General features: G+C 72.3%; 65 protein-coding genes (1 of these 65 running past the window's edge). 6 read left to right on the forward strand and 59 right to left on the reverse strand.

The window, feature by feature from the left end:
* Positions 1–141, forward strand: a 141-nt coding sequence (locus GC157_05530; protein ID MBI1376929.1) for an acetyl-CoA C-acyltransferase, incomplete at its 5' end; no start/stop codon positions are given.
* Positions 142–174: 33 nt separating this feature from the next.
* Here GC157_05530 and mmuM read toward each other — a convergent pair.
* Positions 175–1,110 carry a homocysteine S-methyltransferase gene (gene mmuM / locus GC157_05535; GenBank protein ID MBI1376930.1) on the reverse strand — a complete coding sequence of 312 codons (936 nt, stop codon included), beginning with the start codon at positions 1,108–1,110 and terminating at the stop codon, positions 175–177.
* Between the two features lie 114 nt (positions 1,111–1,224).
* On the opposite strand from mmuM, the gene GC157_05540 reads away from it, so the two are divergent.
* From GC157_05540 to GC157_05550, 3 genes are read left to right on the forward strand one after another with little or no spacing between them, the layout of a single operon-like run.
* The gene (locus tag GC157_05540; GenBank protein ID MBI1376931.1) at positions 1,225–1,851 is read left to right on the forward strand and encodes a TetR family transcriptional regulator; all 627 of its coding nucleotides are present in this window, start codon (positions 1,225–1,227) and stop codon (positions 1,849–1,851) included.
* Complete coding sequence (locus GC157_05545) at positions 1,848–2,585, forward strand: ATP-binding cassette domain-containing protein (GenBank protein MBI1376932.1); 738 nt, start codon at positions 1,848–1,850, stop codon at positions 2,583–2,585. The genes GC157_05540 and GC157_05545 overlap by 4 nt, the downstream gene beginning before the upstream one ends.
* Before the next feature lie 7 nt (positions 2,586–2,592).
* Positions 2,593–4,932 carry an FtsX-like permease family protein gene (locus GC157_05550; protein ID MBI1376933.1) on the forward strand — a complete coding sequence of 780 codons (2,340 nt, stop codon included), beginning with the start codon at positions 2,593–2,595 and terminating at the stop codon, positions 4,930–4,932.
* Positions 4,933–4,947: 15 nt separating this feature from the next.
* Here the strand turns inward: GC157_05550 and GC157_05555 are convergent, their stop codons facing one another.
* The 14 genes from GC157_05555 to GC157_05620 all read right to left on the reverse strand — a co-directional run bounded on the left by GC157_05555 (position 4,948) and on the right by GC157_05620 (position 18,558).
* On the reverse strand, positions 4,948–5,214 hold the full coding sequence (locus GC157_05555) for a hypothetical protein (protein ID MBI1376934.1): 267 nt from the start codon (positions 5,212–5,214) through the stop codon (positions 4,948–4,950).
* Entirely contained in the window at positions 5,211–6,269 is a 1,059-nt protein-coding gene (tsaD, locus tag GC157_05560; protein ID MBI1376935.1) for a tRNA (adenosine(37)-N6)-threonylcarbamoyltransferase complex transferase subunit TsaD, read from the reverse strand. Before tsaD ends, GC157_05555 begins: the two co-directional genes overlap by 4 nt.
* Complete coding sequence (gene rimI, locus GC157_05565; GenBank protein MBI1376936.1) at positions 6,266–6,709, reverse strand: ribosomal-protein-alanine N-acetyltransferase; 444 nt, start codon at positions 6,707–6,709, stop codon at positions 6,266–6,268. Before rimI ends, tsaD begins: the two co-directional genes overlap by 4 nt.
* 14 nt (positions 6,710–6,723) lie before the next feature.
* Positions 6,724–7,395, reverse strand: coding sequence for a tRNA (adenosine(37)-N6)-threonylcarbamoyltransferase complex dimerization subunit type 1 TsaB (gene tsaB, locus GC157_05570; protein ID MBI1376937.1), 672 nt, complete (start codon positions 7,393–7,395; stop codon positions 6,724–6,726).
* Positions 7,395–7,955, reverse strand: coding sequence for a tRNA (adenosine(37)-N6)-threonylcarbamoyltransferase complex ATPase subunit type 1 TsaE (gene tsaE, locus GC157_05575; GenBank protein ID MBI1376938.1), 561 nt, complete (start codon positions 7,953–7,955; stop codon positions 7,395–7,397). Before tsaE ends, tsaB begins: the two co-directional genes overlap by 1 nt.
* Positions 7,952–9,073: an alpha/beta fold hydrolase gene (locus GC157_05580; GenBank protein ID MBI1376939.1), complete on the reverse strand. Its 1,122-nt coding sequence runs from the start codon at positions 9,071–9,073 to the stop codon at positions 7,952–7,954. Before GC157_05580 ends, tsaE begins: the two co-directional genes overlap by 4 nt.
* The gene (alr, locus tag GC157_05585) at positions 9,070–10,191 is read right to left on the reverse strand and encodes an alanine racemase (GenBank protein ID MBI1376940.1); all 1,122 of its coding nucleotides are present in this window, start codon (positions 10,189–10,191) and stop codon (positions 9,070–9,072) included. Before alr ends, GC157_05580 begins: the two co-directional genes overlap by 4 nt.
* Positions 10,192–10,320: 129 nt before the next feature.
* Positions 10,321–11,874 (reverse strand): NAD(P)H-hydrate epimerase, encoded by a 1,554-nt coding sequence (locus GC157_05590; protein MBI1376941.1) that lies wholly within the window; start codon positions 11,872–11,874, stop codon positions 10,321–10,323.
* On the reverse strand, positions 11,871–12,242 hold the full coding sequence (locus tag GC157_05595; GenBank protein ID MBI1376942.1) for a holo-ACP synthase: 372 nt from the start codon (positions 12,240–12,242) through the stop codon (positions 11,871–11,873). The genes GC157_05590 and GC157_05595 overlap by 4 nt, the downstream gene beginning before the upstream one ends.
* Before the next feature lie 42 nt (positions 12,243–12,284).
* Complete coding sequence (glmS, locus tag GC157_05600; protein MBI1376943.1) at positions 12,285–14,135, reverse strand: glutamine--fructose-6-phosphate transaminase (isomerizing); 1,851 nt, start codon at positions 14,133–14,135, stop codon at positions 12,285–12,287.
* Between the two features lie 64 nt (positions 14,136–14,199).
* Positions 14,200–15,549, reverse strand: coding sequence for a phosphoglucosamine mutase (locus GC157_05605; protein ID MBI1376944.1), 1,350 nt, complete (start codon positions 15,547–15,549; stop codon positions 14,200–14,202).
* Between the two features lie 141 nt (positions 15,550–15,690).
* Positions 15,691–16,194, reverse strand: a complete 504-nt coding sequence (rpsI, locus tag GC157_05610; protein MBI1376945.1) for a 30S ribosomal protein S9 — start codon at positions 16,192–16,194, stop codon at positions 15,691–15,693.
* 38 nt (positions 16,195–16,232) lie between these two features.
* Positions 16,233–16,676, reverse strand: a complete 444-nt coding sequence (rplM, locus tag GC157_05615) for a 50S ribosomal protein L13 (protein MBI1376946.1) — start codon at positions 16,674–16,676, stop codon at positions 16,233–16,235.
* Between the two features lie 202 nt (positions 16,677–16,878).
* Complete coding sequence (locus GC157_05620; protein MBI1376947.1) at positions 16,879–18,558, reverse strand: ATP-binding cassette domain-containing protein; 1,680 nt, start codon at positions 18,556–18,558, stop codon at positions 16,879–16,881.
* 214 nt (positions 18,559–18,772) lie between these two features.
* Between GC157_05620 and GC157_05625 the strand changes: the two genes are divergently transcribed.
* Entirely contained in the window at positions 18,773–19,357 is a 585-nt protein-coding gene (locus GC157_05625) for a DoxX family membrane protein (protein MBI1376948.1), read from the forward strand.
* Positions 19,358–19,451: 94 nt separating this feature from the next.
* On the opposite strand, the gene arcC is transcribed toward GC157_05625, so the two are convergent.
* Positions 19,452–20,417: a carbamate kinase gene (gene arcC, locus GC157_05630; GenBank protein ID MBI1376949.1), complete on the reverse strand. Its 966-nt coding sequence runs from the start codon at positions 20,415–20,417 to the stop codon at positions 19,452–19,454.
* Positions 20,418–20,506: 89 nt separating this feature from the next.
* On the opposite strand from arcC, the gene GC157_05635 reads away from it, so the two are divergent.
* Positions 20,507–21,022 carry an NUDIX domain-containing protein gene (locus GC157_05635; protein MBI1376950.1) on the forward strand — a complete coding sequence of 172 codons (516 nt, stop codon included), beginning with the start codon at positions 20,507–20,509 and terminating at the stop codon, positions 21,020–21,022.
* Between the two features lie 17 nt (positions 21,023–21,039).
* Here GC157_05635 and truA read toward each other — a convergent pair whose 3' ends face one another.
* From truA to rplK, 43 genes are all read right to left on the reverse strand, one after another.
* Positions 21,040–21,891 carry a tRNA pseudouridine(38-40) synthase TruA gene (gene truA, locus GC157_05640; GenBank protein ID MBI1376951.1) on the reverse strand — a complete coding sequence of 284 codons (852 nt, stop codon included), beginning with the start codon at positions 21,889–21,891 and terminating at the stop codon, positions 21,040–21,042.
* Between the two features lie 53 nt (positions 21,892–21,944).
* Positions 21,945–22,550, reverse strand: a complete 606-nt coding sequence (locus GC157_05645) for a 50S ribosomal protein L17 (protein MBI1376952.1) — start codon at positions 22,548–22,550, stop codon at positions 21,945–21,947.
* Positions 22,551–22,587: 37 nt separating this feature from the next.
* The gene (locus GC157_05650; protein MBI1376953.1) at positions 22,588–23,604 is read right to left on the reverse strand and encodes a DNA-directed RNA polymerase subunit alpha; all 1,017 of its coding nucleotides are present in this window, start codon (positions 23,602–23,604) and stop codon (positions 22,588–22,590) included.
* Between the two features lie 106 nt (positions 23,605–23,710).
* A complete protein-coding gene (gene rpsD, locus GC157_05655) occupies positions 23,711–24,337 on the reverse strand; it encodes a 30S ribosomal protein S4 (GenBank protein MBI1376954.1) in 627 nt (208 codons plus the stop codon).
* Positions 24,338–24,363: 26 nt separating this feature from the next.
* The gene (rpsK, locus tag GC157_05660; protein ID MBI1376955.1) at positions 24,364–24,771 is read right to left on the reverse strand and encodes a 30S ribosomal protein S11; all 408 of its coding nucleotides are present in this window, start codon (positions 24,769–24,771) and stop codon (positions 24,364–24,366) included.
* A gap of 66 nt (positions 24,772–24,837) precedes the next feature.
* Positions 24,838–25,218, reverse strand: a complete 381-nt coding sequence (gene rpsM / locus GC157_05665) for a 30S ribosomal protein S13 (protein MBI1376956.1) — start codon at positions 25,216–25,218, stop codon at positions 24,838–24,840.
* A 232-nt stretch (positions 25,219–25,450) separates the two neighbouring features.
* Positions 25,451–25,564, reverse strand: a complete 114-nt coding sequence (gene rpmJ / locus GC157_05670; GenBank protein MBI1376957.1) for a 50S ribosomal protein L36 — start codon at positions 25,562–25,564, stop codon at positions 25,451–25,453.
* Positions 25,565–25,673: 109 nt separating this feature from the next.
* Complete coding sequence (gene infA / locus GC157_05675; GenBank protein ID MBI1376958.1) at positions 25,674–25,895, reverse strand: translation initiation factor IF-1; 222 nt, start codon at positions 25,893–25,895, stop codon at positions 25,674–25,676.
* Positions 25,896–26,157: 262 nt separating this feature from the next.
* On the reverse strand, positions 26,158–26,994 hold the full coding sequence (gene map / locus GC157_05680; GenBank protein MBI1376959.1) for a type I methionyl aminopeptidase: 837 nt from the start codon (positions 26,992–26,994) through the stop codon (positions 26,158–26,160).
* Between the two features lie 7 nt (positions 26,995–27,001).
* Positions 27,002–27,568 (reverse strand): adenylate kinase, encoded by a 567-nt coding sequence (locus tag GC157_05685; protein MBI1376960.1) that lies wholly within the window; start codon positions 27,566–27,568, stop codon positions 27,002–27,004.
* The gene (secY, locus tag GC157_05690; protein MBI1376961.1) at positions 27,565–28,860 is read right to left on the reverse strand and encodes a preprotein translocase subunit SecY; all 1,296 of its coding nucleotides are present in this window, start codon (positions 28,858–28,860) and stop codon (positions 27,565–27,567) included. The genes GC157_05685 and secY overlap by 4 nt, the downstream gene beginning before the upstream one ends.
* 199 nt (positions 28,861–29,059) lie before the next feature.
* Positions 29,060–29,503: a 50S ribosomal protein L15 gene (locus GC157_05695; GenBank protein MBI1376962.1), complete on the reverse strand. Its 444-nt coding sequence runs from the start codon at positions 29,501–29,503 to the stop codon at positions 29,060–29,062.
* Between the two features lies 1 nt (position 29,504).
* Positions 29,505–29,687, reverse strand: a complete 183-nt coding sequence (gene rpmD, locus GC157_05700) for a 50S ribosomal protein L30 (protein ID MBI1376963.1) — start codon at positions 29,685–29,687, stop codon at positions 29,505–29,507.
* Positions 29,687–30,292, reverse strand: a complete 606-nt coding sequence (locus GC157_05705) for a 30S ribosomal protein S5 (protein ID MBI1376964.1) — start codon at positions 30,290–30,292, stop codon at positions 29,687–29,689. The genes rpmD and GC157_05705 overlap by 1 nt, the downstream gene beginning before the upstream one ends.
* Positions 30,293–30,324: 32 nt before the next feature.
* The gene (locus GC157_05710; protein ID MBI1376965.1) at positions 30,325–30,705 is read right to left on the reverse strand and encodes a 50S ribosomal protein L18; all 381 of its coding nucleotides are present in this window, start codon (positions 30,703–30,705) and stop codon (positions 30,325–30,327) included.
* A gap of 3 nt (positions 30,706–30,708) precedes the next feature.
* Positions 30,709–31,248, reverse strand: a complete 540-nt coding sequence (locus GC157_05715; GenBank protein MBI1376966.1) for a 50S ribosomal protein L6 — start codon at positions 31,246–31,248, stop codon at positions 30,709–30,711.
* A gap of 17 nt (positions 31,249–31,265) precedes the next feature.
* The gene (rpsH, locus tag GC157_05720; protein ID MBI1376967.1) at positions 31,266–31,664 is read right to left on the reverse strand and encodes a 30S ribosomal protein S8; all 399 of its coding nucleotides are present in this window, start codon (positions 31,662–31,664) and stop codon (positions 31,266–31,268) included.
* Positions 31,665–31,734: 70 nt separating this feature from the next.
* Entirely contained in the window at positions 31,735–31,920 is a 186-nt protein-coding gene (locus GC157_05725) for a type Z 30S ribosomal protein S14 (protein MBI1376968.1), read from the reverse strand.
* A gap of 2 nt (positions 31,921–31,922) precedes the next feature.
* Positions 31,923–32,492, reverse strand: coding sequence for a 50S ribosomal protein L5 (rplE, locus tag GC157_05730; protein MBI1376969.1), 570 nt, complete (start codon positions 32,490–32,492; stop codon positions 31,923–31,925).
* The gene (locus GC157_05735; GenBank protein MBI1376970.1) at positions 32,492–32,845 is read right to left on the reverse strand and encodes a 50S ribosomal protein L24; all 354 of its coding nucleotides are present in this window, start codon (positions 32,843–32,845) and stop codon (positions 32,492–32,494) included. The genes rplE and GC157_05735 overlap by 1 nt, the downstream gene beginning before the upstream one ends.
* An 11-nt stretch (positions 32,846–32,856) precedes the next feature.
* Positions 32,857–33,225 (reverse strand): 50S ribosomal protein L14, encoded by a 369-nt coding sequence (gene rplN / locus GC157_05740; GenBank protein MBI1376971.1) that lies wholly within the window; start codon positions 33,223–33,225, stop codon positions 32,857–32,859.
* 130 nt (positions 33,226–33,355) lie between these two features.
* Positions 33,356–33,625, reverse strand: a complete 270-nt coding sequence (gene rpsQ / locus GC157_05745) for a 30S ribosomal protein S17 (protein MBI1376972.1) — start codon at positions 33,623–33,625, stop codon at positions 33,356–33,358.
* Positions 33,626–33,645: 20 nt separating this feature from the next.
* Positions 33,646–33,870, reverse strand: a complete 225-nt coding sequence (locus GC157_05750; GenBank protein ID MBI1376973.1) for a 50S ribosomal protein L29 — start codon at positions 33,868–33,870, stop codon at positions 33,646–33,648.
* Positions 33,870–34,289 (reverse strand): 50S ribosomal protein L16, encoded by a 420-nt coding sequence (gene rplP / locus GC157_05755; protein MBI1376974.1) that lies wholly within the window; start codon positions 34,287–34,289, stop codon positions 33,870–33,872. The genes GC157_05750 and rplP overlap by 1 nt, the downstream gene beginning before the upstream one ends.
* Before the next feature lie 3 nt (positions 34,290–34,292).
* On the reverse strand, positions 34,293–35,153 hold the full coding sequence (rpsC, locus tag GC157_05760; GenBank protein ID MBI1376975.1) for a 30S ribosomal protein S3: 861 nt from the start codon (positions 35,151–35,153) through the stop codon (positions 34,293–34,295).
* Positions 35,154–35,160: 7 nt separating this feature from the next.
* The gene (locus tag GC157_05765) at positions 35,161–35,526 is read right to left on the reverse strand and encodes a 50S ribosomal protein L22 (GenBank protein ID MBI1376976.1); all 366 of its coding nucleotides are present in this window, start codon (positions 35,524–35,526) and stop codon (positions 35,161–35,163) included.
* Positions 35,527–35,648: 122 nt separating this feature from the next.
* On the reverse strand, positions 35,649–35,930 hold the full coding sequence (gene rpsS / locus GC157_05770; protein MBI1376977.1) for a 30S ribosomal protein S19: 282 nt from the start codon (positions 35,928–35,930) through the stop codon (positions 35,649–35,651).
* 9 nt (positions 35,931–35,939) lie between these two features.
* Positions 35,940–36,776, reverse strand: coding sequence for a 50S ribosomal protein L2 (rplB, locus tag GC157_05775; GenBank protein MBI1376978.1), 837 nt, complete (start codon positions 36,774–36,776; stop codon positions 35,940–35,942).
* Between the two features lie 32 nt (positions 36,777–36,808).
* Positions 36,809–37,108 (reverse strand): 50S ribosomal protein L23, encoded by a 300-nt coding sequence (locus tag GC157_05780; GenBank protein MBI1376979.1) that lies wholly within the window; start codon positions 37,106–37,108, stop codon positions 36,809–36,811.
* Positions 37,105–37,827: a 50S ribosomal protein L4 gene (gene rplD, locus GC157_05785; GenBank protein MBI1376980.1), complete on the reverse strand. Its 723-nt coding sequence runs from the start codon at positions 37,825–37,827 to the stop codon at positions 37,105–37,107. The genes GC157_05780 and rplD overlap by 4 nt, the downstream gene beginning before the upstream one ends.
* 4 nt (positions 37,828–37,831) lie before the next feature.
* Positions 37,832–38,476 (reverse strand): 50S ribosomal protein L3, encoded by a 645-nt coding sequence (locus GC157_05790; protein MBI1376981.1) that lies wholly within the window; start codon positions 38,474–38,476, stop codon positions 37,832–37,834.
* A gap of 14 nt (positions 38,477–38,490) precedes the next feature.
* Complete coding sequence (gene rpsJ, locus GC157_05795; GenBank protein ID MBI1376982.1) at positions 38,491–38,799, reverse strand: 30S ribosomal protein S10; 309 nt, start codon at positions 38,797–38,799, stop codon at positions 38,491–38,493.
* A 133-nt stretch (positions 38,800–38,932) separates the two neighbouring features.
* Positions 38,933–40,126, reverse strand: a complete 1,194-nt coding sequence (gene tuf, locus GC157_05800) for an elongation factor Tu (protein ID MBI1376983.1) — start codon at positions 40,124–40,126, stop codon at positions 38,933–38,935.
* A 143-nt stretch (positions 40,127–40,269) separates the two neighbouring features.
* Positions 40,270–42,378 carry an elongation factor G gene (fusA, locus tag GC157_05805; protein ID MBI1376984.1) on the reverse strand — a complete coding sequence of 703 codons (2,109 nt, stop codon included), beginning with the start codon at positions 42,376–42,378 and terminating at the stop codon, positions 40,270–40,272.
* Positions 42,379–42,438: 60 nt separating this feature from the next.
* Positions 42,439–42,909, reverse strand: coding sequence for a 30S ribosomal protein S7 (gene rpsG / locus GC157_05810; GenBank protein ID MBI1376985.1), 471 nt, complete (start codon positions 42,907–42,909; stop codon positions 42,439–42,441).
* Positions 42,909–43,283, reverse strand: coding sequence for a 30S ribosomal protein S12 (locus GC157_05815; GenBank protein ID MBI1376986.1), 375 nt, complete (start codon positions 43,281–43,283; stop codon positions 42,909–42,911). Before GC157_05815 ends, rpsG begins: the two co-directional genes overlap by 1 nt.
* Before the next feature lie 354 nt (positions 43,284–43,637).
* A complete protein-coding gene (locus tag GC157_05820) occupies positions 43,638–43,964 on the reverse strand; it encodes a hypothetical protein (protein ID MBI1376987.1) in 327 nt (108 codons plus the stop codon).
* A gap of 214 nt (positions 43,965–44,178) precedes the next feature.
* Positions 44,179–48,054, reverse strand: a complete 3,876-nt coding sequence (locus GC157_05825) for a DNA-directed RNA polymerase subunit beta' (GenBank protein MBI1376988.1) — start codon at positions 48,052–48,054, stop codon at positions 44,179–44,181.
* Between the two features lie 81 nt (positions 48,055–48,135).
* Positions 48,136–51,714, reverse strand: a complete 3,579-nt coding sequence (gene rpoB, locus GC157_05830) for a DNA-directed RNA polymerase subunit beta (protein ID MBI1376989.1) — start codon at positions 51,712–51,714, stop codon at positions 48,136–48,138.
* Between the two features lie 396 nt (positions 51,715–52,110).
* Complete coding sequence (locus tag GC157_05835; GenBank protein ID MBI1376990.1) at positions 52,111–52,506, reverse strand: 50S ribosomal protein L7/L12; 396 nt, start codon at positions 52,504–52,506, stop codon at positions 52,111–52,113.
* A gap of 73 nt (positions 52,507–52,579) precedes the next feature.
* Entirely contained in the window at positions 52,580–53,323 is a 744-nt protein-coding gene (locus GC157_05840) for a 50S ribosomal protein L10 (GenBank protein ID MBI1376991.1), read from the reverse strand.
* A gap of 277 nt (positions 53,324–53,600) precedes the next feature.
* Positions 53,601–54,323: a 50S ribosomal protein L1 gene (locus GC157_05845; GenBank protein ID MBI1376992.1), complete on the reverse strand. Its 723-nt coding sequence runs from the start codon at positions 54,321–54,323 to the stop codon at positions 53,601–53,603.
* An 86-nt stretch (positions 54,324–54,409) separates the two neighbouring features.
* Positions 54,410–54,683 carry the 3' portion of a 50S ribosomal protein L11 gene (gene rplK, locus GC157_05850; GenBank protein MBI1376993.1) on the reverse strand. 158 nt of this gene lie beyond the right edge of the window, so 274 of the gene's 432 nt are visible here — the last part of the coding sequence; its start codon lies beyond the right edge, outside the window; it ends in the stop codon at positions 54,410–54,412.

Below are 54,683 nucleotides of genomic sequence, written 5' to 3' on the forward strand. Positions count from 1 at the left end.
CACCCCTTCGGCATGACCGGCGCCCGCATCACCACCACCCTGATCCACTCCCTGACCCACCACGACAAGCAGATCGGCCTCGAGACCATGTGCGTCGGCGGCGGCCAGGGCATGGCCATGGTCCTCGAACGCCTCAGCTAGGACACCGCCGGGTCCGCGCCCCGAGGGCGGGGCTCAGCCGGTCGCGCGCGCCGCCTGCTCCGCGACGGCGGCGACGTCGGCCACCGCGGCCGGGCCGAGCCCGCAGCAGCCGCCGACGAGCGTGGCCCCGGCGGCGTACCAGTCGCGCACCGCGCTGCGGGGCAGCAGGTCCGAGCCGTCGCCCAGCCACTCGGACGCCTCGGCGTCCCACACCCGCCCGGCGTTCGGGTACACGACCACCGGCAGCGCGGGCGCCGCCGCGCGGATCCGCCGCACCAGGCCCTCGACGTGCTCCGGCGCGGTGCAGTTGACCCCCACCGCGTGCAGGCGGTCGCTGGCCGCCACCAGGGCCACCGCGTCCTCCACGGGCTGGCCCGCGCAGGTGGTCGCGTCGTCCGCGCACGACAGGCTCAACCACGCGGGCAGCGTGCTGCCCACGACGTCGAGCGCCTCGACCACGGCGCGGACCTCGTCGACGTCGGGCACGGTCTCGACCGCCAGCAGGTCCGGGCCGGCGTCGAGGAGCACCTCGAGCCGCTCGGCGTGGAAGGCGACCAGCTGCTCGTGCGCGACGCCGTACCGCCCGCGGTACTCGCTGCCGTCGTGGCGGGTCGCGCCGTAGGGGCCCACCGAGGCCGCCACCAGCATCGGCTGCCCGGCCCGGGCCTCATCGCGGGCCTCGCGCACGAGCCGCACCGAGAGCGCCAGGAGCCGGTCGGCCTCCGCGGCCTCGAGCCCGTCGCGGGCGAAGCCCGAGCGCGAGGCCTGGTAGGACGCCGAGATCCCCACCGAGGCGCCGGCGTCGAAGTAGGTGCGGTGGACCTCGCGGATCGCGCCCGGGTCGTCGCGCAGCAGCCGCGCCGACCACAGCGCCCCGGACAGGTCGTGCCCGCGCGCCACCAGCTCGGAGGCCAGGCCGCCGTCGAGCACGCCCGGGCCGGAGTCGAGCAGCTCCACGAGGCCGGTCACGCGCGGAGGCTACCCCGGGCGCCGCGGCCGCCCGGCGGGCCCCCGCGGCCCACCGGCCGACCGCGAACGGAGAGGGGCTTCCCTCGGACTGAACAATCGTTTAGTGTGCTGAACATGCGTTCAGCCGACGAGCCGTCCGACCTCACGGCGCGGGCCCTCATCCGCGACCGCGCGCTCGAGCTGTTCGCGGCCCACGGCGTCGACGCGGTGACGGTGCGCGCCATCGCCGCCGCGGCCGGTGTGTCCCCCGCCCTGGTGCTGCACCACTTCGGGTCCAAGGAGGGCCTGCGGGCCGCGGTCGACGCCCACGTCGCGGGGCTCTTCGACGACATGCTCGCCCGGATGGCCGAGGACCCCGGCATGCTCACCGAGGGCCGCGCCACCGCCAGCTTCTCCGAGCTGATGCTCGGCTACCTGCCCCCGGGCTCCGCCCTGCCCGCCTACCTGCGCCGGCTCCTGCTGGGCGGGGAGCCGGCGGGGCTCGAGCTGTTCCGGCGGTGGTTCGCGCTCACCCTCGCGGTGACCGAGCAGCTCGCCGCGGCCGGGGTCATGCGGCCCACCGACGACCCCGCGGTGCGCGCCGCGTTCCTGCTCGTCAACGACCTCGCGCTCGTGCTCCTGCGCGACCAGGTGGCCGACGTCCTCGGCGTCGACCCGCTCACCCCCGGCGGCATGGGCCGCTGGGCCGCCGACGCCGTCGCCGCCTACACGCACGGCGTCTTCATCCCGGAGGCTCCATGACCACGCCGCAGGCGACCGCGACCGTGACCACCGGAGGGCTGTCGCTGCGCGACGTCACGAAGACCTACGGCACCGGCGACGCGCAGGTGTCCGCGCTGCGCGGGATCGACCTCGAGATCGAGCCCGGCGAGCTCGTCGTCGTCCTCGGCCCGTCCGGCTCGGGCAAGACGACGATGGTCAACATCGTGGGCGGCATCGAGTCGGCCACCTCCGGCGAGGTGGTGGTCGCCGGCGAGACCTTGTCCGGCCGCGACCCGGCCGACCTCTCCGAGTTCCGCCGTCGGCACGTGGGGTTCGTGTTCCAGTTCTTCAACCTGATCCCCACTCTCACCGCGCGCGAGAACGTCGAGCTGATCGTGGAGCTCACCGACAGCGGCCGCATCGAGCGGGTGCCCGAGCTGCTCGAGCGGGTGGGCCTCGGCGACCGGATGGACCACTTCCCGGCGCAGCTCTCCGGCGGTCAGCAGCAGCGCGTGGCGATCGCGCGGGCGCTGGCCACCGAGCCGGACCTGCTGCTCGCCGACGAGCCCACCGGCGCCCTCGACACCACCACCGGGCGCCAGATCCTCAGCCTGCTCCAGGAGAGCAACCGCGAGGGCCGCACGGTCGTGATGGTCACCCACAACGCCTCGGTGGCGCGGATCGCCCACCGGGTGGTGACCGTCGTCGACGGGCGGGTGGAGTCCGTGCAGCGCAACGACGCACCGGCCGACGCGGCCGACGTGGCGTGGTGAGCCGGCCATGCGTGTGAGCACCCGCAAGGCCCTGCGCGACCTGCGCCGCCAGCGCGCGCAGGTCGTCGCCGTCGCGATCACCATCATGCTCGGCGTCGGCCTGTTCATCGCCAGCGCCGGCGCGTTCGACAACCTCAGCGGCTCCTACCAGCGCACCTACGACCGGCTTCACTTCGGCGACCTGTTCGCCACCGGCGGCGACCCCGCCGCCGTCGCGAAGGCGGCCACCGCGGCTGGTGCCAGCGCGACCGCCGTGCGCACCCAAGTCGACCCGCCGATGCTCATCGACGGCACCAAGCTCGTGGGCCGGGTGGTCGGCATGCCGGCCGACGCCCAGCCCGCGGTCAACGCCGTCGAGGTCACGCAGGGCCGGTACCTGAGCCCCGACGACCCGACCGGCGTCCTGGTCGAGACCCACGCCGCCGAGACGTTCGGGCTCGTCCCGGGCGACACCCTCCAGGTGTACGGCGCCGGCCGCTGGCAGACGGTGACGGTCCGCGGGGTCGCGGTCTCCGCGGAGTACGTCTGGCCCGCGCGCAGCCGTCAGGACGTGCTCTCCGACCCGCACTCCTTCGCGGTGGTCTTCGCGCCCGAGAGCTCGCTGGAGGCGTGGTCGGGCACCGGCCCCAACCAGGTGTCCGTGCTGCTGCCCGGGGGCACCGGCGACCCCGCCGCCGGGGCGGTGTCCGCGGCGATGACCGCGGCCGGGGCCACCGACGTCACCACCCAGGCCGAGCAGCCCTCGCCCGCGACGCTGCAGCTCGACCTCGACGGCTTCCAGCAGATGTCGCTGGCCTTCCCGGCCCTGTTCCTCACCGCCGCCGCGGTGGCGGCCTACGTGCTGCTCGCGCGCCGGGTCCGCTCCGAGCGGCCCGTGATCGGCACGCTCATGGCGTCCGGCGCCCGGCGCGGCCGGGTCGTGCGCCACTACCTGCTCCAGGGCCTGCTCGTGGGGCTGGTCGGCGCCGTGGCGGGCGTGGTCCTCGGCGTGCTGGCCACCGGCGTGGTCACCCAGGCCTACACCACGTCCCTCGGCATCCCGGACACGGTGGTCACCCAGCATCCGTGGCTGGCGGTGGTCGGACTCGCGGCGGGGCTCGGCGTCGGCGTCCTCGGCGCGTTCGCCCCGGCCCTCACCGCCGCCCGCACCGCCCCTGCGGCGGCGATGCGCAACGAGTCCGCGGTCCGCGAGCCCGGCTGGTGGGGCCGCGCGGTGTCCTCGATGCGCGCGCTGCCCACCGCCACGCGCATGGCGCTGCGCGACGTCACCCGCAGCCGGCGCCGCACGGCGGCCACGGCGCTCGGGTCGGTGCTGGCCCTGATCCTCGTGCTCGCCTCGGTCGGCATGATGACGAGCATGCTGTCGGCCCTGCGCCTGCAGTACGACGACATCGAGCGCCAGGACGCCACCGTCACCGTCGACCCCGCGCAGTCCGCGCAGGTAGGCACCGCACTGCGCGGCACCTCCGGGGTGCAGACGGTGGAGCCGTCCGTGATCGGCCCGGTGACGGTGTCCTCGGGGAGCGCGACGTACTCGACCGCGCTCCAGGGGTTCGTGCCGGCCACCGTCATGCACGGCTTCCTGTCCACCGACGGCTCGTGGACGTCGCTGCCCGCGAACGGCGTGCTGGCCGGTGCGCCGATGGCCGAGAAGCTCGGCATCGCCGCGGGCGACACGGTCACCGTCACCGCCGCGGCCGGCACCACCGCCCGGGAGACCGTGGTGGGCTTCGTCGACGAGCCGCTGGGCACCAACCTCTACGCGACCGACGACGTCGCCTCCGCGGCGCTGGGCCCGACGGCGGCCTCGACCTACCTCGTGGGGTTCGCTCCGGGCACCGACCGCGACACGATGCGCACCACCATCAGCCGGCTCGACGGCGTCGTCGCCTACTCCGACGAGCAGGCCTTCGTCAGCTCGCTCGACGCGTACCTCGGGCTGTTCTGGGTGTTCATCGGGGTCATGGTCGCCCTCGGCGGCGTGCTGGCCCTCGCGATCGTCTACGTGACCATGGCGGTCAACGTCGTCGAGCGCACCAACGAGCTGGCCACCCTGCGCGCGGCCGGGGTGCCGATGCGCCGCGTGGGCGAGACCCTCGCCACCGAGAACCTGGTGGCCACGCTGCTCGGCATCCCGGTGGGCCTGGTGCTCGGGTACGTCGCGGCGGACCGGTTCCTGGCGCTGTTCAGCAGCGACCTGTTCGTGCTGCGCCTCGACCTCGGGTGGTGGGCCATGGCGCTCGCCGCGCTCGGCGTGCTGCTGGCCGCCGCGGCCTCGCTGTGGCCCGCGGTGCGCGCGGTGCGCCGCCTCGACGTGGCCCGGGTGGTGCGCGAGCGCGCCGCCTGAGCTCCCGGCGCCGGGTCAGGCGATGTCGGGACGCAGCGTCTGCAGGTGCTGGGCCCGGGCGCGCACGAACATCCCGTCGGGCGGGCCCTCCGCGAACACGGGGGCGACGTCCCAGCGGGTCAGCAGCACCACCGAGGCGGGGCTGCCCTCGTGCACCAGGATCTCGGCCGCCATGCAGCCGGCGGTGAACAGCGCCCGCTTCACCAGGTCGCGGCGCACCCACTCGACCGCCTCGTCGTAGCGGCCCGGGGCGATCGTGGCCTCCCACATGCGGACGATCATCGCTCTCCTCCGCGGACGGCGACCTCGGTGACGGGCAGCGACGAGTCTGCCGGGAGGTCCAGGCCGCTCGGCGCCCGGCCCCGTCGCACCATCTCCGCCCCCAGCGCGGCGACCATCGCGCCGTTGTCCGTGCACAGGCCCGGCCGGGGCACGCGCAGCACCACGCCCGCCGCGTCGCACCGCTCCTGGGCCAGCGCGCGCAGGCGGGAGTTCGCGGCGACGCCGCCGCCGATCACCAGGTGGTCGACCCCGAGCTCGGTGCACGCGAGCAGCGTCTTGCGGGTGAGCACGTCGACGACCGCCTCCTGGAACGAGGCGGCGACGTCGGCCACCGGCACCGGCTCGCCGGACGCCTCGCGCGCCTCGACCCACCGGGCCACCGCGGTCTTCAGCCCGCTGAAGGAGAAGTCGAACCGGTGCCGCTGCATGTCCCGCCCCGAGGTGAGCCCGCGCGGGAAGTCCAGCTCCACCACGCCCTCGGCCGCGGCCCGGTCGATGTGGGGACCGCCGGGGAACGGCAGCCCGAGCACGCGCGCGACCTTGTCGAACGCCTCGCCCGCCGCGTCGTCGATCGTGGCGCCGAGCGGGCGCACGTCGGCGGTGACGTCCGGCACGAGCAGCAGCGAGGAGTGGCCGCCGGACACCAGCAGGGCCAGGGTCGGCTCCGGCAGCGGGCCGTTCTCCAGCTGGTCGACGGCGACGTGCGCCGCGAGGTGGTTCACGCCGTGGAGCGGGACTCCGAGCGAGATCGCGAGCCCCTTGGCCGCAGCGACGCCGACGAGCAGCGCGCCCGCGAGCCCCGGGCCGGCCGTCACCGCGACGGCGTCGACGTCGCGCAGCGCCACGCCCGCCGTGCGGCAGGCGCGGTGGATGGTGGGCACCATCGCCTCGAGGTGCGCCCGGCTGGCGACCTCGGGGACCACGCCGCCGAAGCGGGCGTGCTCGTCCACGGAGCTGGCGACGGCGTCGGCGAGCAGCGTCGTGCCGCGCACGAGGCCGACGCCCGTCTCGTCGCACGAGGTCTCGATGCCGAGCACCAGGGGTCCGTCGCTCACGCCGGGCCCCCCTCGGCCAGGCGCCGGCGCATCACCAGGGCGTGCCGGCCCGGGCCGTAGTAGTCGGTGCGGCGTCCCTCGCGGGTGAAGCCGGCCCGCTCGTAGAGCGCGATCGCGGCCGCGTTGTCGACGTCTACCTCGAGGAACACCTGCGTGCACCCGCGCGCCCGCGCCTCGTGCAGCAGCTCGTCGAGCAGCGCGCGGCCCAGGCCCGAGCCCTGGGCGCCGCGGGCGACGGCGACGGTCTGCACGTCGGCCTCCGGGGGCACCGCGAGCAGGCCGACGTAGCCGTCGATCCCCGCGGGCCCGTCGTGGACGGCGTACCAGCGGGTCTCCGGCACGTGGGCCAGCTCGCCCCACAGCTGCTCGGCCGACCACGGGTCGTGCGGGAACAGGTCGGCCTCCAGCGCGGCGACCTCGGGCACGTCCCACCACCGCATGCGGCGCGTCGCGGTCACGAGGGGGTCACCCGCTTGCGCCCGGCGCCCTCGACCGCGTCCGGCCGGCGCAGGTAGAGCGGCGTGGTGTCGAGCGCCACGACCGCACCCGTGTCGCGGACGACGTCGACCGCGACACCGCCGAGCCACGCGGCCTCCACGCCGTCGGTGGAGCGGACGTCGGAGAACGACTCGGGGTAGAGGGCGGCGCCCGGGCCCACGACCGGCCCGCGGCGCACGGCGTCCGGCAGGTCCGCGGCGCGCGCCACCGACGGTGGACCGGTGCGCCGGCCGTCGCGGTCGTAGCGCGCCACGTACACCTCGCGGCGGCGCGCGTCGGTGACCACGGCGAACGGCCCGTCGACGCAGCCCGACCCGACGGCACCCGCGGCCACGACGTCGAGGGAGCAGACGCCGAGCACCGGGATGCCGAGCGCGTCGGCCATCACCTCGGCGGTCACGAGGCCGACGCGCAGGCCGGTGAACGGTCCCGGTCCCACGCCCACCACGACGTGGCTCAGGTCGCCCGGCGCCGAGGCCGCGACCCGCAGCACGTGCTCGATGGAGGGCGCGAGCAGTTCGCCGTGGGCCTGCGCCCCCTGCTGGGTGCTGCCCACCCGGAGCTCGGCGCCGTCGAAGACCGCCGCGACGACGTCCGGCGAGGACGTGTCGATGGCCAGGACGAGCATCAGGGCTCCAGGTCGAGGAGGTCGTCCGGCTCGGCCTGCTCCGGGTCGACGCCGCCGAGCGACTCGTCGACCAGCGGGTCGAGGTCCACGCCCTCCCAGCGCGGTCCCACCGCCGCGACCGTCACCACGCGCGGCTCGTCAACGTCGCCCACCACGTCGTCCGACGCGTCGCCCGGCGCCCGGTCGATGTGCACGAGCAGCCGGTCCTCCGACAGGCCCTCCACCACGCCGCCGCCCCACTCCACGACGGTGACCGCGGAGTCGAGCGTGGCCTCGAGGTCGAGGTCGTCCACCTCGGCCAGCGAGCCGAGCCGGTAGGCGTCGACGTGGACCAGCGAGGGACCCGCGACCGTCGAGGGGTGCACCCGGGAGATGACGAACGTGGGCGAGGTGACGTCGCCACGCACCTGCAGGCCGCGCCCGATGCCCTGGGTCAGCGTCGTCTTGCCCGCGCCGAGCCCGCCGCTGAGCACGACGAGGTCACCCGGCTGGAGCACGCCGGCCAGGCGGTCGCCGAGGTCGTGCATCGCCTCGCGGGTGGGCACGACCACCGACGTCATGCGGTCTCCTCGGACTCGTGGGCCAGGCCGGTGCGCACCCGGGACACCAGCTCGCGCAGGTGCTGGTTGACCTCGGGGTACTTCTCCAGCATCACCATGTGGCCGCTGCCGGGGATCACCACGAGCTCCGCGCCCGGCACGTGCCGCACGATCTCGTCGCTGTGCTCGCTGGGGGTGAGCAGGTCCGAGTCGCCGACGATCACCAGGGTGTCGACCCGGCCGATCGAGTCCAGCGCCCGGGTCTTGTCGTGCGTCTCGAGGGTGGGCAGGAACTCGGCGACGACGTCGATCGGCGTCGCCGAGAGCATCCGGTGGACGAACCCGGTGAGCGACGGCGGCACGTTGGACCCGAACGAGTACACCTTCGTCAGCAGGTAGGCGATGTCGCTGCCCGCCTTGCGGCCGCGCTCGACGATGTCCTTGCGCCGGGCCAGCAGGCCCGCGACCGCGGGGGCGGCGCTGTGGAACGCCCGGGCCAGCGGGGCCGGCAGCCCCAGCGGCACCTCGGCCAGCCCGCCCGAGCTCGTCGCCAGCAGGGCCACGCCGCGCACCCGCTCGCCGAACTCCTCGGGGTGCAGCGCGGCGTAGGACATCACGGTCATGCCGCCCATCGAGTGGCCCACCAGCACGAGCGGACCGGTCGCGGCGGTGGCGCGGATGACCGCCGCGAGGTCGTGCCCGAGCTGGTCGATGGTGGCGTTGTCGGCCGGCCCCCGACCGCTGCGCCCATGGCTGCGCTGGTCCCAGAACACCAGGCGGCCCAGCGCCCGCAGGTCGCGGCGCTGGTAGTGCCAGGAGTCCTGCTCGAGCGCGTAGCCGTGCGAGAACACGACGGTGAGCCCGTCGCCGGAGCGGTCGGCCAGCGATCCCTCCGGCGGGTCCTCCACCTCGACGTGCAGCGACGTGCCGTCCGAGGCGATCACCGGGACCACGCGGCCGCGCAGCCCGCCGAACGGCTCGTCGCGCTCGGTGTCCGGGCGCAGGGCGCGCCGCACCACCACCCGTTCCGTCGCGACGCCGATCGCCGCCCCCACGGCCGCGGCCGCGCCCAGCGCGCCGACCAGGCCGGCGACCCGGCCGGGGCTCGACGGCGCGCGGGCGAGCTCCGCACCGCTCACGTCCTCACCCCCAGGTGCACCCGCGGCACGCGCGGACCGATGCGCGTGACGATCTCGTACCCGATGGTGCCGCACGCACGGGCCCAGTCGTCGGCCGAGGGACCGTCGGCGCCGAAGAGCACGACCTCGTAGCCGGCGCGCACGTCGTCCTCGCCGACGTCGACCACCAGCTGGTCCATGCAGACGCGGCCGGCCACCGTGCGGTCGGACCCGGCCACGCGCAGCGGGCCGGCGTTGCTGCCCGCGCGCGGCACGCCGTCGGCGTAGCCGAGCGGCACGAGCGCGAGGGTCGTCTCTGCCGAGGTCGTGTAGATGTGCCCGTAGGACACCCCGGACCCGGCCGGGACGCGCTTGGCCGCGGCGAGCCGGGCCCGCAGCGACATCACCGGGCGCAGCCCGAGCGCCGGGCCGGACCCGACCCCCTCGCCGGGCGAGAGCCCGTACATCGCGATGCCCAGGCGGACCAGGTCGTAGCGGGCAGCAGGCACGGCCAGCGCCGCGGCCGAGTTGGCGAGGTGGCGCACCCGGGGCCGCAGCCCCGCGCCCGCGGCCAGCTCCAGCGCCCGCTCGAACGCGGCCACCTGCCGGGCCACCGAGGGGTGGTCCGGCTCGTCGGCGCAGGCGAGGTGCGACCAGACCCCCACCACCTCCACCGCGCCCGCGACCTCGGCGGCGCGCGCCGCCGACACGAGGGCCGGCCAGTCGGCCGCCGTGGCGCCGTTGCGCGAGAGCCCGGTGTCGGCCTCGAGGTGCAGCCGTGCGCGCCGGCCCGTGGCTGCCGCGGCCGCCACGACCTCCTCGAGCGCCCACAGGGCGGGCACCGACACGTCGACGTCGTGCTCGAGGCAGGCCGCCCACGGCGAGCCCGGCACGCCGAGCCAGGCCAGCACCGGCCCCTCGACCCCGGCCGCGCGCAGCGCCAGGGCCTCCTCCGGCAGGGCCACGCCCAGCCACGTGGCGCCGGCCTCCCGCGCGGCCCGCGCGCAGGGCACCAGCCCGTGGCCGTAGGCGTCGGCCTTCACCACGGCGAGCACGTCGACGCCGGCCCGCGCGCGGACGGTGGCCACGTTGTGGCGCAGGGCGTCGAGGTCGACGGCGGCCACGGCCCCGCGGGCCAGGGCCGCCGGGGTCCAGGCGCCGGCGTAGGGCGGGGCCGGGGCCGCCACGGCGGGCCCGGCGGTCGCCTCCTCGCGTCCGCTCACCTGTCCAGTCTGTCCTACGGCGTCCCGCGGGGCCGGGCGGGCGGCTCAGGCCCCCGCGGGCCGGGCCGCACGCAGCCGGGCCACCGCCTCGGGCAGGGCGGCGGCGACGTCGGGCGAGGCGACCGGGCGACCGCCGCGGGCGGCCAGGGCACCGGCCAGACCGTGCACGTGCGCCGCCGCGCCGGCGACCCGGGCCGCCGAGGCCGGGTCCACCTGTCCCCGCGCCTGCACGCCGGCGAGCAGCGAGCCCAGCACGCCGGCCAGCACGTCGCCGGTGCCGGCCGTGGCCAGCTCCGGCGGGGCGGCCACCGCCACGTACGAAGGGCCGTCCGGCGCCACCACGACCGTGGCGGAGCCCTTGAGCAGCACCACCGCGCGGTAGGCGTCCGCCACCTCGCGGGCGGCGGCGAGGCGGTCCGGGCCCACCCGGCCCCCGGCCAGCCGGGCCAGCTCGCCGTCGTGCGGCGTGAGCACCGTGACGCCGGGCCGCGAGATCACCGCGGCGCGCACCTCGGCGTCCTCGGCGAGCAGGGTCAGCGCGTCGGCGTCGAGCACCAGCGGCGTCGGGGGCGCCGCGGCGTCGAGGATCGCCAGCCGCGCGTCCTCGTCCGTGCCGCGCCCGCAGCCCACGACCCAGCACTGCGCGCGGCCCGCCACGCCCACCCGGCCGGGCTTGGCGACGACGTCGGGCCAGGCGCGGACGACCTCGGCGTGGGCCGGCCCGCTGTAGCGGACGTAGCCGGCGGTGCCGTGGCGCGCGCCGGCCGTGGACAGGATGGCCGCGCCGGGGTAGCGCTCGGAGCCGGTGGAGAGCCCGACGACGCCGCGGGTGTACTTGTCGTCGCCGGCACCGGGACGGGCGAGGACCGAGGCGGCCAGCTCGTCGTCGACGAGCACGAGCGTGCGCGCGGGGTCGAGGCCGCCGAGGTCGAGCCCGATGTCGACCACCTCGAGGTCGCCGGACAGTCGCGCGCCCTCCCCCACCAGCAGCCCGGGCTTGAGCGCGCCCATGACCACCGTGCGGTCCGCGCGCACCGCGCGGTCGGCGTCCTCCACCACGCCGGTGTCGGCGTCGACGCCGCTGGGCAGGTCGACGGCGAGCACGGACGCGTCGGTCTCGCGCGCCACAGCCGCCAGCGTGGCGGCCGGCTCGCGCAGCGCACCGCGCCCGCCGATCCCGAGGACCCCGTCCACCACCAGGTCGGCCGCCGCCACAAGCTCGGCCGCGGCGACGAGGTCGCCGTCCACGACGTGCAGCCGGCCGCCCGCGCGGCGCAGCGCGTCGGCACCGGCCTCGTGGTGCCGGTCCGCCACCAGCAGGGCGTCCACACGGGCGCCGCGCGTGGCCAGCCGGGCACCGGCGTGGAGAGCGTCGCCGCCGTTGTCGCCGGCGCCCACCAGGAGCACCACCCGCGCGCCGGTGACGCGCCCGAGCAGGTCGCGCAGCATCTGGCCGGCGGACACGGCCACCGCGGTGGCGGCGCGGGCCATGAGCGTGCCCTCGGGGAGGCGGGCCATCGCCTCGGCCTCCACGCGGCGCACCGTCTCGACGTCGAGGGCGACCGTGGCGGGCCGCGGCGCGGTCGTGGTCGGGCTCATGCCCGCTCCGCCACGACGTAGGCGACGGCGAGGTCGCCGTCGTGGCTCAGCGACAGGTGCCAGCGGTCGATCCCCTGCTCCTGCGCCGCGGCGAGGACCGTGCCCTGGAGCTCGAGCCAGGGGCGGCCGTCGTCGGCCGCCACCACCTCGCAGTCGTGCCAGCGCAGCCCGTACGGGGCGCCCAGCGCCTTGGCGACGGCCTCCTTGGCGGCGAACCGCGCGGCCAGCGACGAGGGCGGCCGCGGGTGGCCCTGCTCGCCGGTGCGCTCGTGCTCGGTGAACAGCCGGTCGAGCATCGAGGGCGTGCGGCGCAGCGTCTCGGCGAACCGGGACACGCTCACGACGTCCGCGCCGATGCCGATGATCACGCCGTCAGCCTGCCACCCCGGGGACGCGCACGGCGGGCCGGATCACTCGACCGTGACGGACTTGGCCAGGTTGCGGGGCTGGTCGACGTCGTGGCCCTTCGCCGCCGCCATCGCCGCGGCGAACACCTGGAGCGGCACCGTGGCCACGAGCGGCTGCAGGAGGGTGGGGCAGGCCGGGATGCGCACGAGGTGGTCGGCGTAGGGCACGACGGCCTCGTCGCCCTCCTCCGCGATGACGATCGTGCGGGCGCCGCGGGCCCGCACCTCCTGGATGTTCGACACGATCTTCTCGTGCAGCACGCTGCGCCCGGCGGGCGAGGGCGTCACCACGATGACCGGGACGCCCTCCTCGAGCAGCGCGATCGGGCCGTGCTTGAGCTCGCCGGCGGCGAAGCCCTCGGCGTGCATGTACGCGAGCTCCTTGAGCTTGAGCGCGCCCTCGAGCGCGACCGGGTACCCGACGTGCCGGCCGATGAACAGCACCGAGCGGACGTCCTTGAGGTCGTCGGCGAGCTGCTTCATCTCCTCGCTGGTGTCGAGCACGAGGTCGATCTTCTGCGGCATGTCGGCCAGGTCGCGGACCACCGCGGCGATCTCGTCGCCGAACTTGTCGCCGCGCACCTGGGCGATGTAGAGCGCTACGAGGTAGGTCGCCACCAGCTGCGTGAGGAACGCCTTGGTGGAGGCGACGGCGACCTCGGGTCCGGCGTGCGTGTAGAGGACGGCGTCGCTCTCGCGCGGGATGGTGGACCCCTGCGTGTTGCAGATGGCCAGCACCCGCGCACCCTGCTCGCGCGCGTAGCGCAGCGCCATGAGCGTGTCCATGGTTTCGCCGGACTGCGAGATCGCGACCACGAGCGTGCGCGGGCCGACGACGGGGTCGCGGTAGCGGAACTCGCTGGCCAGCTCCACCTCGCACGGCACGCGGGTCCAGTGCTCCAGCGCGTACTTGGCCACCATCCCCGCGTGGTAGGCCGTGCCGCAGGCGATCACGACCACCTTGTCGACGTCGCGCAGCTCCGACTCGGTCAGCCGCATCTCGTCGAGCTTGAGCGAGCCCGAGGCGTCGACGCGGCCCAGCAGGGTGTCCGCCACGGCCTTGGGCTGCTCGAGGATCTCCTTGGCCATGAAGGTCTCGTAGCCGCCCTTCTCGGCGGCCGACGCGTCCCACGTCACCTCGTACTCGGTGACGTCGGCGGCGGCGCCGTCGAAGTCGGTGATCACGACGCCGTCGCGGGTGAGCTCGACGACCTGGTCCTGGCCGAGCTCGACGGCCTGACGCGTGTGCGCCACGAAGGCCGCGACGTCGGAGGCCAGGAAGTTCTCGCCGTCGCCGCGGCCCACCACCAGGGGGCTGTTGCGCCGGGCGCCCACGACGACGTCGGGGACGTCGGAGTGCACGGCCACGAGGGTGAACGCGCCGGACAGCCGGCGGCACACCTGCCGCATGCCCTCGGCGAGGTCCATCCCGACCGTGGGGAGCACCTCCGCGAGCAGGTGGGCGACCACCTCGGTGTCGGTCTCCGAGCGCAGCGTGACGCCACGGGCCGCGAGCTCGTCGCGCAGCTCGGCGAAGTTCTCGATGATGCCGTTGTGGATGACGGCGACCTTGCCGTCCTGGCTCACGTGCGGGTGGGCGTTGGCGTCCGTGGGGCCGCCGTGGGTGGCCCACCGGGTGTGGCCGATGCCGATGGTCGACTGCGGCAGGGGGTCCGACCCGAGCAGCGACTCGAGGTTGGCCAGCTTGCCGGCCTTCTTCCGCGTGTCGAGCTCGCCGTCGGCCACGACGGCCACGCCGGCGGAGTCGTAGCCCCGGTACTCGAGCCGGCGCAGGCCGTCGACGACGACCTGCAGGGCCTGCTTCTCACCGACGTACCCGACGATTCCGCACATGCGGCCCAGGGTATCCCGCGCGGCCCGTCCGCCCGTGCGGCCAGAGCGTCCGGTGAGGCCCCGCTCAGCCGAGCGAGGAGCGCACGACGTCGGCCAGCGCGTGGGCCACGGACGCGGCCTGGTCGGCCGTGGCGGCCTCCACCATCACGCGCACCACGGGCTCGGTGCCTGAGGGGCGCAGCAGCACCCGCCCGGTGCGGCCGAGCTCGGCCTCGGCCGCGGCCACGGCGTCGAGCAGGGCCGGCTCGCTGGCGACCCGCGTGCGGTCGACGCCGGTGACGTTGACCAGCACCTGGGGCAGCTTGCGCACCACGCCGGCCAGGTCGCGCAGCGGGACGCCGGTCTCGGCGACCCGGGCCAGCAGGTGCAGGGAGGTCAGCACGCCGTCGCCGGTCGTCGCGTGGTCGGCCAGGATCACGTGGCCGCTCTGCTCGCCGCCCAGCACGAACCCGCCCGCCCGCATGGCCTCGAGCACGTAGCGGTCGCCCACCGCGGTCTCGACCACGGTGAGGCCGGACTCCTGCGCCGCGAGCCGGAAGCCGAGGTTGGCCATCACGGTCGACACCACCGTGTCGTGCGCGAGCGTGCCGCGCTCGCGCATCGCGATGCCGAGGACCGCCAGCACGTGGTCGCCGTCCACGACGTCGCCGGTGGCGTCCACGGCCAGGCAGCGGTCGGCGTCCCCGTCGAAGGCGACGCCGGCGTCGGCGCGGTGCGCCACCACGGCCGCCTGGAGGTCCGCGAGGTGGGTCGAGCCGCAGTCCTGGTTGATGTTGAGCCCGTCGGGCTCGGTGTGGATCTCCACGACGGTGGCACCCGCCCGGCGCAGCGCCAGCGGCCCGACGTGCGAGGCGGCGCCGTTGGCGCCGTCCACCACCACCGTGAGCCCGTCGAGCCGGTGCGGCAGCGTCGCGAGCAGGTGCTCGAGGTAGATCTCGGCACCCTCCTCGTGCAGGCTCACCCGTCCGACGCCCGCCCCGGTGGGCCGGGTCCACTCCTCGCGCAGGTGCGCCTCGATCGCGTCCTCGAGCTCGTCGCGCAGCTTGTGCCCGCCCCGGGCGAGGAACTTGATGCCGTTGTCGGGCATGGGGTTGTGCGACGCCGAGAGCATCACGCCGAGGTCCGCGTCGAGCGCGGCGGTCAGGTGCGCCACGGCAGGCGTGGGCAGCACGCCCACGCGCCAGACGTCGACGCCCGCGCTGAGCAGGCCCGCGACCACGGCCGCCTCGAGGAACTCGCCGCTGGCCCGGGTGTCGCGCCCCACCACCGCGACCGGGCGGCCCTCGTGGGCCGCGAAGACCCCCGCGTCGCCCAGCACGTGGGCGGCGCCCACGGCGAGGTCGAGCGCGAGCTCGGCGGTGAGGTCGGCGTTGGCCAGGCCACGGACTCCGTCGGTCCCGAACAGACGCCCCACGGACGCTCCCCGTTCACGGCTCGGGCCCCGTCGACGGGGCGTGGACGATCGGTGACGCACCGATGCCCCGGAGCGTAGCCCCGGGGCATCGGTGAACGGTCGACCAGCGGCGCGCGCCTGCTGTCCGAGCCTGCGGCTCGGCTAGCGCTTGCTGTACTGGGGCGCCTTGCGGGCCTTCTTGAGGCCGTACTTCTTGCGCTCCTTGATCCGCGCGTCGCGGGTGAGGAAGCCGGCCTTCTTCAGGGCCGGACGGAACGCCTCGACGTCGATCTCGTTGAGCGCCCGGGCGATGCCCAGGCGCAGCGCGCCGGCCTGGCCGGACGCGCCGCCGCCGCTGATGCGGGCGATGACGTCGTAGGTCGCGTCGATGCCCAGCGTGACGAACGGCTCGTTGACCAGCTGCTGGTGCACCTTGTTCGGGAAGTAGTCCTCGAGGCTGCGGCCGTTGACGGTCCAGCGGCCCGAGCCCGGCACGAGGCGCACGCGGGCGATGGCCTCCTTGCGTCGGCCGGTCGCGTTGGCCGGGCCCACAGCCGCCTCGCGGTGCGCGACGGCGACGCGCGGGGACGGCGTCTCGGAGGTGTAGGACTCGGGGGTCTCGAGGTCCTCGGTCGTGTCAGTGGTCTCGGCGACGGTCTCGCTCACGCCACGGTTCCTTTCGCTCTGGGGGATTCTCGTGGCGCTTACTGCGCGACCTGGGAGATCTCGAACGGCTGCGGCTGCTGCGCGCCGTGGGGGTGCTCCGGGCCGGCGTAGACCTTGAGCTTCTTGATGACCTGACGGCCCAGCTTGTTGTGCGGGAGCATGCCCTTCACGGCCTTCTCCACCGCGCGGCGGGGGTTGGTCTCAAGCAGCTCGGTGTAGCTCGTGGCGCGCAGGCCGCCCGGATAGCCGGAGTGGCGGTAGTCGAGCTTCTGCTGCTTCTTGGAGCCGGTCAGGGCGACCTTGTCCGCGTTCACGATGATCACGAAGTCGCCCGTGTCGACGTGCGGGGCGAACGTGGGCTTGTGCTTGCCGCGCAGCAGCGTCGCCGCCTGCGTGGCGAGGCGGCCGAGCACGACGTCGGTCGCATCGATGACGTGCCACTGGCGCTCGACGTCGCCGGGCCTGGGGGTGTACGTGCGCATGACGCCGCACCTGTTCTCTCGCTCGTCGGGACCTGGACTCTGCACGACGCGGCCCCGCGGGCGGGACCGGGTCGCCGTACTGGGCGCCATCCCTGACGCCCAGGCCGCGCCGGCCTCCCGCGGGAGCGGGTTGCTGGGCACAGCGGCGTCCCAGGGTACCGGGGCCCGGCGAGCCCCTCCAAATCCGCGGACGGGCGCCCGATCAGGCCCGGACCGGCCGGGTCTCGTCCCAGACCGGCTCGGACACCTCACGCACGGTGCCGTCGGCGCCGAACACGACGTAGCGGTCGAAGCCGCGGGCGAACCACCGGTCGTGGGTGACCGCCACGACCGTGCCCTCGAAGGCCGAGAGCCCCTCCTCGAGCGCCTCGGCGCTGGCCAGGTCGAGGTTGTCCGTGGGCTCGTCGAGCAGGAGCAGGGTGGCCCCGGACAGCTCGAGCAGCAGGATCTGGAACCGCGCCTGCTGGCCGCCGGAGAGCGACTCGAAGGTCTGCTCCGCGGCGTGGGCGAGCTCGTAGCGGTCCAGCCGGCGGGCCGCCGCCTCCCGTCCCATCCCGTCGCGGTGGGCGTCGCCGCGGTGGAGCACCTCCAGCAGGGTGCGCCCCACCAGCTCGGGGTGCTCGTGGGTCTGGGCGAACCAGCCCGGCCGCACGCGGGCCCCGAGCCGGGCCACGCCGGTGTGCGCCACCGGGGCCACCGGGACGTCGCCGACCGGCCGGTGCTCGACGTCGGGGTCCGAGCCCCCCGCCGCCAGCAGGCGCAGGAAGTGCGACTTGCCCGAGCCGTTGGCGCCGAGCACCGCGAGCCGCTCGCCGAACCACACCTCGAGGTCGAAGGGACGCATCAGGCCGGTGAGCTCCAGCGACTCGCACACCACGGCGCGCTTGCCGGTGCGCCCGCCCGTCAGGCGCATCCGCACGTTCTGCTCGCGCGCCACCTCCTGCGGCGGACCGGCCTCCTCGAACTTGGCCAGCCGCGTCTTCGCGGCCTGGTAGCGCGAGGCCAGCCCGTCGTTGTAGGCCGCCTTCACCTTGTACATCTGCACGAGGTCCTTGAGCTTCTGGTGCTCCTCGTCCCAACGCCGGCGCAGCTCCTCCAGCCGCGCGAAGCGGTCGGCGCGGGCCTGGTGGTACGTCGCGAAGCCGCCACCGTGGGTCCACGCGGTGTTGCCGGCCGCACCGAGCTCGAGCGTGACCACCTGGGTGGCCGTGCGCGCCAGCAGCTCGCGGTCGTGCGAGACGTAGAGCACCGTCTTGGGCGACTCGGCGAGGCGCTGCTCGAGCCACTCCTTGCCGGGCACGTCGAGGTAGTTGTCCGGCTCGTCGAGCAGCAGCACCTCGTCCGGGCCGCGCAGCAGCGCCTCGAGCACCAGGCGCTTCTGCTCGCCGCCGGACAGCGTGCGGGTCTCGCGGTACTGCGCCCGGTCGAACGGCAGCCCGAGCGACGCCACGGTGCACACGTCCCAGAGCACCTCGGCGTCGTAGCCGCCGGCGTCGGACCAGTCCGAGATGGCATGCGCGTACTCCATCTGCGTGCGCTCGTCGTCGGTCTCCATGAGCGCGAGCTCGGCCGCGTCGAGCCGCGACGCCGCCTCGCGCACCCGCGGCGGCGCCACCGAGAGCAGCAGGTCGCGCACGGTCGACTCGTCGCGCACCTGCCCGACGAACTGGCGCATCACACCGAGGCCGCCGGAGCGGGTGATGGCGCCGTCCTGCGGGTCGAGGTCGCCGGACACCAGGCGCAGCAGCCTCGTCTTGCCGGCCCCGTTGGCGCCCACGAGCGCGACCTTGGCGCCGTCGGCGACACGGAACGTCACCTCGTCGAGCAGCACGCGCCCGTCGGGGAGCGTGTGCGTGACCTTGGCGACGTCGACGTGACCCACGGTCGGCGATTGTCCCCCGCGGCACCGGGTGGGGCGCAACGCGGTTGTGACGTACGCCCAACGGACGTTCCGGGGCGGGTTCGCGCGTCCGCTTGATTCCGCCCTCTCGACGGGCCAGCCTCGGTCCCGAGGGCCTCGCACCGGTCCTTCTGGGTCGGCTGCGGTCCTCACGCGACAGGGCACTCGGGATGCCCTGCGTCCTACGGGAGGTCCTATGTCGACCGCACTCCACCAGTCCGCGGAGACCACCGTCGCTGCGGACCCGATCACCAACTCGGCGGCGCAGAGCTTCGCCGGTCTGGTGCGGATCCTGCTCGGGTTCACGTTCCTCTGGGCGTTCTTCGACAAGACCTTCGCCTGGGGCTACACCACCACCAAGGCGTGGCTGTTCGGCACCGGCGACGGCAACCCCACCGCGGGCTTCCTCAAGTTCGGCGCCAACCCCAACGGCCCGTTCGTCGACTTCTTCAACGGACTGGCCCCCACCTCGTCCTCAGCCTTCATCAACTGGCTGTTCATGCTGGCGCTGCTCGGCGCCGGGGTGGGTCTCGTGCTGGGCATCGGCATGCGCATCTCGTGCATCGGGGCCACGATCCTGCTGCTGAGCATGTGGCTCGCCGTGGCGCCGTGGGCGAAGTACATCGACCAGGGCGGCAGCACTGTCGCGTCGAACAACCCGCTCCTGGACGAGCACATCATCTACTCGGCCACGCTCATGCTCCTGATGTTCGCCATGGGCGGGCGCTACTGGGGCCTGGGTCGCTGGTGGGAGTCGCGCGTCCCCGCCTGGCTCGTCTAGCCGCACCGCGTCGTCCGCCTTCCCGGACGGCGTGCCCCCCGTCAGCGCCGGCCCGCACCGATCGGGCCGGCGCTGACGCCGTCCGGGGCGCGGCTCAGCGCGTCTCGAGCCCCGAGCCGAGCGTCGACACCTCGGTGCCCCGGGTGCCGGCCAGCATCTCCTCGATGTCGGCCAGCGCCCCGATCACCGCGCGCCGGCCCGGCGCGCTGCGCGCGAAGTGCGAGGCCGCCTGCACCTTGGGCCCCATCGAGCCCTCGGCGAAGGCGTGCGCCTCCAGCACGTCCGGCGTGGCCCGGGCGACCGCGCGGGCCGCAGCCGTGCCCCAGTCGAGGTACACGGCGTCGGCGTCCGTGGCGATCACGAGGACGTCGGCGCCGAGCTGCGCGGCGAGCACCGCCGACGAACGGTCCTTGTCGATCACCGCCTCGACGCCGACGAGCGTGCGGTGGTTGAGGTCGTCGTCGAAGTCGAGCCGCTCCTGCGGCAGGTACATCGTGGGGATCCCGCCCCCGCCCGTGCAGATCACCACGGTCCCGTGCTCGAGCAGCAGCGTGATCGGCCGGATCTCGAAGATGCGACGAGGCTCCGGCGAGGGCACCACCCGGCGCCAGTGCTCGCCGTCCCGGCGCACCGCCCAGCCGCGCTCCTCGGCGAGGCGACGGGCCTGCTCCTCGTCGTAGACCGGCCCGACGAACTTCGACGGCGCGCTCATCGCCGGGTCGTCGGGGTCGACCTCGACCATGGTGAGGACGGTCGCGATGGGCGTCTCCACCGGGAGCAGGTTCCCGAGCTCCTGCTCGATGAGGTAGCCGATCATGCCCTCGGTCTGCGCGCCGAGGACGTCGAACGGGTAGCTCGACTCCTCGTCGTACGACGAGGCCTGCAGCGCCAGCAGGCCCACCTGCGGTCCGTTGCCGTGCGAGACCACGAGCTCGTGGCGCAGCGCCAGGGGCGCCAGCGCCCGGCAGGCCGTGCGCACGTTGCTCCGCTGGTTCGCCACCGTCATGGGCTCGCCGCGCCGCGAGAGCGCGTTCCCGCCCAGGGCCACCACCACGCGCACCGCGCACCTCCTCCGGTCCGAGGAGCCGAGACTGGCACCCGCGGCGCCCGCGCGCACCGGACGCGCCGTGGTCGGTCCCCTCCCGCAGGATGGGCGACGTGACCCTGCCCGTGCTCGACGCCCGGGGCGACTCCCTGTCCGCCTTCGTGGCGGTGGACCCCCACGCACCCGCCGCGCTCCTCCACGGGGTCCCCGTGGTCCGTTCGCTGGTGGTCGTGACGCACCGCGGCCGCGTGCTGCTGGGCCACCACCGGCGCCGCCGTCAGTGGGAGCTGCCGGGCGGCGCCCTGGAGCCGGGAGAGTCCGCCCACGACGCCGCCGTCCGGGAACTGGCCGAGGAGACCGGGATCCGGGTGGCGTCCCTCGCGCCGGCCGCCCGGGCCGAGTTCGTCCTGGGCACCCCGCCGCAGCGGCACTGGGCCGCCGTCTTCCGCACGAGCCTGGCGGCACCGCCCACGACCACGGCCAACGACGAGATGGCCGGCTTCCGCTGGTGGCGGGTCGGCTCGACCGGGTGGGCGGGCCTGAGCACGCTCGACGCCGAGGTCGCCCGCCGCAGCCTGGAGGCACCCGGGGACGACGCGGAGGCCGCCGGGCCGGGCTGAGCCGGGCGGCGGGGCGCTCAGCCGGTGGCGCCGCGGAAGCGCTTGGCGCGCTCCGCCTGGGCGGCCAGGGCGTCCTCGGCGGGGTAGTCCACCCGCTCGAGGCACAGGCCGATCGCGGGCGCGACGTCGGCGTCGGGCCGGCGCACGGCGCCGCGCAGCACCTCGGCCGGCCACTGCGGGCCGCGGCGTCCGTCCCCCACGGCGAGCAGCACTCCCACGAGCGCCCGCACCATCGAGTGGCAGAAGGCGTCGGCGCGCACGTGCAGCACGGCGAGCCCGGTGCCGGCCTCGCGCTGCCAGCCCAGCTCGAGCAGCGTCCGGACCGAGCTGGCGCCCTCGCGGGCGCGGCAGAACGCGGCGAAGTCGTGCTCGCCCACCAGGTCCGTGGCCGCGGCGTTCATGGCCGCGAGGTCGAGGGGTGCTCCCCCGCGCCCGGTGCGGGCGAGCACGTGCGAGCGCAGCAGGGGGTCGGCGCCTCCGGGCAGGTCGCTCACCCGGTAGGCGTACGTCCGCGACAGGGCCGACCACCGTGCGTCGAACCCCGGCGGCGCGGGGGCCACCCGGCGCACGCGCAGGTCGGGCGGCAGCACGCCCGCGAGCCGGCGCACGGGGGCCTCGGGGCCGCGCGCGGCGAGCTGCTCCCACGCGGTCGGCGCCACGTCCGCGTGCGCCACCTGGCCGCGCGCGTGCACGCCGGCGTCGGTGCGTCCCGCGCAGGCGACGCGCACGGGGTCCGGCACCCGCAGCACGACGCCGAGCGCGTGCTCGAGCTCGCCCTGCACCGTGCGCCGCCCCGGCTGACGGGCCCAGCCGGCGAACCCGGTCCCGTCGTAGCCGAGGTCGAGCCGCAGGCGCACGGCGGGACGCACGAGCCCGCCGTCCCCGAGGGGGGCGGCGGGCTCGTGGGGGTCGGGCGCGGTGCTCAGGCCTTGTCCTCGGCCTCGTCGTCCGCCTCGGTCTCCTCGGCGTCGGCGTCGGCGTCGGCGGTCTCCTCGACGTCGGCGGCCTCGACCTCAGGGGCCTCGGTCTCCGCCTCGACGGCCTCCGCCTCGGCGGGGGCGGTCTCGGTGGTGTCCTCGGCCACGGTCTCCTCGACCGGCGCGGCGGCGGGAGCCGCCTTCTTCGCGGCCCGCTTGGTGGCGGCCGTGGCCTCGGCCACGACGGCCTCCGCGAGCGGCTCCACGAGCTCGATCACGGCCATGGGCGCGTTGTCGCCCTTGCGCGGACCGATCTTGGTGATGCGGGTGTAGCCGCCGGGACGGGTCGCGTAGCTCGGACCGATCTCGGCGAACAGCTCGTGCACGACGCCCTTGTCGCGGATGACCGCGAGCACCCGGCGACGGGCGTGCAGGTCGCCGCGCTTGGCGTGCGTGATGAGCCGCTCGGCGAGCGGGCGCAGCCGCTTGGCCTTGGCCTCGGTCGTGGTGATCTTGCCGTGCTCGAACAGCGCCGTGGCGAGGTTGGCGAGCATCAGCCGCTCGTGCGCGGGGCTGCCGCCGAGACGGGGACCCTTGGTGGGGGTAGGCATCAGGTTCTCCTGGTGATGGGGTCAGCGGGGCGGCAGCTCAGAGCTGCTCGTCCTCGGCGTAGCCCTGGTCGTCGGCGTCGTCGTAGAAGCTCACGGCGGTGGTCGGGTCGAACCCGGGCGGGCTGTCCTTGAGGGCGAGGCCCAGCGTCACGAGCTTGGCCTTGACCTCGTCGATGGACTTCGAGCCGAAGTTGCGGATGTCGAGCAGGTCGGCCTCGCTGCGGCTGATCAGCTCGCCCACGGTGTGGATGCCCTCGCGCTTGAGGCAGTTGTAGGAGCGCACCGTGAGGTCGAGCGACTCGATCGGGGTCGAGAGCTGCTCGGCGACGAACGCGTCCGCCGGCGAGGGGCCGATGTCGATGCCCTCGGCGTCGAGGTTGAGCTCGCGGGCGAGCCCGAACAGCTCGACGAGGGTCTTGCCGGCCGAGGCGACGGCGTCGCGCGGGGCCATCGACTGCTTGGTCTCGACGTCGATCACGAGCCGGTCGAAGTCCGTGCGCTGCTCGACACGGGTCGCCTCGACCTTGTAGGTGACCTTGAGCACCGGCGAGTAGATCGAGTCGACCGGGATGCGGCCGATCTCCTGGCCGGGCTGCTTGTTCTGGAAGGCCGAGACGTAGCCGCGGCCGCGCTCGACGACGAGCTCCATCTCGAGCTTGCCCTTGCCGTTGAGCGTCGCGATGTGCAGGTCCGGGTTGTGCACCTCGACCCCGGCCGGCGGCGCGATGTCGGCGGCGGTCACGGCGCCCGGGCCCTGCTTGCGCAGGTACATGACGACCGGCTCGTCGTGCTCGGAGGAGACGACGAGCTGCTTGATGTTGAGGATCAGCTCGGTGACGTCCTCCTTGACCCCCGGCACGGTGGTGAACTCGTGCAGGACGCCGTCGATGCGGATGCTGGTGACGGCGGCGCCGGGGATCGACGACAGGAGGGTACGGCGCACCGAGTTGCCGAGGGTGTAGCCGAAACCGGGCTCGAGCGGCTCCATGACGAAGCGCGAGCGGAATTCCGAGACCGGCTCCTCGACGAGGGTCGGTCGCTGGGCGATCAGCACGTGACTGTCCTTCCGTGGCGCCCGCTATATGACGCCGTGGCTGGGATGGGTGGGGAGAGTCGACGTCGCCGGCTCCGGCCCCGAGGGGCCGGTGCCGGCTGTCAGGTCACTTCGAGTAGAGCTCGACGATCAGCTGCTCCTGCACCTGCGTGTCGATGACGGCACGCTCGGGCAGGGAGTGGACCAGCACGCGCATGCGCGACGGGATGACCTCGAGCCAGGCCGGCACGGGACGCTCGCCGAGCTCGGCGTGCGCCACGACGAACGGCGTGAGCTCGCGGCTGGCCGCGCGCACCTCGACGATGTCGTTGGCGGAGACGCGGTACGACGGGATGTCGACCTTCGCGCCGTTCACCGTGATGTGGCCGTGGCGGACCACCTGGCGGGCCATGTCGCGGCTCTTGGCGAAGCCGGCGCGGTAGACGACGTTGTCGAGACGGCTCTCGAGGATGCGGAGCAGGTTCTCACCCGTCTTGCCCTGCTTGCGCTGGGCCTCCTCGTAGTAGCCGCGGAACTGCTTCTCCAGCACGCCGTATATGCGCGCGCACTTCTGCTTCTCGCGCATCTGCAGCAGGTACTCGCTGTCCTTGGTGCGACCGCGGCCGTGCTGGCCGGGCGGGTAGGGACGGCTCTCGATGGGGCACTTCGGCGACTCGCACTTGGCGCCCTTGAGGAACAGCTTGGTCTTCTCACGGCGGCAGCGCTTGCAGTCGGCGCCGGTGTAACGGGCCATGGATTCTCAGTCTCTCTCTCGGGGCGTCAGACGCGGCGCCGCTTGGGCGGGCGGCATCCGTTGTGCGGGCTCGGGGTCACGTCCTGGATGGTGCCGACCTCGAGGCCGGTCGCCTGCAGGGAGCGGATCGCGGTCTCGCGGCCCGAACCCGGGCCCTTCACGAAGACGTCGACCTTCTTCATGCCGTGCTCCATGGCACGGCGGGCGGCGGCCTCGGCGGCGAGCTGCGCCGCGAACGGCGTGCTCTTGCGCGAGCCCTTGAAGCCCACCTGGCCCGACGACGCCCACGAGATCACCGCGCCGGTCGGGTCGGTGATCGAGACGATCGTGTTGTTGAACGTGCTCTTGATGTGCGCGTGCCCGTGGGCGACGTTCTTCTTCTCCTTGCGGCGCACCTTCTTGGCGCCCGCAGCCGTGCGGCTCTTGGGAGGCATCGACTATCCGTTCTGGTTGAGGTCATCGGTCCTTCGGTCGCCGGGATCGGCAGGACCGTCGGACTACTACTTCTTGCCGGCCTTCTTCTTGCCGGCCACGGTCTTCTTGGGTCCCTTGCGGGTGCGCGCGTTGGTGTGCGTGCGCTGGCCGCGGACCGGGAGGCCACGACGGTGGCGCAGACCCTGGTAGCAGCCGATCTCGACCTTGCGTCGGATGTCGGCGGCGACCTCGCGGCGGAGGTCGCCCTCGATCTTGTAGTTGGCCTCGAGCCAGTCGCGCAGCTTGATCAGGTCCTCGTCGCCGAGGTCCTTGACGCGGATGTCCGGGCTGATGCCGGTCGCCTCCAGCGTCTGCAGCGCGCGGGTGCGGCCGATGCCGAAGATGTACGTGAGCGCAACCTCGAGCCGCTTCTCGCGGGGGAGGTCGACGCCGACGAGACGTGCCATCGGGCGTTCTCTCTTCCGTTCGTCCGGAGGTTTCGTGGAGCGTCACCGGTCCCACCGCCCTCGGTGGGTCCCCGGCCTCCGGGCCGGGGGTGGCGTCCCGCGCGCGGCACGGGGGCTGCGCGGGGGTCGGGTGACGCTCGGGGCAGTCGGCCGGCGGGTGCCGGCGACCAGGTCGTGCGGTCGTGCGGTCGAGCAGGTGGTGCGGGTGCGGTCCGCGACGCGGCCGCCGCGATCAGCCCTGGCGCTGCTTGTGGCGCGGGTTCTCGCAGATGACCATGACCCGGCCGTGGCGGCGGATCACCTTGCACTTGTCGCAGATCTTCTTGACGCTCGGGTTGACCTTCATCGATCTCTCCACGGGTGCTCGTGCCAGGCGACGCGCGCCCGTGCGGCTCGGGGTGGACGGGGGGTGGTCGTCGCCCGGTCCCTCGGCGAGCCGGGGGCGGGCGCGGCCGTCACTTGTAGCGGTAGACGATCCGGCCGCGGGTCAGGTCGTAGGGCGAGAGCTCCACGACGACCCGGTCGTCGGGAAGGATCCGGATGTAGTGCATCCGCATCTTCCCGCTGATGTGTGCCAGCACCTTGTGCCCGTTGTCGAGCTCCACCCGGAACATGGCGTTCGGGAGAGACTCGGTGATCGTGCCCTCGAGCTCGATCGCGCCGTCCTTCTTGGGCATGTCCTCGCACTTCGTCCGTATCGGCTGGGTTACCTTGCTGCTCCGCGGACCGCGCCAGGTCCACGCCGAGGCGGACCTGCGCAGCAGGCCCGGACACGAGCATGTCGGGACGCGACTCGATGAGCCGAGGGTCGAGTCTACGTCACATCGGCCGCCGGACGGTAATCCGGTGCCGCCGGCCCACCTCGGCGCCTCGCGGCGAGCATCGTCGCAGGTCAGCGACCCGACCCGCCCGCCGAGCGGAGCCCCGGCTCGGCCTGGCTCAGCCCCGGGCCGCGGCCGGGCTGGGCACGCCCAGCGCGGCGAAGCGCGCGGCGCCCCCGTCCAGGGCGGTGAGCACCCACGGGCCCTCGGGGGTGAGGGCCACGGTGTGCTCCCAGTGGCAGGCCCGCCGGCCGTCGGCGGTCACCACGGTCCATTCGTCGGCCAGCGTGCGCACCGCCCGCGACCCGGCGCAGACCATGGGCTCGACCGCGAGCGCCATGCCGGCCTCGAGGTGCAGGGTGCGTCCGGCCACCGGGTAGTTGGGCACGTTGGGCTCCATGTGCATCGACGTGCCGATGCCGTGCCCGACGTACTCCTCCACGATGCCGTACGCCGGGCCGCCGGGCGCCGCGCGCACGGAGGCCTCGACCGCGGTGCCGATGTCGTTGAGCCGCCCGCCCACGAGGGCGGCGGCCAGCCCCGCCCACAGGGCGTCCTCGGTCACGCGCGAGAGCTCGGCGTCCTCGGGGGCGACCTCGCCGACCCCCACGGTGATCGCGGCGTCGCCGTGCCAGCCCGACACGATCGCGCCGCAGTCGATCGACACCTGGTCGCCCGGCCGCAGCACCCGCTCGCCGGGGATGCCGTGGACGACCTCCTCGTTGACCGACGTGCAGATGCTCGCGGGGTAGCCGTGGTAGCCCAGGAACGACGGCACGGCGCCGGCGGCGCGGATGGCCTTCTCGGCGATCACGTCGAGCTCGCCCGTGGTGATCCCCGGCTCGACCGAGTCGCGCAGCAGCTCGAGCGTGCGGGCGACCACGAGGCCCGCCTCGCGCATGAGGTCGATCTGCGCCGCGGTCTTGACCTCGACCCGCTCGCGGCGTCGGAACACGGGGACCTCAGACCCCGAGCGCGGCCAGCACGCGCGTGGTCACCTCGTCGACCGTGCCCATCCCGTCGACGGCGACGAGCAGGCCCTGCTCGGCGTACACGCGGGTCAGCGGCGCGGTCTGCTCGGCGTAGACCTCCTGCCGGCGGCGCACGACGTCCTCGGTGTCGTCGCTGCGGCCCTGCTCGGCGGCCCGCTTCACCAGCCGGGCGACGACCTCGTCGGTGTCGACGGTGAGCTCGACGACGTGGTCGAGCTTGGTGCCCTGCTCGGCCAGCATGGCGGCCAGCTCGTCGACCTGCGCCACCGTGCGGGGGTACCCGTCGAGCAGGAACCCGGCCGCGGCGTCGGGCTGGGCCAGGCGGTCGCGCACCATCGCGTTGGTGACCGAGTCCGGCACGTACTCGCCGGCGTCCATGTAGCGCTGCGCCTCGAGGCCCAGCGGGGTCCCGCCGGCGACGTTGGCCCGGAAGATGTCGCCGGTGGACACGTGCGGGATGCCCAGGCGCGCCGAGACGACCGCCGCCTGGGTGCCCTTGCCGGCACCCGGCGGACCCATGAGCACGACCCGTGTCATCGCAGGAAGCCCTCGTAGTTGCGCTGCTGGAGCTGGGACTCGATCTGCTTCACGGTATCGAGCCCGACGCCCACCATGATCAGCAGGCTCGTGCCGCCGAAGATGAAGCGCTGCTGGACGCCGATGAACGCGAACGCGATGAACGGGATGATCGCGATGATCGCGAGGTAGATCGACCCGGGCAGCGTGATGCGGGTGAGCACGTAGTCGAGGTACTCCGCCGTGGGCTTACCCGCCCGGATGCCGGGGACGAAGCCGCCGTACTGCTTCATGTTGTCGGCGACCTCGACCGGGTTGAACGTGATCGCGACGTAGAAGTAGGTGAAGAAGATGATCAGCAGGAAGTACGTGATCAGGTAGAGCGGCTCGTCACCGCGCTGGAAGTTCTGCGAGATCCACTGGGCCACGCTGCCCTGACTGCCGGACAGCTGCACGATGAGCTGCGGGACGTAGAGCAGCGACGAGGCGAAGATGACCGGGATGACGCCGGCCATGTTGACCTTGAGCGGGATGTAGGTGGACGTACCGCCGTACATCTTGCGGCCGACCATGCGCTTGGCGTACTGCACCGGGATGCGGCGCTGGGCCTGCTCGACGTAGATCACCGCGCCCACCGTGGCGATGCCGACGAGGAGCACCAGGCCGAGGGCGAAGGCGCCCTGCACAGCCTGGATCTGCCACAGCTGCCCGGGGAACGTCGAGATGATCGAGGTGAAGATCAGCAGCGACATGCCGTTGCCGACGCCGCGGTCGGTGATCAGCTCGCCCAGCCACATGATGACGCCGGTGCCGGCGGTCATCGTGAGGATCATCGTGAGCACGAGGGTGATCGACTGGTTGTGCAGCAGGTCCTCGTTGCAGCCCTGGAAGAGCCGGCCGGGCACGCGCGCCAGCGCGACGATGCCGGTGGACTGGAGCACGGCGAGGCCGATGGTGAGGTAGCGCGTGTACTGCGTGAGGGTGGCCTGGCCGGCCTGGCCCTCGCGCCGCAGCGACTCCAGGCGCGGGATCACCACGGTGAGCAGCTGGATGATGATGCTCGCGGTGATGTAGGGCATGATCCCCAGCGCGAACACCGACAGCTGCAGCAGCGCGCCGCCGCTGAACAGGTTGATCAGGCCGTAGATCGAGTTGTCCTGCACCTGGGCGATGCAGTTCTGGATCGCCACGTAGTTCACACCCGGGGTCGGGATCACCGAGCCGAGGCGGAAGAGCGCCACGATGCCCAGGGTGAACAGCAGCTTCGTGCGCAGGTCCGGCGTGCGGAACGCCGACGCGAACGCGGAAAGCACAACCCCTCCAGGTGGACGCCAGGGTCGGCGTCCGGTGCGACAGGGCCCGTGGCGGGTGCCGCGGGCACGGGTGCCCAGCGCGGCAGGCACCGCCACGCTGGGCCGAGACTAACAGCCGAAGCACGAGGGGCGTCCCCCGGCGCCGTGGCGAGACGACGCCGGCGAACGCCCCTCGGGGACCTCGCAGGCCGGCCGGCGGTCAGCCCAGCTCGGTGACCGAGCCGCCGGCGGCGGTGATCTTGGACTTCGCGGCCTCGGAGAACGCGTGCGCGCTCACCTCGACCTTCACCGCGATGTCGCCGTTGCCGAGCACCTTGACCGGCTGGTTCTTGCGGACGGCGCCCGCCGCCACGAGCTCGGCCACGCCGACCGTGCCCCCCTCGGGGAACAGGGCGGCGAGCTGGGCCACGTTGACGACCTGGAACTCGACCTTGTTGTTGTTCTTGAAGCCCTTGAGCTTGGGCAGCCGCATGTGCAGCGGCATCTGGCCGCCCTCGAAGGACGCCGGCACCTGGTAGCGGGCCTTGGTGCCCTTCGTGCCGCGACCGGCCGTCTTGCCCTTGCTGGCCTCACCGCGACCCACACGGGTCTTCTCGGTCTTGGCGCCCGGGGCGGGGCGCAGGTGGTGGACCTTGAGCGTCATGTCAGTCGACCTCCTCGACCTTGACGAGGTGCGACACGGTGCTGACCATCCCGCGGATCTCGGGACGGTCCTCCTTCACCACGACGTCACCGATGCGCTTGAGACCGAGCGTGCGCAGCGTGTCGCGCTGGTTCTGCTTGCCGCCGATCCCGGAACGGAGCTGCGTGACCTTGAGCCGACCCATCACGCACCGACCCCCGCCGCGCGGGCGCGCAGCATGGCCGCCGGGGCGACGTCCTCGAGGGCCAGGCCGCGGCGCGCCGCGACGGCCTCGGGACGCTCGAGGCCCTTGAGGGCCGCGACCGTCGCGTGGACGACGTTGATGGCGTTGTCGGACCCGAGCGACTTGCTCAGCACGTCGTGGATCCCGGCGCACTCGAGCACGGCGCGCACCGGGCCGCCGGCGATGACGCCGGTACCGGGAGCGGCCGGACGCAGCAGGACGACGCCCGCCGCGGCCTCCCCGGTGACGGGGTGCGGGATCGTGCCCTGGATGCGGGGGACCTTGAAGAAGCTCTTCTTGGCCTCCTCGACGCCCTTGGCGATCGCCGCGGGCACCTCCTTGGCCTTGCCGTACCCGACACCCACGGTGCCCTCGCCGTCCCCGACCACCACGAGGGCGGTGAAGCTGAAGCGACGGCCGCCCTTGACGACCTTGGCCACGCGGTTGATCGCGACGACGCGCTCGACGTAGGCGGACTTCTCCGCCGCGGGACCCTTGCCGTCGCGACGGTCGCGTCCACGCTCGTTGCCGCCGGCGCCGCCTCCGCGGCGCTGGGCTGCAGCCATGACTACCTCTTCCTTCGATTCCGTCGTTCGCGTCAGAACGCGAGGCCGCCCTCGCGGGCGCCTTCGGCCAGGGCCGCGACGCGGCCGTGGTACTTGTTGCCGCCGCGGTCGAACACGACGGCCTCGACACCCGCGGACTTGGCGCGCTCGGCGACGAGCTCGCCCACCTTGCGGGCCTTGGCGCTCTTGTCGCCCTCGAACGTGCGCAGGTCGGCCTCCATCGTGGACGCCGAGGCGATCGTGGCGCCGACGGTGTCGTCGACCACCTGAACGAACAGGTGCCGCGCGGAGCGGGACACGACCAGGCGCGGACGCGCGGCGGTGCCGGTGACCTTCTTGCGGACCCGGGTGTGGCGGCGCTTGCGCGCGACCGTCTTCTGGTTGCCCGAGCCGAGCTTGGTGACGATGGACATGGCTTACTTGCCCGCCTTTCCGGCCTTGCGGCGGATGACCTCGCCGGCGTACCGCACGCCCTTGCCCTTGTAGGGGTCGGGCTTGCGCAGCTTGCGCAGCTTGGCGGCGACCTCGCCGACCTGCTGCTTGTCGATGCCGGCGACCGAGAACTTGGTGGGGCTCTCCACCGCGAAGGTGATCCCCTCGGGGGCCTTCACCAGGACCGGGTGGCTGTAGCCGAGGGCGAACTCGAGGTCGGCCCCCTTCGCCACGACGCGGTAGCCGGTGCCGGAGATCTCGAGGGCCTTGCTGTAGCCCTCGGTCACACCGGTGACCATGTTCGACACCAGGGTGCGGGTGAGCCCGTGCAGCGAGCGCGAGAGGCGCTCGTCGTCGGGCCGGGTCACCTCGAGGGTGCCGTCCTCGGCCTTGGCGACCGTGATGGGCTCGGCCACCTCGTGGCGGAGCGTGCCCTTGGGGCCCTTGACCGTGACCGTGGCGCCGTCGATGTCGACGGTGACGCCCGCGGGGACGGAGATGGGCATGCGTCCGATGCGCGACATGTCTGCTCTCCTTCCCGCTACCAGACGTAGGCGAGGACTTCCCCGCCCACGCCCTTCTTGGAGGCCTGCTTGTCGGTCAGCAGGCCCGACGACGTCGAGATGATGGCGACGCCGAGGCCGCCCAGCACGCGCGGCAGCGCCGTGCTCTTCGCGTACACGCGCAGACCAGGCTTGGACACGCGGCGGACGCCGGCGATCGAGCGCTCGCGGCTCGGGCCGAACTTCAGGTCGAGGGTCAGCGTCTTGCCGACCTCGGCGTCCTCGACGCGCCAGTCCGCGATGTAGCCCTCCTGCTTGAGGATCTCGGCGATGCCCGCCTTGATCTTCGAGTGGGGCATGGCCACGGTGTCGTGGTACGCCGTGTTGGCGTTGCGCAGACGCGTGAGCATGTCTGCGATGGGGTCGGTCATCGTCATGGCCGGGTGGCCTCTCTCACCGTGGTATCCGGCACGTACCTCGTGCCCGGACCTGCGGCGTCGTCGGGACTTACCAGGAGCTCTTGGTGATGCCGGGCAGCTCGCCGGCGTGGGCCATCTCGCGCAGGCAGATCCGGCACAGGCCGAACTTGCGGTAGACCGAGTGCGGCCGGCCGCAGCGGTTGCAGCGCGTGTAGGAGCGGACGGCGAACTTGGGCTTCTTGTTCGCCTTGTTGATCAGAGCGGTCTTCGCCACGGTCAGTTCTCCTTGAAGGGGAAGCCGAGGTGCTTCAGGAGCGCACGGCCCTCGTCGTCGGTGGACGCGGTGGTCACCACCGTGATGTCCATGCCGCGGACGCGGTCGATGGAGTCCTGGTCGATCTCGTGGAACATCGACTGCTCGTTGAGACCGAAGGTGTAGTTGCCGCGGCCGTCGAACTGCCGGGCGGACAGGCCGCGGAAGTCGCGGATGCGCGGGAGGGCGACCGACAGCAGCCGGTCGAGGAACTCCCACATCCGGTCGCCGCGCAGCGTCACGTGGGCGCCGATCGGCATGCCCTCGCGGAGCTTGAACTGGGCGATCGACTTGCGGGCCTTGGTCACCTGCGGCTTCTGGCCGGTGATCGAGGCGAGGTCGCGGATCGCGCCCTCGATGAGCTTGGAGTCGCGAGCGGCCTCGCCCACGCCCATGTTCACCACGATCTTGGTCAGGCCGGGCACCTGCATGACGTTGCCGAAGCCGAACTCCTCGCGCAGCGCGGGGACGATCTCCTCGCGGTAGCGGAGCTTGAGACGCGGCTGCGTCTTCTCCGGGGCGGTGGTCGTCATCAGATGTCCTTACCGGTGCGCTTGGAGACCCGGACGCTGCGCGTCGACTCGTACGACGTGCCGTCGGGGCGGTTCTTCGTCACGACCTCGCGGCGGTAGCCGACGCGGGTGGGACGGTCGTCGCTCGGGTCGACCAGCATCACGTTGGAGATGTGGATCGGCGCCTCCTGGGTGACGCTCCCGCCGGTCTTGGCCCCACGGGTCGACTGGCCGACCTTCGTGTGCTTCTTGATCTGGTTGACGCCCTCGACGAGGACACGGTCGGACTCGACGAGGACGGAGATGACCTTCCCCTTCTTGCCCTTGTCCTTGCCCGTGATGACCTGGACGAGGTCGCCCTTCTTGATGTGCAGGGACTTCATGGTCAGAGCACCTCCGGAGCCAGCGAGATGATCTTCATGAAGCGCTTCTCGCGCAGCTCGCGACCCACCGGGCCGAAGATGCGCGTCCCGCGGGGCTCGCCGTCGGCCTTGAGGATCACGGCGGCGTTCTCGTCGAAGCGGATGTAGGACCCGTCGAGGCGCCGGCGCTCCTTCTTGGTGCGCACGATGACCGCCTTGACGACGTCGCCCTTCTTCACGTTGCCACCGGGGATCGCGTCCTTGACGGTGGCGACGATGACGTCGCCGATTCCCGCGTAGCGCCGACCCGAGCCGCCGAGCACGCGGATGCAGAGGATCTCCTTGGCACCCGTGTTGTCGGCGACGCGCAGCCGCGACTCCTGCTGGATCACTTGTCTGTCTCCTGTTGTCGCGCCGGTTCTCGGTCGAGCGAGCCTGGCGGAACGGATGGGTGGTGCGGTCCCGCACGGGTGCCGGACCGGGTGAGTCTAGTCGGCCGTCCGGGGACGGCCAAAACTCGTGCTACTTGGCCTTCTCGAGGATCTCCACCACGCGCCAGCGCTTGGTCGCCGAGAGCGGCCGGGTCTCCATGAGGAGGACCTTGTCGCCCACGCCGGCGGCGTTGGCCTCGTCGTGCGCGTGCAGCTTGCTCGTGCGGCGCACGACCTTGCCGTACAGCGGGTGCTTGAAGCGGTCCTCGACAGCGACGACGACGGTCTTGTCCATCTTGTCGCTGACGACGTACCCCTCGCGGACCTTGCGGAACCCGCGCGTCGTGGTGGTCTCGGTCATCGCCTTCTCGCTCGTCTCGCTCATGCGGCACCCACCGGGGTGATGCCGAGCTCGCGCTCCCGCATGATCGTGTAGATGCGCGCGATGTCCGTGCGGACGGCGCGCAGTCGGCCGTGGCTCTCCAGCTGGCCGGTGGCCGCCTGGAAGCGCAGGTTGAACAGCTCGGCCTTCGCCTCGCGCAGCTTCTCGACGAGCTCGTCGTCGGTCAGGGCGCGCAGCTCGGCGGGCTTGGTCCCGGTCGCCATCAGATCTCACCCACCTCGCGCCGGACGATCCGGCACTTCATCGGGAGCTTGTGCGCCGCGCGGGTCAGGGCCTCGCGGGCGATGTGCTCGTTGGGGTAGGCCAGCTCGAACATGACGCGGCCCGGCTTGACGTTGGCCACCCACCACTCGGGCGAGCCCTTGCCCGAGCCCATGCGGGTCTCGGCGGGCTTCTTGGTGATCGGCCGGTCGGGGTAGATCGTGATCCACACCTTGCCGCCACGCTTGATGTGGCGGGTCATCGCGATACGGGCCGCCTCGATCTGGCGGTTGGTCACGTAGGCGGGCTCGAGCGCCTGCAGGCCCCACTCGCCCCAGGTGACCTCCGTGCCGCCCTTGGCACGGCCGTCACGCTCGGGGTGGTGCTGCTTGCGGTGCTTGACCCGGCGAGGGATCAGCATGGGTCAGGCCTCCGTTCCGGGGGTCTCGGCCGCGGCCGCCTCGACCACAGGGGCCTCGACGACAGGGGCCTCAGCGACAGGGGCCTCGGCGGCCGGCGCCTCGGCCGCGGGGGTCTCCGCGGCCGGGGCCTCGGCGGTGCGGCGGGCGCTCGGACGTGCCGGGCGCTCGCGGCGCGGTGCACCGAGGCGCTCGGCGGCGGCGGCGGCCTCGCGCTCGGTGCGCGACTGGCTCACCTCGCCCTTGTAGATCCACACCTTGACGCCGATGCGGCCGAACGTGGTGCGGGCCTCGTAGAAGCCGTAGTCGATGTTCGCGCGCAGCGTGTGCAGGGGCACGCGGCCCTCGCGGTAGAACTCGGTGCGGCTCATCTCCGCGCCGCCGAGGCGGCCGGACACCTGGACCCGGATCCCCTTGGCGCCACCCTTGAGGGCGGACTGCATCGACTTGCGCATCGCGCGGCGGAACGACACGCGGCTCGAGAGCTGCTCCGCGACGCCCTGGGCGACGAGCTGGGCGTCGATCTCGGGGTTCTTGACCTCGAGGATGTTGAGCTGCACCTGCTTGCCGGTGAGCTTCTCGAGGTCGCCGCGGATGCGGTCGGCCTCGGCGCCGCGGCGGCCGATCACGATGCCGGGACGCGCGGTGTGGATGTCGACGCGGACGCGCTCGCGCGTGCGCTCGATCTCCACCTTGCTGATGCCGGCCCGCTCCATGCCCTTGCCCATGAGGCGGCGGATCTTCACGTCCTCGTCGACGTAGTCGCGGTAGCGCTGACCGTCCTTGGACGAGTCGGCGAACCAGCGCGACTTGTAGTCGGTCGTGATGCCCAGACGGAAGCCGTACGGGTTGATCTTCTGGCCCACGGCCGGGTCACCCCTTCTTCGGCGTCGCGGTCGCGTCGGCGGTGACCGACTCGACGACGACAGTGATGTGGCTGGTGCGCTTGCGGATGCGGTAGGCACGACCCTGCGCGCGGGGGCGGAACCGCTTCAACGTCGGACCCTCGTCCACGTAGGCCTCGCGGACCACGAGGGTGTCGGGGTCGAGGTTGAGGTTGTTGGTCGCGTTGGCGATGGCGCTGTCAAGCACCTTGCCCACCGGCTCGCTCGCCGCCTGCGGCGCGTAGAGCAGGATCGCCTGCGCCTCCGCGGCCGGCAGGCCGCGGATCAGGTCGATGACGCGGCGTGCCTTCATGGGCGTGACACGCACGTAGCGCGCCTGGGCCCTGGCTTCCATCGCTGTCCCCTTGCTGGTCGTCGTACTCACGTCAGGTCTGTCTTCCGGTGCTCGGTGGCCGCGTCAGGTTCGACGTGGCTCGGGTGCGTCGGGCGCTCCCGGGCGCTCGCGCGCCCGGACCGCTACCTCCGCTTCGCCTTGCGGTCGTCCTTCACGTGGCCCCGGAAGGTGCGGGTCGGCGCGAACTCGCCGAGCTTGTGACCGATCATGTTCTCGGTCACGAAGACCGGGATGTGCTTGCGGCCGTCGTGCACCGCGATGGTGTGCCCGAGCATGTCCGGCACGATCATCGAGCGGCGCGACCAGGTCTTGATCACGTTGCGGGTGCCCTTGGTGTTCTGGTCGTCCACCTTCTTGGCGAGGTGGCCGTCCACGAACGGGCCCTTCTTCAGGCTGCGCGGCATGACGACCCCTTAGCGCTTCTTGCCGGTCTTGCGGCGGCGGACGATGAACTTGTCGCTGGCCTTGTTGGCCTTGCGGGTGCGGCCCTCGGGCTTGCCGTTGGGGTTGACCGGGTGGCGGCCGCCCGACGTCTTGCCCTCACCACCGCCGTGCGGGTGGTCGACCGGGTTCATGGCCACGCCGCGGACGGTCGGGCGCTTGCCCTTCCAGCGCATGCGGCCGGCCTTGCCCCAGTTGATGTTGCTCTGCTCGGCGTTGCCCACCTCGCCGATCGTCGCGCGGCAGCGCACGTCGACGTTGCGGATCTCGCCGGACGGCAGGCGCAGCTGGGCGTACGGGCCGTCCTTGGCGACGAGCTGCACGCTCGCACCGGCGGAGCGGGCCATCTTGGCGCCGCCGCCGGGGCGCAGCTCGACCGCGTGCACGACCGTGCCGACCGGGATGTTGCGCAGCGGCAGGTTGTTGCCCGGCTTGATGTCGGCCGACGGGCCGGTCTCGACGACGTCCCCCTGCGACAGGCGGTTGGGCGCCACGATGTAGCGCTTCTCGCCGTCCGCGTAGTGCAGCAGCGCGATGCGCGCCGTGCGGTTGGGGTCGTACTCGATGTGGGCCACCTTCGCCGGCACGCCGTCCTTGTCGGCACGACGGAAGTCGATGACGCGGTAGGCGCGCTTGTGCCCACCACCCTGGTGGCGGGTGGTGATGCGGCCCTGGTTGTTGCGGCCGCCCTTCTTCGGGAGCGGACGAACGAGCGACTTCTCCGGCGTCGACCGCGTGATCTCGACGAAGTCGGCCACGCTCGAGCCACGACGGCCCGGAGTGGTCGGCTTGTACTTGCGGATACCCATCGGGTTTCTCTTCCTCGTCGGTAGCGGGCCGGTCAGGAGACCGGGCCGCCGAAGATGTCGATGCGGTCGCCGTCGGCCAGGGAGACGATGGCGCGCTTGGTGTTCGCCCGCTTGCCGAAGCCGAAGCGCGTCCTCGTGACCTTGCCCTGACGGTTGATCGTGTTCACCCCGGTCACCCGGACGCCGAACACCTGCTCGACCGCGATCTTGATCTCGGTCTTGTTGGCGTCCGGACGCACGATGAACGTGTACTTGTTCTCGTCGAGGAGCCCGTAGCTCTTCTCCGAGATCACAGGCGCGAGCAGGATGTCGCGCGGGTCGCTGATCCTCACAGCGCAGCCTCCGGCTCGGTGGTGGCGGCCTCGGACTCGGTCGCGACGGCCTTGGCACCCTTGCCGGTGGCGGGACCGGCGACGAACGCGTCGAGCGCGCCCTGGGTGAAGATGACGTCGTCGCTCACCAGCACGTCGTAGGTGTTGAGCTGGTCGACGACGAGCAGGTGCACGCTGGGCACGTTGCGCAGCGAGAGCCACGAGACCTCGTCGTCGCGCTCGACGACCACGAGGAGGTTGCGGCGGTCGCTGATCGCCTGGAGCGTCGCGATCGCGGCCTTGGTCGACGGCGTCTCGCCCTCGACGATCGCGCTCACGACGTGCAGGCGGCCGTTGCGCGCCCGGTCCGAGAGAGCACCGCGCAGGGCGGCGGCCTTCATCTTCTTGGGGGTGCGCTGGGCGTAGTCGCGCGGCACCGGGCCGTGGACCGTGCCACCGCCGGCGAACTGCGGCGCGCGGGTCGAACCCTGGCGGGCGCGACCGGTGCCCTTCTGCTTGTACGGCTTCTTGCCGCCACCGCGGACCTCGCCGCGGGTCTTGGCCTTGTGCGTGCCCTGACGGGCCGCGGCCAGCTGCGCGACGACCACCTGGTGGATGAGCGGCACGTTGACCTGCACGCCGAACACCGCGGCGGGCAGCTCGACCGTGCCGGCCACCTCGCCCGCGGGCGTGCGCACGTCGACGGAGGTGACCTCGAGGGTCTCGGTCTGGGCGGTCATGGCGTCAGGCCCCCTTCGCCGCGGTGCGGACGAGGACGAGGCCGCCCTTGGGGCCCGGCACGGCGCCCTTGATGAGCAGCAGGCCGTTCTCGGCGTCGATCGCGTGGATGGTGAGGTTCTGCGTGGTCTGGCGGGCGACGCCCATGCGACCGGACATCCGCATGCCCTTGAACACGCGGCCGGGCGTGGCGCAGCCGCCGATCGAGCCCGGCTTGCGGTGGTTGCGGTGCGCACCGTGGGAGGCGGACACGCCGGCGAAGCCGTGACGCTTCATGACACCGGCGTAGCCCTTGCCCTTGGTGGTGCCGACGACGTCGACCTCCTGGCCGGCCTCGAACAGCTCGACCGCGAGCTCCTGGCCGACGGCGTACTCGGACGCGTCGTCGGTGCGCAGCTCGACCAGGTGGCGACGCGGCGTGACGCCCGCCTTGGCGAAGTGGCCCGTGGCGGGCTTGTTCACCTTGCGCGGGTCGATCGCGCCGAACGCGATCTGGACGGAGCTGTAGCCGTCCGTCTCGGGGGACTTGACCTGGGTGCCGACGCACGGGCCGGCCTTGACCACGGTCACGGGGACGACACGGTTGTTGTCGTCCCAGACCTGGGTCATGCCGAGCTTCTCGCCCAGCAACCCCTTCATCTGCTTGCTCATGGTGGCTGCGTTCCTCAGAGCTTGATCTCGATGTCGACACCGGCCGGGAGGTCGAGCCGCATGAGCGAGTCGACGGTCTTCGGCGTGGGGTCGAGGATGTCGATGAGGCGCTTGTGGGTGCGCATCTCGAAGTGCTCGCGGCTGTCCTTGTACTTGTGCGGCGAGCGGATGACGCAGTAGACGTTCTTCTCCGTCGGCAGCGGCACCGGGCCCGCGACCTGAGCGCCCGTGCGGGTCACCGTCTCGACGATCTTGCGCGCCGAGCTGTCGATGACCTCGTGGTCGTAGGCCTTGAGCCGGATGCGGATCTTCTGTCCCGCCATGGTGGCTTCGGTGTCCTTCTCGTTCGTGTGCCGCTGGGAGGGGCCGACCGTCGGGGCGGCCCCGGTGGGGTCGCGGTCGGGCGGAGCCGTGTGCGGTCCGCCCGACCGCGACCACCGAGGTGGTGCGGTGTGACTACTTGATGATCTTCGTGACCCGGCCCGCACCGACGGTGCGGCCGCCCTCGCGGATGGCGAAGCGGAGACCGTCCTCCATCGCGATGGGCTGGATCAGGTCGACCTTCATCTCGGTGTTGTCGCCCGGCATGACCATCTCGGTGCCCTCGGGGAGGGTCACGACGCCGGTCACGTCCGTGGTGCGGAAGTAGAACTGCGGGCGGTAGTTGTTGAAGAACGGCGTGTGGCGGCCGCCCTCGTCCTTGCTCAGGATGTAGACCTGCGCCTCGAACTCGGTGTGCGGGGTGACCGAGCCCGGCTTGCAGAGCACCTGGCCGCGCTCCACGTCGTCGCGCTTGGTGCCGCGCAGGAGCAGGCCGACGTTCTCGCCCGCCTGGCCCTCGTCGAGCAGCTTGCGGAACATCTCGACGCCGGTGACGGTCGTCTTCGTGGTCTCCGGACGGATGCCGACGATCTCGACCTCCTCGTTGACCTTGATGATGCCGCGCTCGATACGACCGGTGACGACGGTGCCGCGACCGGTGATCGTGAAGACGTCCTCGACCGGCATGAGGAACGGCTTGTCGGTCTCGCGCTCCGGGGTCGGGATGTACTCGTCGACGGCCTTCATGAGCTCGAGGATCGACTCGGCCCACTTGGCGTCGCCGTTGAGCGCCGGGAAGGCGGCCACGCGGACGACCGGGATGTCGTCGCCGGGGAACTCGTAGGTCGAGAGCAGCTCGCGCACCTCGAGCTCGACGAGCTCGAGGATCTCCTCGTCGTCGACCATGTCGCACTTGTTGAGCGCGACGACGAGCGAGGGCACGCCCACCTGGCGGGCCAGGAGCACGTGCTCCTTGGTCTGCGGCATGGGGCCGTCGGTGGCGGCGACCACGAGGATCGCGCCGTCCATCTGGGCCGCGCCGGTGATCATGTTCTTGATGTAGTCGGCGTGACCGGGGCAGTCGACGTGCGCGTAGTGGCGCGCCTCGGTCTGGTACTCGACGTGCGCGATCGAGATGGTGATGCCGCGCTGACGCTCCTCGGGAGCCTTGTCGATCTGGTCGAACGGCGTGAACGGGTTCACGTCCGGGTAGGCGTCGTGCAGCACCTTGGTGATCGCCGCGGTCAGCGTCGTCTTGCCGTGGTCGATGTGACCGATGGTGCCGATGTTGACGTGCGGCTTGGTCCGCTCGAACTTCGCCTTCGCCACGGTGTCCTCCTGTGGACATTGCGGATGGTTACGCCGTACGACGTAGGTCCTGATGGATCGGGTCTGGGTCGTGCTGGTCGTGCGGTCGTGCCTCGGGCTCTCTCACGCTCTGGCGATCGATCACCCCGGTGCGGGAGGTCGGGCTATTCGCCCCGCGCCTTCGCGATGATCTCGGTCGCCACGTTCGTGGGAACCTGGGCGTACGAGTCGAACTGCATGGAGTAGCTCGCCCGGCCCTGCGTCTTGCTCCGGAGGTCTCCGACGTAGCCGAACATCTCCGACAGGGGAACGAGGGCCTTCACGACGCGCGCGCCGGCCCGCTCGTCCATGGCCTGGATCTGGCCACGACGAGAGTTGAGGTCGCCGATCACGTCGCCCATGAAGTCCTCAGGGGTCGTGACCTCGACGGACATCATCGGCTCGAGGAGCACGGGGCCGGCCTTGCGCGCGGCCTCCTTGAACGCCATCGACCCGGCGATCTTGAACGCGAGCTCCGAGGAGTCGACGTCGTGGTAGGCGCCGTCCTGCAGCGTCACCTTGATGTCGACCATCGGGTAGCCGGCCAGGACGCCGTTCTCCATGGCCTCCTGGCAGCCGGCGTCGACGGAGGGGATGTACTCGCGGGGGATGCGGCCACCGGTGACGGCGTTGACGAACTCGTAGCCGCCCTCGCCCTCGGCGTCGCCGGAGGCGGGCTCGACCGTGATCTGCACCTTCGCGAACTGGCCGGACCCACCGGTCTGCTTCTTGTGGGTGTAGTCGACCTTCTCGACCCGCTTGGTGATGGTCTCGCGGTAGGCGACCTGCGGCTTGCCGACGTTGGCCTCGACCTTGAACTCGCGGCGCATGCGGTCGACGAGCACCTCGAGGTGCAGCTCGCCCATGCCGGAGATGACGGTCTGGCCGGTCTCCTCGTCGGTGCGGACCTGGAAGGTCGGGTCCTCGTCCGAGAGGCGCTGGATCGCGGTGCCCAGCTTCTCCTGGTCGCTCTTGGTCTTCGGCTCGATCGCGACGTGGATGACCGGGGCCGGGAAGTTCATCGACTCCAGCACGACCGGCGACTTGTCGTCGCACAGCGTCTCGCCGGTGGTGGTGTCCTTGAGACCCATGACGGCGACGATGTCGCCCGCGCCCACGCTCGAGATCTCCTCGCGCTTGTTCGCGTGCATCCGGTAGATCTTGCCGATGCGCTCCTTGCGGCCCTTGACCGAGTTGAGCACCTGCGTGCCGGCCTCGAGGACGCCGGAGTAGACGCGGATGTAGGTCAGCTTGCCGAGGTGCGGGTCGGTCATGATCTTGAACGCGAGGGCCGAGAACGGCTCCTCGTTGCTCGGCTTGCGCGCGATGACCGTGTCCTCGTCGCCGACCTTGTGGCCCTCGATCTCGGCCACGTCGAGCGGGCTCGGGAGGTAGGCCACGACGGCGTCGAGCATGGGCTGCACGCCCTTGTTCTTGAACGCCGAGCCGGTGAGCACCGGGGTGAGCTTGCCGGCGATGGTCGCCCGGCGGATGGCGGCGTGGAGCTCGGCCTCGGTGGGCTCCTGGCCCTCGAGGTACTTCTCCATCATGTCGTCGTCGGCCTCGGCGATGGTCTCGAGGAGACGGTCGCGCCACTCCTGGGCAGCCTCGGTGTGGGTCGCCGGGATGTCCTCGACCGCGTAGTCCTCGCCCTTCTGGGTGTCCTCGGGCCACACCAGGGCCTTCATGCGGACCAGGTCGACGACGCCGCGGAAGGCGGCCTCGGCGCCGATGGGGATCTGGAGCACCAGCGGGGTCGCGTTCAGGCGCGAGACGATCATGTCCACGCAGCGGTGGAACTCCGCGCCCGTGCGGTCGAGCTTGTTGACGAAGCAGATGCGCGGGACGTTGTAGCGGTCGGCCTGGCGCCACACCGTCTCGGACTGCGGCTCGACGCCGGCGACGCCGTCGAACACCGCGACCGCGCCGTCGAGGACGCGCAGCGAGCGCTCCACCTCGACGGTGAAGTCGACGTGGCCGGGGGTGTCGATGATGTTGATCGTGGTGCCGTTCCAGGTGCAGGTCGTCGCGGCGGACGTGATCGTGATGCCGCGCTCCTGCTCCTGCTCCATCCAGTCCATGGTGGCGGCGCCGTCGTGGACCTCACCGATCTTGTAGTTGATCCCGGTGTAGAACAGGATCCGCTCGGTGGTCGTGGTCTTGCCCGCGTCGATGTGCGCCATGATCCCGATGTTGCGGACCTTGGCGAGGTCGAGGGCGGTGTCGGTCGACACGTCTGACTCCGAATCCAGGGGTGGAAGGCGGGTGGTTCTGGGGGGAAGGGCCGGCGCGGACTACCAGCGGTAGTGCGCGAACGCCTTGTTCGACTCGGCCATCTTGTGCATGTCCTCGCGGCGCTTGACGCTGGCGCCGAGGCCGTTGCTGGCGTCGAGGATCTCGTTCATGAGGCGCTCGGTCATGGTCTTCTCGCGGCGCTGGCGCGAGAAGGTGACCAGCCAGCGCAGCGACAGGGTCGTGGCGCGGTTGGGCTTGACCTCGATCGGCACCTGGTAGGTCGCACCGCCGACGCGGCGGCTCTTGACCTCGAGGGTGGGCTTGATGTTGTCCATGGCGCGCTTGAGCGTCACGACCGGGTCGGTGCCGGTCTTCTCGCGGCAGCCCTCGAGGGCGCCGTAGACGATGCGCTCCGCGGTGGACTTCTTGCCGTCGAGCAGGACCTTGTTGATGAGCTGCGAGACCAGCGGCGAGCCGTAGACGGGGTCGATGACGACCGGGCGCTTGGGAGCGGGACCCTTGCGAGGCATCAGCTCTTCTCCTTCTTCGCGCCGTAGCGGCTGCGAGCCTGCTTGCGGTTCTTCACGCCCTGGGTGTCGAGGGCACCGCGGATGATCTTGTAGCGGACGCCGGGGAGGTCCTTCACACGGCCGCCGCGCACGAGCACGATCGAGTGCTCCTGCAGGTTGTGGCCGACGCCGGGGATGTACGCCGTGACCTCGATGCCGCTGGTGAGGCGGACGCGGGCCACCTTGCGCAGCGCCGAGTTCGGCTTCTTCGGGGTCGTCGTGTAGACGCGCGTGCACACGCCGCGGCGCTGCGGGCTGCCCTTGAGCGCGGGCGTCTTGTTCTTCGCGATCTTGTCCTGCCGGCCCTTGCGGACCAGCTGCTGGATCGTGGGCACTCACGTCTCCGTTGGTTCGTGTGCGGCGTTCTCGTGGCGGTGCTGGTCGGTGGCGGTCACCCGCCTCCGCGTGACCGGGTCGACGCGGGTGCCTCCGACCCCCGCGGCCGGGCGTGTCGCACTCTGCCCAGCCGGGCAGGACGCCGTTCCCCGATGTGGAGGTCTGTGCGCGTGCGGGGCTCCCCGCGAGAGGGGCTCGAGCACAGGCGCAGGCACCCGGGACGCGCCCAGGCACAGGGAGAGACTCTACCCAGGGCGGTCGACCCCGGTCAAAACGCGGCCCGGCGCCCCGGGCCGGCGGCGGCATGACCCTCGTCACGCCGCGGGCCGCGACCCGGGTCGTCCGTTATGCGGTCAATGGGAGCTCGAGGAGACCGCCACGGCGGCGATGAGGAAGAACAGCACCGTGCCCAGCACGGCCAGGCCGATGTTGACCCAGCTGATGACGCGCGCGGCCTGGACCAGCCCGGTGCCGGTCTGCCAGCCCCCGGAGGCCTCGATCTGGCGCTGGGCCGAGCCCGCGACGACCAGGGCGATCACGGCGAGCACCACCGGGCACAGGACGAAGGACCCGATCGCGAGCACCAGGGCCACCACCGCGTTGGACGAGGTCTCCGGCATCCGGACCGGGCCGCCGGCGCCGTAGGACGGCGGAGGGGGCGGCGGGGGCAGCTGGGACATGCCCGGAACCCTGGCACAGCGGCGGGCCGGGCGTCAGCCCACCGCGCCGGCCGACCGGTCCGCGCCCTCCCCCGGCCCGACCGGCCCACGGCCCGGGACGCGGTGAGGGGCGCCCCTCGCGGGACGCCCCTCACCGTGGTGCGCCGTGCGGACCGGGTCCGGTCCGGTGAGAGTGCCAGAGCCTCGTTCCTCGGCTCGCACTCTCGCCTCACCTTCACCCCGTATAGCCGCCGAAGTCGTACTCCTCGAGCGGGATGGCCTGCCCGGACCCGGTGCCGAACGAGCCGTAGTCGAGGTCGTCGTAGGCCGAGAGCGACGCGTACATCGCCGACTTGGCCTCCTCGGTGGGCTCCACCCGGATGTTGCGGTAGCGCGGGAGGCCCGTGCCGGCCGGGATGAGCTTGCCGAGGATGACGTTCTCCTTGAGGCCGAGCAGCGGGTCGGACTTGGCGTGGATCGCCGCGTCCGTGAGCACCCGGGTCGTCTCCTGGAAGGAGGCCGCCGACAGCCACGACTCGGTGGCCAGCGAGGCCTTGGTGATGCCCATGAGCTCCGGGCGCGCCGCGGCGGGGGTCTGCCCCTCCGACACCGCGCGCCGGTTCTCGGCCTCGAACAGGCCCCGCTCGACGAGCTCGCCGGGCAGGTACTCGGTGTCGCCGCCCTCGATGATCGTCACCCGCTTGAGCATCTGGCGGACGATGACCTCGATGTGCTTGTCGTGGATCGACACGCCCTGGGAGCGGTAGACCTCCTGCACCTCGGCCACGAGGTGCAGCTGCACGGCTCGCTGGCCGAGGATGCGCAGCACCTGCTTGGGGTCGACGGCGCCCTGGACGAGCTGCTGCCCGACCTCGACGTGGTCGCCCTCGCCCACGAGCAGGCGCGAGCGCTTCGACACCGGGTAGGCGACCTCCTCGGACCCGTCGTCGGGGACGACGACGAGCTTGCGGGTCTTGTCGGTGTCCTCGACCCGGACGCGGCCGGCAGCCTCGCTGATCGGCGCCACGCCCTTGGGGGTGCGGGCCTCGAAGAGCTCCACCACGCGCGGGAGGCCGTGGGTGATGTCCTCACCCGCGACGCCACCGGTGTGGAAGGTGCGCATCGTCAGCTGCGTGCCGGGCTCACCGATCGACTGGGCCGCGACGATGCCGATGGCCTCGCCGACGTCGACCAGCTTGCCCATGGCCAGCGAGCGGCCGTAGCAGGTCGCGCAGGTGCCCACCTTGCTCTCGCAGGTGAGCACGGAGCGCGCCTTGACCTCCTCGACGCCGGCGGCGACGAGCTCGTCGATGATGAGCAGCCCGAGCTCCTGGCCCGCGCTGGCCACCGTGCGGCCGTCGACGACGACGTCCTCGGACAGCACCCGCGAGGCCGCGGTCGACTCGACCTCGTCGTGACGGCGCAGGACGCCGTCGCTGCCGCGGACGCCGATCACCGTGGGCAGGCCGCGGTCGGTGCCGCAGTCGGTCTCGCGCACGATGACGTCCTGGGAGACGTCGACCAGTCGCCGGGTGAGGTAGCCGGAGTCGGCCGTGCGCAGCGCGGTGTCGGCCAGGCCCTTGCGGGCGCCGTGCGTCGAGATGAAGTACTCGAGCACGGACAGACCCTCGCGGAAGTTCGACTTGATCGGCCGCGGGATGATCTCGCCCTTGGGGTTGGCCACCAGGCCGCGCATGCCCGCGATCTGGCGCACCTGCATCCAGTTACCACGGGCGCCGGAGTTCACCATCATGAACACCGGGTTGTGGCGCGGGAAGTGCTCGCGCATGGCGTCGGCCACCTCGTCGGTGGCCCGGGTCCAGATCTCGATGAGCTCCTGGCGGCGCTCCGAGTCGGTGATGAGACCGCGCTCGAACTGGGTCTGCACCTTGTCGGCGCGGCCCTCGGCCTCGTCGACGATCTGGGCCTTGCGCGGCGGGGTGACGACGTCCTCGATCGAGATGGTCACGCCCGAGCGGGTGGCCCAGCGGAAGCCGGCCTCCTTGAGCGCGTCCAGCGTCGCCGCCACCTGCACCTTCGGGTAGCGCTCGGCGAGGTCGTTGACGATCCCGCCGAGGACCTTCTTGTCGACCTCCGCGTTCACGAACGGGTAGTCGACCGGGAGGGTCTCGTTGAACAGCGCACGCCCCAGCGTGGTGTCGAGCACCGCCGGGTCGCCGGCCTCCCAGCCCTCCGGCGCGGCCCAGCCCAGCGGCGGGACGACGTCGGTGAAACGCAGCTTGATCTTGCTGGCGATCTTGATCTCGCCGGCGTCGAAGGCCATGAGGGCCTCGGCCACCGAGGAGAACGCACGTCCCTCGCCCTCGAGGCCGGAGCGCTCGGAGGTGAGGAAGTTGATGCCGAGCACCATGTCCTGCGACGGCGAGGTGATCGGACGACCGTGCGCCGGCGAGAGGATGTTGTTGCTCGAGAGCATCAGGATGCGCGCCTCGGCCTGGGCCTCGGCGGACAGCGGCAGGTGCACGGCCATCTGGTCGCCGTCGAAGTCCGCGTTGAACGCGGCGCAGACGAGCGGGTGGATCTGGATGGCCTTGCCCTCGATCAGCTGCGGCTCGAAGGCCTGGATGCCGAGGCGGTGCAGCGTGGGTGCGCGGTTGAGCAGCACCGGGTGCTCGGCGATGACCTCCTCGAGCACGTCCCACACGACGGCGCGGGAGCGCTCGACCATGCGCTTGGCGGACTTGATGTTCTGCGCGTGGTTGAGGTCGACGAGGCGCTTCATGACGAACGGCTTGAACAGCTCGAGCGCCATCTGCTTGTGCAGGCCGCACTGGTGCAGCTTGAGCTGCGGGCCGACGACGATGACCGAGCGGCCGGAGTAGTCGACGCGCTTGCCGAGCAGGTTCTGGCGGAACCGGCCCTGCTTGCCCTTGAGCATGTCGGACAGCGACTTGAGCGGACGGTTGCCCGGCCCGGTGACGGGACGGCCGCGACGGCCGTTGTCGAACAGGGCGTCGACCGCCTCCTGGAGCATGCGCTTCTCGTTGTTGACGATGATCTCGGGGGCACCGAGGTCGAGGAGGCGCTTGAGGCGGTTGTTGCGGTTGATCACGCGACGGTAGAGGTCGTTGAGGTCCGACGTCGCGAACCGGCCGCCGTCGAGCTGCACCATCGGCCGCAGGTCCGGCGGGATCACCGGGACGCAGTCGAGCACCATGCCCATGGGCGAGTTGCGGGTCTGCAGGAACGCCGTGACGACCTTGAGCCGCTTGAGCGCACGGGTCTTGCGCTGGCCCTTGCCGGTGCGCACCACCTCGCGCAGCTTCTCCGACTCGGCCTCGAGGTCGAAGGTCTCGAGCCGGCGCTGGATCGCCGCGGCGCCCATGCCGCCGGAGAAGTAGCGGCCGTAGCGGTCGCGCATCTCGCGGTAGAGCACCTCGTCGCCCTCGAGGTCCTGGACCTTGAGGCCCTTGAACCGGTCGAAGACACGGTCGAGGCGGTCGATCTCGGCGTCGGCGCGACGACGGATCTGCGCCATCTCGCGCTCGGCCGACTCCTTGACCTTGCGCCGCTGGTCGCTCTTGGCGCCCTCGGCCTCGAGCTCGGCGAGGTCGGCCTCGAGCTTGGTGGCGCGCTTGTTGACCTCGTCGTCACGACGGTTGGCGACCTGCTGCTTCTCGACCGAGATCTTCGCCTCGAGCGAGGGCAGGTCCTTGGTGCGCTGGTCCTCGTCGACCTCGGTGATCATGTAGGCCGCGAAGTAGATGACCTTCTCGAGGTCCTTCGGGGCGAGGTCGAGCAGGTAGCCGAGCCGGCTGGGCACGCCCTTGAAGTACCAGATGTGCGTGACCGGGGCCGCGAGCTCGATGTGGCCCATGCGCTCACGACGCACCTTGGCGCGCGTGACCTCCACGCCGCAGCGCTCGCAGATGATGCCCTTGAAGCGCACGCGCTTGTACTTGCCGCAGTAGCACTCCCAGTCGCGGGTGGGGCCGAAGATCTTCTCGCAGAAGAGCCCGTCCTTCTCCGGCTTGAGGGTGCGGTAGTTGATGGTCTCGGGCTTCTTGACCTCGCCGTGCGACCAGGTCCGGATGTCGTCCGCGGTCGCGAGGCCGATGCGGAGCTCGTCGAAGAAGTTGACGTCGAGCACGTCTGGGTTTCCTAACTTGTCGTGGGGCTCGTCGGTGTCGAGGGGCGGCGGCCGGCCGGCGAGGGCCGGCCGCCGGCACCGTCAGACTTCTTCGACGCTGCTCGGCTCACGCCGGGACAGGTCGATTCCGAGTTCCTCGGCGGCGCGGTAGACGTCGTCCTCGGTGTCGCGCATCTCGATGGCCATGCCGTCGCCGGAGAGCACCTCGACGTTGAGGCACAGCGACTGCATCTCCTTGATGAGCACCTTGAAGGACTCCGGGATACCGGGCTCGGGGATGTTCTCGCCCTTGACGATCGCCTCGTAGACCTTGACCCGGCCCAGGACGTCGTCGGACTTGATGGTGAGCAGCTCCTGCAGCGCGTAGGCCGCGCCGTAGGCCTCGAGCGCCCACACCTCCATCTCGCCGAACCGCTGGCCGCCGAACTGGGCCTTACCGCCCAGGGGCTGCTGCGTGATCATCGAGTAGGGGCCGGTCGACCGGGCGTGGATCTTGTCGTCGACCAGGTGGAGCAGCTTGAGGATGTAGACGTAGCCCACCGACACCGGCTCGGGGAACGGCTCGCCGGACCGGCCGTCGATCAGCCGGGCCTTGCCGTCCCCGCCGACGAGGCGCACGCCGTCCTCGGTGGGGATCGTCGAGTCGAGCAGACCCGTGATCTCCTCCTCGCGGGCACCGTCGAACACCGGCGTGGCGACGTTGGTGCCCGGCTCCGCGGAGCGGGCGCCGTCGGGCAGGCGGGCGGCCCAGGACGGTGAGCCCTCGACCTCCCAGCCCGTCTTGGCCACCCAGCCGAGGTGGGTCTCGAGCACCTGGCCGACGTTCATCCGGCCCGGCACGCCGAGCGGGTTGAGCACGATGTCGACCGGGGTGCCGTCCTCGAGGAAGGGCATGTCCTCCACGGGGAGGATCTTGGAGATGACGCCCTTGTTGCCGTGGCGGCCCGCGAGCTTGTCGCCGTTGGTGATCTTGCGCTTCTGGGCGATGTAGACGCGCACCAGGCGGTTGACGCCCGGGGGCAGCTCGTCGCCCTCGTCCCGGTCGAAGACCCGGACGCCGATGACCTTGCCCTCCTCGCCGTGCGGCACCTTGAGCGAGGTGTCGCGCACCTCGCGCGCCTTCTCGCCGAAGATCGCGCGGAGCAGGCGCTCCTCGGGCGTGAGCTCGGTCTCGCCCTTGGGGGTCACCTTGCCCACGAGGATGTCGCCGGTGACGACGTCGGCGCCGATGCGGATGATCCCGCGCTCGTCGAGGTCCGCGAGGACCTCCTCGGAGACGTTCGGGATGTCCCGCGTGATCTCCTCCGGCCCGAGCTTGGTGTCGCGCGCGTCGACCTCGTGCTCCTCGATGTGGATCGAGGACAGGACGTCGTCCTGCACGAGGCGCTGCGACAGGATGATCGCGTCCTCGTAGTTGTGGCCCTCCCACGGCATGAACGCCACGAGCAGGTTGCGCCCGAGCGCCATCTCGCCGTTGTCGGTGCACGGGCCGTCGGCGAGGACCTGGCCGCTCTCGACCCGCTGGCCCTCCTCGACGATGGGGCGCTGGTTGAAGCTCGTGCCCTGGTTGGAGCGGCGGAACTTCTGCACCCGGTAGGTGCGCTGCTCGCCGTCGTCCTGGGCGACGGTGATCACGTCGGCCGAGACCTCCGTGACCACGCCGGCCGCCGCGGCGACGACGACGTCGCCGGCGTCGGTGGCGGCGCGGTACTCCATGCCGGTGCCCACCAGCGGGGCCTCGCTGCGCAGCAGCGGGACCGACTGGCGCTGCATGTTCGACCCCATGAGCGCGCGGTTGGCGTCGTCGTGCTCGAGGAACGGGATCATCGCCGTCGCGACCGACACCATCTGGCGCGGCGAGACGTCCATGTAGTCGACCGAGGCGCCCGGCACGTAGTCGACCTCGCCGCCCTTGGTGCGGACCAGGACGCGCGCGTCGGAGAACGAGCCGTCGTCGTCGAGCGGGGAGTTGGCCTGCGCGATGACGTGCAGGTCCTCCTCGTCGGCGGTGAGGTAGTCGATCTGCTCGGTGACCCGGCCGTCGGTGACCTTGCGGTACGGCGTCTCGACGAAGCCGAACGCGTTGACCCGGGCGAACGAGGACAGCGAGCCGATGAGGCCGATGTTGGGACCCTCGGGGGTCTCGATCGGGCACATGCGGCCGTAGTGCGACGGGTGGACGTCGCGGACCTCGAAGCCGGCCCGCTCGCGCGAGAGGCCACCCGGGCCGAGCGCCGAGAGGCGCCGCTTGTGGGTGAGACCCGCCAGCGGGTTGGTCTGGTCCATGAACTGCGAGAGCTGGCTGGTGCCGAAGAACTCCTTGATGGAGGCGACGACCGGCCGGATGTTGATCAGGGTCTGCGGCGTGATCGCCTCGACGTCCTGGGTGGTCATCCGCTCGCGGACCACGCGCTCCATCCGGGACAGACCCGTGCGGATCTGGTTCTGGATCAGCTCGCCGACCGTGCGCAGGCGCCGGTTGCCGAAGTGGTCGATGTCGTCGGTCTCGACGCGGACGGCGGCGCCGTCGGGCGCGGTGAACTCGGTCTCGCCGGCGTGCAGGCGCACGAGGTACTCGATCGTCGAGACGATGTCGTCGATCGTGATCGTGCTCTGCGTGAGCGGCAGGCTCGTGCCGAGCTTCTTGTTGATCTTGTAGCGGCCGACCTTGGCGAGGTCGTAGCGCTTGGGGTTGAAGTAGAAGTTGTCGAGCAGCGCCTGGCCGGCCTCGGTCGTCGGGGGCTCGCCCGGGCGCAGCTTGCGGTAGATGTCCTTGAGCGCCTCGTCCTGCTCGGCGATGCCGTCCTTCTCGAGGGTCGCCATCACCGACTCGTAGTCGCCGAAGCGCTCGCGGATGGCCTCCGCGCTCAGGCCCAGGGCCTTGAGCAGCACCGTGACCGGCTGCTTGCGCTTGCGGTCGACCCGGACGCCGACCATGTCCTTCTTGTCGACCTCGAACTCCAGCCACGCGCCGCGCGACGGGATGATCTTGGCGACGAAGACGTCCTTGTCGGAGGTCTTGTCCGGGGTGCGCTCGAAGTAGACGCCCGGGGACCGGACCAGCTGCGACACCACGACGCGCTCGGTGCCGTTGATGATGAAGGTGCCCTTGTCGGTCATGAGCGGGAAGTCGCCCATGAACACGGTCTGGGACTTGATCTCGCCGGTCTCGTTGTTCATGAACTCGGCGGTCACGAACAGCGGCGCGGCGTAGGTGAAGTCCTTGTCGCGGCACTGCTCGACGGTGTACTTCGGGGGCTCGAACCGGTGGTCGCGGAACGACAGCGACATGGAGCCGCTGAAGTCCTCGATCGGGGAGATCTCCTCGAAGATGTCCTCGAGGCCCGAGGTCTCTGGGACCTCCCGGCGGGTCTCGAGCGCCGCGGCGACCCGGTCCTGCCACTTCTCGTTGCCGAGGAGCCAGTCGAAGGACTCGGTCTGGAGGGCGAGGAGGTCGGGGACCTCCAGGGGCTCGCGGATCTTCGCGAACGACACCCGGCGGGGGCCGGGAACGTGCGGGGGGACGGCGGACGTGCGCGAGGCTGCCAAGAGGCATCCTTTCCGAGGCTTCGCGGACCTTCGACGCGCATGCCGATCACACCGTGTCCCAGGACTGGTCCTGGGGGCGGGTGGGATAAGGGCAGCGCAAAGCGGCAGCATACCCGGCAGGGCAGCCGCTGTCGAATCCGGTGCCGTGGGGCTCCGGAGGACCTCGTCGCTCCCTGGGGGCCGGCCTCCGCTCGACAGCGGGCGGGGCGGCTCCCCCGAGGGGGACCTCGTCCTCCGGGCCGGTCGGCCCGGGGTCTGGCGCGGGCAACAGGGTGGACGGCCCGACCGTCCCGAGTCAAGCACCCGGCGTCGATCGGGGGATACCGCGACCGGGTTGTGACCGAAGGCCGGACGGCCCCGGACCGACCGGATGGCGGACGGACGACGGTCGGGGGACGGGGCCGGCGGGACGCCGGAGGGGCGGCACCCCACGGGTGCCGCCCCTCCGGGACGTGCGTGCGCGTGCCCGGGTGCGGCCTTCCGGCCGGCGCCCGGCGGCGCGAGGAGCTACTTGACGGTGACCTTGGCGCCGGCGGCCTCGAGGGCCTCCTTCGCCTTGTCCGCGTCCTCCTTCTTGACCTTCTCCAGGACCGGCTTCGGCGCGGCCTCGACGAGGTCCTTGGCCTCCTTGAGGCCGAGGTTCGTGAGGGTGCGCACCTCCTTGATGACCTGGATCTTCTTGTCGCCGGCGTCCTCGAGGATGACGTCGAACTCGTCCTGGTCCGCGCCCGCGTCCTCGGCGGCGGCGCCGCCGCCGGGGGCGGCCGGGGCCACGCCCATGGCCACGGGGGCCGCGGCGGTGACCTCGAAGGTCTCCTCGAACTGCTTCACGAACTCGGAGAGCTCGATGAGGGTCATCTCCTTGAAGGCCTCAAGGAGCTCGTCGGTGCTGAGCTTCGCCATGATCGGCGGTCCTTTCGTACGTGCGTCCTGGCCGGGGCCCGAACGTCCATCTCGGATGGGGTGAGGTGGGGCGTCAGCCCTCGGTGGTCGCGCCGTCCTCGGCCTCGGCCTCGGCGGCCGGTGCCTCGGTGGCCTCCGCGTCGGCCTCGGCGGCCGGAGCGTCGGTGGCGGCGGTTGCCTCGGCCTCGGCGGGCGCCGCAGCGTCCTCCGCGACCGGGGCGGCCTCGGCCGCGGGCTCGCCCGCGACGTCGGCGGCATCCGCGGCCGGCGCCGCAGCGCCCGCACCGCCGATGACCGAGGGGTCGGCCTCGGCCTTGACCCGCAGCGCCTCGATCGTGCGGGCCGCCTGCGAGAGAGGTGCCTGGAACAGCGCCGCCGCCTGGGACAGCGACGCCTTCATGGCACCCGCGAGCTTCGCGAGGAGGACCTCGCGCGACTCGAGGTCTGCGAGCTTGGCGATCTCGGCGGCGGACAGCGTCTTGCCGTCCATGTAGCCGCCCTTGATCACCAGCAGGGGGTTCGCCTTGGCGAAGTCACGCAGGCCCTTGGCGGCCTCGACCGGGTCGCCCTTGACGAACGCCAGCGCGCTCGGGCCGGTGAGGAGGCTGTCGAGGCCCTCCACGCCCGCCTCGGCGGCAGCGATCTTGGTCAGCGTGTTCTTCACCACGGCGTAGCTGGTGGTCTCACCGAGCGAGCGGCGCAGCGTCTTGAGCTGCGCCACGGTGAGGCCGCGGTACTCGGTGAGCACGGTCGCCGTGGAGCTGCGGAAGTGCTCCGCGATCTCCGCGACGTCGGCTGCCTTGTCGGCCCGCGCCATGGGTCTCCTTCCAACGGTGCGCCGAGAAGGACCCACGAGACGCGAAAAGCCCCGCGCAGGCGCGGGGCACCCACCGCCACGGGGGCGATGGTCCTCACCTGCGCTGGCCCTCCGCGGTTCGCGGACGCTTCGGACGGGGCCGCACGAGGCAGCTCCGACGACCGGCGGTCTTCGGCGTGGTCAGGGTACGTGGGCGGGGCGGGCGGGTCAAAACGCCCGCCCCGGCCACGGTCGTGCAGGGGTGCGACGGCCGGGGGGCCGGCCGTCGCGGGGGCGCTCAGGCCGAGGCGGTGTCGTCCTCGGAGAGCAGGTTGCGGGTGCGGTTGGGGTCGACCGGGACGCCGGGGCCCATCGTCGTGGAGACGGTGGCCTTCTTGAGGTAGCGACCCTTGGCGGCCGAGGGCTTGAGACGCAGCACCTCGTCGAGGGCGGCGGCGTAGTTCTCGACGAGCTGCTCGTCGGAGAACGAGGCCTTGCCGATGACGAAGTGCAGGTTGGAGTGCTTGTCGACCCGGAACTCGATCTTGCCGCCCTTGATCTCGGTGACGGCCTTGGCGACGTCCATGGTCACGGTGCCGGTCTTCGGGTTGGGCATCAGGCCGCGCGGGCCGAGCACCTTGCCGAGGCGGCCGACCTTGCCCATGAGGTCGGGGGTGGCTACCGCGGCGTCGAAGTCGGTGAACCCGCCCGCGACCCGGTCGATGAGCTCGTCGCCGCCGACGACGTCCGCGCCCGCGGCGCGCGCCTCCTCCGCCTTCTCACCGTTGGCGAAGACCAGGACCCGGGCGGTCTTGCCGGTGCCGTGGGGGAGGTTGACGGTGCCGCGGACCATCTGGTCGGCCTTGCGGGGGTCGACCCCGAGGCGGAACGCGACCTCGACGGTCGCGTCGAACTTCGCGGGGTTGGTCGACTTGGCCAGGCGGACCGCCGTCAGGGGGGCGTAGAGGGAGTCCTTGTCGATCTGCTCGACGGCCTTGTCGTAGGCCTTGCTGCGCTTCATTGCTGCTCCTCGTGCGTGGGAGTCGTGGTCGGACGGGCCGCGCTCGGCCCTGCCACGTCGTGCGGGTGGGGTGGGACGGGTGGTCGTCAGTCGGCGACGGTGATGCCCATCGACCGCGCGCTGCCCTCGATGATGGCCATCGCGCCCTCGATGTCGTTGGCGTTGAGGTCGGGCATCTTCACCTCGGCGATCTCGCGGACCTGGGCCTTGGTGATCGTGGCGACCTTGGTGGTCAGCGGGTTCGCCGCGCCCTTCTCGACGCCGGCGGCCTTGAGGATGAGCCTCGAGGCCGGCGGGGTCTTGAGGACGAAGGTGAACGAGCGGTCCTCGTACACGGTGATCTCGACCGGGATGACCTGG

The sequence above is a fragment of the Frankiales bacterium genome, from assembly GCA_016125335.1.
GTDB lineage: Bacteria > Actinomycetota > Actinomycetes > S36-B12 > CAIYMF01 > Longivirga.

What these genes read in the sequence shown, in the direction of transcription:
- GC157_05540 (MBI1376931.1), top strand. Translation starts at nt 1,225, where the DNA reads ATGCGTTCAGCCGACGAGCCGTCCGACCTCACGGCGCGGGCCCTCATC.
- GC157_05545 (MBI1376932.1), top strand. Translation starts at nt 1,848, where the DNA reads ATGACCACGCCGCAGGCGACCGCGACCGTGACCACCGGAGGGCTGTCG.
- GC157_05550 (MBI1376933.1), top strand. Translation starts at nt 2,593, where the DNA reads ATGCGTGTGAGCACCCGCAAGGCCCTGCGCGACCTGCGCCGCCAGCGC.
- GC157_05555 (MBI1376934.1), bottom strand. Translation starts at nt 5,214, where the DNA reads ATGATCGTCCGCATGTGGGAGGCCACGATCGCCCCGGGCCGCTACGAC.
- rimI (MBI1376936.1), bottom strand. Translation starts at nt 6,709, where the DNA reads ATGCGGTGGTGGGACGTGCCCGAGGTCGCCGCGCTGGAGGCCGACCTG.
- tsaB (MBI1376937.1), bottom strand. Translation starts at nt 7,395, where the DNA reads ATGCTCGTCCTGGCCATCGACACGTCCTCGCCGGACGTCGTCGCGGCG.
- tsaE (MBI1376938.1), bottom strand. Translation starts at nt 7,955, where the DNA reads ATGACGTCGGTGGTCGTGCCCACCCGCGAGGCGATGCACGACCTCGGC.
- GC157_05590 (MBI1376941.1), bottom strand. Translation starts at nt 11,874, where the DNA reads ATGAGCCCGACCACGACCGCGCCGCGGCCCGCCACGGTCGCCCTCGAC.
- glmS (MBI1376943.1), bottom strand. Translation starts at nt 14,135, where the DNA reads ATGTGCGGAATCGTCGGGTACGTCGGTGAGAAGCAGGCCCTGCAGGTC.
- rplM (MBI1376946.1), bottom strand. Translation starts at nt 16,676, where the DNA reads ATGCGCACGTACACCCCCAGGCCCGGCGACGTCGAGCGCCAGTGGCAC.
- GC157_05625 (MBI1376948.1), top strand. Translation starts at nt 18,773, where the DNA reads ATGTCGACCGCACTCCACCAGTCCGCGGAGACCACCGTCGCTGCGGAC.
- GC157_05635 (MBI1376950.1), top strand. Translation starts at nt 20,507, where the DNA reads ATGGGCGACGTGACCCTGCCCGTGCTCGACGCCCGGGGCGACTCCCTG.
- GC157_05645 (MBI1376952.1), bottom strand. Translation starts at nt 22,550, where the DNA reads ATGCCTACCCCCACCAAGGGTCCCCGTCTCGGCGGCAGCCCCGCGCAC.
- rpsD (MBI1376954.1), bottom strand. Translation starts at nt 24,337, where the DNA reads ATGGCCCGTTACACCGGCGCCGACTGCAAGCGCTGCCGCCGTGAGAAG.
- rpsK (MBI1376955.1), bottom strand. Translation starts at nt 24,771, where the DNA reads ATGCCTCCCAAGAGCCGCACGGCTGCGGGCGCCAAGAAGGTGCGCCGC.
- rpsM (MBI1376956.1), bottom strand. Translation starts at nt 25,218, where the DNA reads ATGGCACGTCTCGTCGGCGTCGACCTCCCCCGCGAGAAGCGGCTCGAG.
- rpmJ (MBI1376957.1), bottom strand. Translation starts at nt 25,564, where the DNA reads ATGAAGGTCAACCCGAGCGTCAAGAAGATCTGCGACAAGTGCAAGGTG.
- infA (MBI1376958.1), bottom strand. Translation starts at nt 25,895, where the DNA reads ATGCCCAAGAAGGACGGCGCGATCGAGCTCGAGGGCACGATCACCGAG.
- GC157_05685 (MBI1376960.1), bottom strand. Translation starts at nt 27,568, where the DNA reads ATGACACGGGTCGTGCTCATGGGTCCGCCGGGTGCCGGCAAGGGCACC.
- GC157_05695 (MBI1376962.1), bottom strand. Translation starts at nt 29,503, where the DNA reads ATGACGCTCAAGGTCCACCACCTGCGCCCCGCCCCGGGCGCCAAGACC.
- rpmD (MBI1376963.1), bottom strand. Translation starts at nt 29,687, where the DNA reads ATGGGTCGGCTCAAGGTCACGCAGCTCCGTTCCGGGATCGGCGGCAAG.
- GC157_05705 (MBI1376964.1), bottom strand. Translation starts at nt 30,292, where the DNA reads ATGGCTGCAGCCCAGCGCCGCGGAGGCGGCGCCGGCGGCAACGAGCGT.
- GC157_05710 (MBI1376965.1), bottom strand. Translation starts at nt 30,705, where the DNA reads ATGTCCATCGTCACCAAGCTCGGCTCGGGCAACCAGAAGACGGTCGCG.
- GC157_05715 (MBI1376966.1), bottom strand. Translation starts at nt 31,248, where the DNA reads ATGTCGCGCATCGGACGCATGCCCATCTCCGTCCCCGCGGGCGTCACC.
- rpsH (MBI1376967.1), bottom strand. Translation starts at nt 31,664, where the DNA reads ATGACGATGACCGACCCCATCGCAGACATGCTCACGCGTCTGCGCAAC.
- rplE (MBI1376969.1), bottom strand. Translation starts at nt 32,492, where the DNA reads ATGACGACCACCGCCCCGGAGAAGACGCAGCCGCGTCTCAAGCTCCGC.
- rpsQ (MBI1376972.1), bottom strand. Translation starts at nt 33,625, where the DNA reads ATGACCGAGACCACCACGACGCGCGGGTTCCGCAAGGTCCGCGAGGGG.
- GC157_05750 (MBI1376973.1), bottom strand. Translation starts at nt 33,870, where the DNA reads ATGGCGACCGGGACCAAGCCCGCCGAGCTGCGCGCCCTGACCGACGAC.
- rplP (MBI1376974.1), bottom strand. Translation starts at nt 34,289, where the DNA reads ATGCTGATCCCTCGCCGGGTCAAGCACCGCAAGCAGCACCACCCCGAG.
- GC157_05765 (MBI1376976.1), bottom strand. Translation starts at nt 35,526, where the DNA reads ATGGAAGCCAGGGCCCAGGCGCGCTACGTGCGTGTCACGCCCATGAAG.
- rpsS (MBI1376977.1), bottom strand. Translation starts at nt 35,930, where the DNA reads ATGCCGCGCAGCCTGAAGAAGGGCCCGTTCGTGGACGGCCACCTCGCC.
- rplB (MBI1376978.1), bottom strand. Translation starts at nt 36,776, where the DNA reads ATGGGTATCCGCAAGTACAAGCCGACCACTCCGGGCCGTCGTGGCTCG.
- rplD (MBI1376980.1), bottom strand. Translation starts at nt 37,827, where the DNA reads ATGACCGCCCAGACCGAGACCCTCGAGGTCACCTCCGTCGACGTGCGC.
- GC157_05790 (MBI1376981.1), bottom strand. Translation starts at nt 38,476, where the DNA reads ATGAGCAAGCAGATGAAGGGGTTGCTGGGCGAGAAGCTCGGCATGACC.
- rpsJ (MBI1376982.1), bottom strand. Translation starts at nt 38,799, where the DNA reads ATGGCGGGACAGAAGATCCGCATCCGGCTCAAGGCCTACGACCACGAG.
- rpsG (MBI1376985.1), bottom strand. Translation starts at nt 42,909, where the DNA reads ATGCCTCGCAAGGGTCCCGCTCCCAAGCGCCCGGTCGTCATCGACCCC.
- GC157_05820 (MBI1376987.1), bottom strand. Translation starts at nt 43,964, where the DNA reads ATGTCCCAGCTGCCCCCGCCGCCCCCTCCGCCGTCCTACGGCGCCGGC.
- rpoB (MBI1376989.1), bottom strand. Translation starts at nt 51,714, where the DNA reads ATGCTGCCGCTTTGCGCTGCCCTTATCCCACCCGCCCCCAGGACCAGT.
- GC157_05835 (MBI1376990.1), bottom strand. Translation starts at nt 52,506, where the DNA reads ATGGCGAAGCTCAGCACCGACGAGCTCCTTGAGGCCTTCAAGGAGATG.
- GC157_05840 (MBI1376991.1), bottom strand. Translation starts at nt 53,323, where the DNA reads ATGGCGCGGGCCGACAAGGCAGCCGACGTCGCGGAGATCGCGGAGCAC.
- GC157_05845 (MBI1376992.1), bottom strand. Translation starts at nt 54,323, where the DNA reads ATGAAGCGCAGCAAGGCCTACGACAAGGCCGTCGAGCAGATCGACAAG.